Raw genomic sequence first — 46,193 nt, forward strand, 5'->3', positions numbered from 1 at the left:
CGCCTCCGCCGCCCGGCGACCGCGACCGCGATCCCGATCCCGGCCGCCACCACATTGAGCACCCCGCCGATCACCGGCGCCAGCTCCGCCACCGTCTGCATCCCGCACGCTCCCGTTCCTCGCGGACGAACGAGATCACCCTGACCCGGCGCCTCCGGCCCAGGCCGTGCGCCTCTGTGACCAGTTGCGCGAGGCATTCACGTCACACCTCTGACCTGGTCGTTCTCCAGGAAGAGGACACACGGGCGCACACCCCGGCGTCACACGATGGCGTGGCCGTGGTCGGCGGCGAGCGAGGTGAGATCGGGCTCCCCGAAGTGCTCGCGCATCGCCTGGAACACCGCGACCTTGTGTTCTCCGAACCGCCGCGCACGGACGATGTACGAGTCGGCGGTGACGAAGGTCGGCGGATCGGTCTTGCTGTGAAACCTGTCCGCGTACGCCACAACCCGTTCCTCAGCGGATTCGGCCATGTAGTCGGCAACGGGGATCGGGAGCCGCTGCCGCTCGACGTCGTCCCGCGTCAGCCCGGTGTGGCGGGAGCAGAACCGGCAGATCACCTCGGGAAAGCCCTCGTCGCGCAACAGCTCATGCCCCAGCGGGCCATGCTTGATGTAATTCTTGTGATCGAGCACCCCGGCCGTGTCGTAGAGCCGGTAAACCCCGATGTCATGCAGCAGGCACCCTGCCCGGACGAGGTCCTTGTTCACATCGAACCCGCCGCCCATGATCCGCTCGGCGATCCCGCACACGATCACGCAGTGCGTCCAGACCAGCTCGAACGCCTCCGCACTCGGCGCACACCGCTCATGCAACGCCCGGATCTCATCGTCCGCCGGAATCCTCATCCAGCAACGCTAAGCGCGCGGCAGCCTCCGAAGAGCCTCCGCGACGGTCTCATCGACGTCCGGCACGTTCATCCCCAGCCACCGCATCCGCTCGGCGGCCTCCCGCACACTCATGCCGGTCTTCCGCGACGCCCGCAGCAGATGAAGCAGCGGTACTGGCCGCCCGTCCAGGAGCCAGTCACCGCCGTCACGCAGAAGGGGAATGTCGAAATCCGCCCGTTCCGGGACACCATCCGGCGGCACGCGTACCCCCAAGGCGGCGACCCTCTCGGCGACCTGTCGCGGTCCGATACCGAGCTCGACCGAGCATCTGATCAGACGTCCACGGGACACCGTGACCTCGTGGTGGAGCCAGGAGTCGTCCGCAAGACACGCTTCCAGGAGTTCTAGGTCTTTATCACCGGCCCGGTCCGGCAGACCCTGTGTCGGCACGTCGAACCCGTACTCTCTCAGCCGTGCCGCTGCCTCGCTCGGTTCAATGTCGGCACGGGCACTGGCAATGATCAGCTCGGGAAGGGAGATGGAAGCATGAGCGGGTCGCCAGCGCGGCTCCTGACGCCGTTCAGTGATGAGCAACGCCAGGTCGTCGTCGCCGACGTCGTCCGGAAGCGACTCAGGCACCCGAACGCCGTAACCGGTGAGCCTGGCGGCCACCTCCGGAAGCGGGACATCGAGGCGGCGGGCCGCGAAGACCAGATGTCCTGGCGCCAGTGGAGCCGCTGGATCGAATCGGTTGCGCTCCTCCTCGCCGAGCACCCATTGGAACAGTTGCCGATCAGCCGCGGACGGTCGTGCGGGCAGCGCGAGGGCGTCGGCCTGGAACCCGTACTCCGCCAGCAGCGCGCAGACATCGGGGACGCGCATGTCCAGGTCCCACGCGCATTCGACCAGATGACTCGCCGCAATCGGGGATGTGTGGCGGACCGGGGAATTGGTGGCGCCCCACGTCACCAGCCGAAGTTCCCCCGCCGAGGGATGCCCCGACGCCCGGTCGGCAGCCGCAATGGTGAAACCATAGCCTTCGAGGCGCCGCCGCAGGTCCGCCAAGTCGGCATGATGCTGAACCGCGATGGTCATGAGGTGTCCGATGGGCACGGGTTCGGCCGGGTCCCACCACGGGTCTTGCTCGGACGTGTCAGCACTGAGCAGCGCGAGATCGATGTCGGAGACGGCGTCCACGGGGAACAAGTCCGGCTCGATCCCCCCAAGGCCCAGCTCCACCGCACGCCGCGCGACATCCCGTGGCGGAGCCCCGGTTAGGCGGGCCGTCAGAAGCACATGACCAGGACGGCACCATGTCTCCCACCGCCACGTCCACCGCATAAGGTCAGGGGAAACGGGCTCATTCCGCGAGCGGCGCTGGGGGTCGAACCCGAGCAGCAGGACGTCGGAGGGTCTGGCTCGCCGGACCGGGCCAAGCTCACCGATGCCGAGGGCCTCGAGTCGCTCGCGCATCTCATGGGCGGCCAAGCGCCACAGCAGCACATGATCCGGGACCCGGACGCCGCAATCGTGGAACCAAAGGACCTGTTGGCTCCCGCTCTCCTCATCGTCTAAGACGAGGTGTGAGTCCTGGAGAAAGCAACCGGCGGCCCGGGTATCGAGCGTGCCGCCCTTGGTCTCGATGCGGCAGCCATGCTCTGCGGCCTTTTCAGTGATGATATCCGCGATGAGGGGGCTCGTTTGGGTGACATCGCTGATCCAATTCACGTTCAGCAGTTCCCGGCCCGCGGGCATCAGGTCGCCCGCGGCCGCTTCCAGTAACTCCTTCACATCGGCCGACACGTCGGAGAGCACGGTCCGGCGATCCACGGAGATCTGCTCCGGAGCGTGCCGACCGGCTAGGTTGACGAGCACGCCGTGGAGCGCCTTGCCGAATCTCACAGGGTCGCCGGGCCGGATATTGAGGCCGTCGACGAGCAGGCCACCGCCTTTCGCGCACCAGACCACATGACACCCTTCGGGGCCCTTCCAAGGAACCATCGCGCCATGCGCGTGCAGACCACCGGCGGCTAACGACGAGGACTCCCGGCGCCTCGGAACGTCGGGCTCCCAGACCTCGCGCTGGGTGTCGTGCTCGGCCGTCGTGCGGAACTCGGTGATGCAGAGCAGGTGGCGCAGTTCCTCGACGCAGGACGGTGCGTTCTCGCCCTCGCGTAGATAGAGCTTTACCGACGTCCCCGGAGACCGGTCGGCTGCGAGGTGCTCAATCTGGAACAGGTGGCCGGAGCCGAAGATGGAGACCTTTAGCGCCGGGTGCGGACGGTGGCCGCGGTCCATCGGCCGGGTGACGACCTCGATCTCGTCGGCGATCATGAAGTAGCTGAGGACGCCGATGCCGAAGCGGCTGTTGGCTTGGAAGGGAATCGGCGGGTCGGCGTTCTTCCAGTCGGCGGACTCGACGAGGAACTCGGTGGTGTCGGTGAAACGGATACCGGCCTGCGAGAAGACCTCGGTGAGGACGGCCTCGGTCATGCCCACGCCGTTGTCGCGGCATTCCAGGTAAAGGCGGCCATTCTGATCCACACCCTGGACGAACTGGATACGGCCTTCCCACTCCTCCGGCCAGCCGTCGCGACCGCGGTAAGCGTGGCGGGCCCGCCGGTAGCGGCAGGCGTCGAGCGCGTTCTGGTACAGCTCCCGAATGGCCAGGCCGCGGTTCTGGTAGAGCTGCTCGCCCATCAGCAGGTCTTGGACGCGGCGCTCGTCCAGCCGGAACCGGCTGACCCGCTGGAAGAGGAGGCGGCCGTCCTCGTCGGTGTCCGGCCGGACATCGTCGGCGGACGCGCGGGACGGAAGCCGGTCGAGCACCTGCAGTGTCGGGTGATCGCCAGATCCCTGCCGGATCGTGTGGAGCAGCGTGTCGACCTGGTTCGTATACTGACGCAGTCCTTCCAGTTCAGCCGGGTGATGGCAGTCGGCGCGCAACACAAGGCACTCGGACTGGAGCACCCACCGCGCCCGGACGGTGACGTTCCTGCGCAGTTCGGTCACGTCGACGGGATGTGGAATGCCCAGATGCCGGACGACGATGTCGGGCAGCCGGACGAGATCGATCGTCAACCCGTATGCGACGGAAAGGATCTGCGCGACCAGCAGTTCCCTTACACGCTGCTCATGCGGCTCGCCCGCGAAAAGAACCGTCTCGAATTGCGGTGCGTTCTTCCGATCCAGGTCACCGAGTTCTGACAGATCGAGACGCAGCGCGGCCAGGAAACGCTGGACGGTCTTGGCGTCCAGGACCTCGTCTCGCATGCGATGATCGGCGATCCGCAGTTCGTTCAAGAGATCGCGCACGGTTCCCAGCGCGTACGCCTGAGGGAAGCGGGCCGTCCACCGGTGGAACAGCCACCAGCCGATCTCGGAGGCGGCGGAGTCGCGGTCGGGGAGGCTGCGTGCGGTCGCCCGATCCGCCAGTTCGCGCTGCCCGCTGAGAAAGGTCTGGTATTCGCGGCGTGAGCCCTCTCCGTCCTCGGCACGGAAGTCGAGCGGCTCGATTCCACGAAGCTCGACGAGCGTCCGGAGGACATGGGTGTGGTGGAGCATCGGGACGAGCACGAGCAGCGCCGCCTCCACTGGGGAGAGGTCGCGCATGGCCTCGGCGAACTGGGTTCGCAGCAGCCAATCCGTCCACTTACCGAAGCGATGCGCCAGACCGGCATCGAGCCACGGATCGTCCTGCAGGGCGACCTCCGCATCGCCGCAGAGCAGCCCGAGGCGCTCGGCGATGGTTATCGCCGCGTCCTTGAAGGCCGTGGCGTCGTATTGCTCGTCGACCAGGTTCCAAGCCGTGTGCCCAGAGACGTGAGGCACCCAGGGATGCGAGACCGGTGTGGCCTCTTTCGCGGGAGGCGCCTGTGCATAGAGCCGGCGCGCGTAGCGAACATCGTCCTCTCCCCCGCCGAGGGCCCGGACGAGCGACGCTATCTGCCGACCGTCGACGGGGCGCTTTCGTCCGCGAAGGATGTCGTTGACGCGGGACTGGGAAGCCAGGTTCATCGCGGCGGCGATGTCGCGAAGACTCTTTTGACCGTTGTCGTGGTGAATGGTGTCCAGATGTTCCAGGAACTGCCGGTATGGCCCGTCCTCCGGCCACGCCTTCCGATCGATCCGGTGCCCGCTCGCCACGTCCGCCTCCCGTCGCCGCCCGGAAACGTATCTACACCGGCCGTAGTTGACGGACCACCCGAACCGCTCAAATGAGCGGCTCATCAGGGTCTCCAGAAAGGCAGAGTCCGGACGGTCATCCTGCACAGCCACCTACTGGAACATCTCCCTTAAAGCGCCTGCACGGGTGCTCGACGTCGGCGGCGGAGCGGGACGTCAAGGGGGCGGGAAACGGTAGCGGGGGCCATCCGGGCGGCCGGGCCGGTTATCCACTGGTCCGGCCCGACCTGCCCACGGAGGCGTGCTGAGGCGTCAGGTGCCGTCGGCGTAGACGCAGTGGTCGGATCCGCGGCCGATGACCGTGCCGTCCGTGTGCTTCACGATGACGTGGACGGTCTGGCTGTAGTAGTAGGGATCGGTCGTGAAGGTGTGGGAGTAGCCGAGGTCCGACCAGCTTCCGTTCGCGTCGGTCGGCTCGCGGTGCGAGATCTCCGGGGTCGGGCCTAGGTTCATGGACGTCCAGCGGAACTCGCCCGGTGCCCGCTGAGACGTCGTGACCCGGTTGTACTCGATGACCACCTGCCCGTTCGGGCGGTACCGGGTGCCGCTCACCGTCGCTGAGACGGTGTGCGCGGACCGGTCACACGTGATCGTGTACGTGGTGTAGACGTCCCGGTAGCAGGTCGCGTCCTTCTGCGCCACCTGGGCGCCCGCGCTGTTCCGCACGATGACCCGCACGGTCTCGGTGTAGAAGAGGTAATCCGACGCATTCCAGTCGCGGGTGTACCCGTCGATGTTCAGTGCGCCGTTGCTCGCGCCGGTCCCCGTGCCGGTGACGGCGGGGAACTGGGGGACCCGGCCGAGGCTGCCGTCCGTCCTGACGAAGGAACCGGTGAGCAGCCTGAACTCGGCCTGATAGGCGAAGCCCGGCACCCACTTGCCCGTCAGCCTGGTGCTGATCTTTCCGGTGGACGCGTCGCACGTGATCTCGGCACGGCCCGGCCCGAGATCGTCCGGGGCGGCGGAGGCCGTGCCGGTGAGGGCGAGCGAGCCGACGAGCAGGAGTGCGGATAAAAGTGGCGGGACACGACGCAGCGTCATGACGGTGATCCTCTCTCTCGCCACCATCTTGACGATCATGGTCAGCCGAAGGGAGAGCTGAGGCCGCTTGCGGTCAGGGCGATGATGAGGGCCCTGGCTCCACGCCGGTCAGGGTGTCGTCTCGGTGCGGTCAGCGGACCAGAGGGTGTGGAAGGTGCCTTCGCGGTCTGTGCGGCGGTAGGTGTGGGCGCCGAAGTAGTCGCGTTGGCCTTGGGTCAGGGCGGCGGGCAGGCGGGGTGTGCGGAGCGAGTCGTAGTAGGCGAGGGCGGTGGAGAAGCCGGGGGCCGGGATGCCGAGGCGGGCGGCCGTGGCGACGACCTCGCGCCAGGCGTCCTGAGCGTCGCCGAGCGCCTCGGTGAAGTGGGGGTCGGTAAGGAGGGTCGGGGTCTGCGGGTCGGTTTCGTAGGCGGCGCGGATGCGGTCCAGGAAGCGGGCGCGGATGATGCAGCCGCCGCGCCAGATGGTGGCCATCGCGCCCAGGTCGATGTTCCAGCCGTACTCGGCGCTGCCCACCTGGATCTCGTGGAAGCCCTGCGCGTAGGCGACGATCTTGGACGCGTACAGGGCCTTCTCGACGGCACCGGCGAAATCCGGACCGGCGGCGGGTGCGCGGGACGGGCCCGGGAGGTGCTGGGAGGCCTCGCGGAGAGCCGCGTGGCCTGAGACGCTGCGGGCGAAGACCGCTTCGGCGATGCCGCCGACCGGGACGCCCAGGTCGAGGGCGGTCTGCACCGTCCAGCGGCCGGTGCCCTTCTGCTCGGCCTGGTCGAGGACGACGTCGACGAACGGGCGTCCGGTGGCGGCGTCGGTGTGCGCGAGGACCTCGGCGGTGATCTCGATCAGGTAGGACTCCAGGCGGCCGGTGTTCCAGGTGCGGAAGACCTCGGCGATCTCGGCGGGGGCGAGGCCGGCGGCGTGCCGGAGCAGGTCGTAGGACTCGGCGATCAATTGCATGTCGGCGTACTCGATGCCGTTGTGCACCATTTTCACGAAGTGTCCGGCGCCGTCGGGGCCGACATGGGTGCAGCAGGGCGTTCCGTCCACCTTGGCGGAGATGTCCTCAAGGAGGGGGCCGAGGGCCTCGTAGGACGCGGCGGAGCCGCCCGGCATGATGCTCGGGCCGTGCAGGGCGCCCTCCTCGCCGCCGGAGATGCCGGCGCCGACGAAGTGGACGCCGCGTTCCCGGAGGGCCGACTCGCGGCGGCGGGTGTCGGCGAAGTTGGCGTTGCCGCCGTCGACGATCATGTCGCCGGGTTCGAGGAGCGGCGCGAACTCGTCGATGACGGCGTCGGTCGGGCCGCCGGCCTTCACCATGATCACCAGGCGGCGGGGGCGTTCGAGGGACGCGACGAAGCTCTCCGGCGTGTCGGCGGGAAGGAACGTGCCCTCGTGGCCGAACTCGTCCACGAGGGCCTTCGTCCGTGCGGAAGTGCGGTTGTGGACGGCGACGGGATGCCCGTGCCTGGCCAGGTTGCGGGCCAGGTTGCGGCCCATCACCGCGAGCCCCGTGACTCCGATACGCGCCGTTTCCATTGGATCGCTCCTCCTCGTGTGCCACCCTGATCAAGGGGTTGTACGCGGGTCCATGATCCCCCCGTTCGAGCGCCGGCGATCGCATGCCCGCGCGGGACGCGGGAACGGGACGCGCGTTGAGGACCTCTTCGATGGTGACATTTTCCAGGGGGTGCGAATGCTGGGACTGCCGGACGATGCGGCGGCGTGTCTCTTCGATCTCGACGGGGTGCTGACCAGGACCGCGGCCGTCCACGCCGCGGCCTGGAAGGAGATGTTCGACGGCTACCTGCGCGAGCGGGCACGGCGCGACGGCGGGCCCTTCACCGAGTTCAACCCGGTCAAGGACTACGGCCGGTACGTCGACGGCAAGAAGCGCGAGGACGGGACGCGCTCGTTCCTGCGATCGCGCGGCATCGAGCTGCCCGAGGGCGACCCGGACGACCCGCCCGAGAGCGAGACGGTCCGGGGGCTCGGCAACCGCAAGAACGCGCTCGTCCTCCAGCTCATCGAGGAGAAGGGCGTCGAGACGTTCGACGGCTCCATCCAGTACGTGCGCGCGGCGCGCGAGGCCGGGCTGAAGACGGCGGTGGTGTCGTCCAGCGCCAACACCGTCCAGGTGCTGCGGACGGTCGGCATCACCGGCCTGTTCGACGCGCGGGTGGACGGCGTGACGGCCGCCGAGCGGCACCTGCCGGGGAAGCCGGCGCCCGACATGTTCCTGGCGGGGGCCGAGGACGTGGGCGTGGCGGCGAAGCAGGCGGTGGTGTTCGAGGACGCGCTCGCGGGCGTCGAGGCGGGGCGGGCCGGCGGGTTCGCCTACGTGGTCGGCGTCAACCGGGTGGACGGCGCGCACGCGAAGGCCCTCGCCGAGCACGGAGCCGACATCGTGGTCTCCGACCTGTCCGAACTGATGGAGGGTAAGTGACAGAGCGGGATGGGCTGAGCGCGGTCGACCGGCCCGTGTTCACGGTGGAGCCCTGGTGCGTGCGGGAGCCGGAGCTGCGGCTCGACCGGCTGGCCCAGACCGAGTCGGTGTTCGCGCTGTCCAACGGGCATGTCGGGATGCGCGGAAACCTCGACGAGGGTGAGCCGCACGGGCTTCCTGGCACGTATCTGAACTCGTTCTACGAGCAGCGTCCGCTGCCGCACGCCGAGACGGCCTACGGGTACCCGGAGTCGGGCCAGACGGTCATCAACGTCACCAACGGCAAGGTGATCCGGCTGCTGGTGGACGACGAGCCGCTCGACGTCCGGTACGGCCGCGTCCTGCACCACGAGCGGAACCTGGACATGCGGGCGGGCACGCTGACCCGGCACGTGGAGTGGACGTCCCCGGCCGACAAGACGATCAAGGTGACGTCGGTCCGGATCGTGTCGCTGACGCAGCGGGCCGTCGCGGCGGTCTGCTACGAGGTCGAGCCGGTGGACGAGGCGGTCCGGGTGGTCGCGCAGTCTGAGCTGGTCGCCAACGAGGCGCTGCCCGGCGGCGGGAAGGACCCGCGCTCGTCCGCGATCCTGGAGAGCCCGCTGGTCAGCGAGGAGCACGTCGCCAACGGCACGAAGGTGCTGCTCCTGCACCGGACGCGGCAGAGCGGGCTGCGGATGGCGGCGGGCATGTCGCACGAGATCGAGGGCCCGGAGTCGATGGCGATCGACACCGAGAGCTCCAAGGACGTCGGCCGGCTGACGGTCGCGACGCGCCTGGAGCCGGGGCAGCGGCTGCGCATCGTCAAGTATCTCGCCTACGGGTGGTCGAGCCGGCGGTCCCGGCCGGCGCTGCACGACCAGGTGGTCGGGGCGCTGGCGGGCGCGCGGCAGACCGGCTGGGACGGGCTGCTCGACGAGCAGCGCGCGTACCTGGACGAGTTCTGGGAGGGCGCGGACGTCGAGGTCGAGGGCGACGCGGAGATCCAGCAGGCGGTCAGGTTCGGGCTGTTCCACGTCCTGCAGGCGGGCGCCCGGGCGGAGCGCCGCATGATCCCGGCGAAGGGCCTGACCGGGCCGGGGTACGACGGCCACACGTTCTGGGACACCGAGACGTTCGTCATGCCGGTGCTGACCTACACGTCGCCGGGCGCGGCGGCCGACGCGCTGGCGTGGCGGCACATGACGCTGCCGCTGGCCGTGGAGCGCGCCACGCAGCTCGGCCTGGACGGCGCGACGTTCCCGTGGCGGACGATCCGCGGCCACGAATGCTCGGGCTACTGGCCCGCGGGCACGGCCGCGTTCCACATCAACGCCGACATCTCGGACGCCGTCGTCCGGTACGTGGACGCGACGGAGGACGTCCAGTTCGAGCGGGAGATCGGCCTGGACATCCTGGTGCAGACCGCCCGGCTGTGGCGGAGCCTCGGCCACCACGACGTCGGCGGCGTGTTCCGCATCGACGGCGTCACGGGCCCCGACGAGTACAGCGCCGTCGTGGACAACAACATCTACACCAACCTCATGGCGCGCCGGAACCTGCAGGAGGCCGCGGAGATGGCGATGCGCCATCCGGACGTGGCCGACCGGCTGGGCGTGGACGCCGAAGAGGCCGCGTCGTGGCGGGACGCGGCGGCGGCGATGCTGATCCCGTACGACGACCGGCTGGGCGTCCACCCGCAGAGCGAGGGGTTCACCAACCACGCCCGCTGGGACTTCGCCGCGACCAAGCCCGACCACTATCCGCTGCTGCTGAACTTCCCGTACTTCGACCTGTACCGGAAGCAGGTCGTGAAGCAGGCCGACCTCGTCCTGGCGCTGCACCTGTGCGGGGAGGCGTTCACGGAGGAGCAGAAGGTCCGCGACTTCGCCTACTACGAGGGGCTGACCGTCCGCGACTCCTCGCTCTCGGCGCAGACGCAGGCGGTCGTGGCGGCGGAGGTCGGGCAGCTGGAGCTCGCGCACGACTACCTCGGCGAGACCGCGCTGATGGACCTGCACGACCTGAACCGCAACACCCGCGACGGGCTGCACATCGCGTCGATGGCGGGGGCGTGGAGCGGGCTCGTCGCCGGGTTCGGCGGGATGCGCGCGGGCGGCGGGAGGCTGCGGTTCGCGCCGCGGCTGCCGGGCGGGATCAGCCGGCTGGCGTTCCGGATGCGGTACCGCGGCAGCCTGATCAAGGTCAACGTGACGGGTGAGGCCGCGTCCTACGAGTTGCTGGACGGCCCCGGCATCAAGCTGTGGCACCACGGCGAGCCGTTCACGCTCGGGGACGAGCCGGTCGAGCTGCCGATCGAGCAGATCCAGCCGCGTCCGGCGCCGGCGCAGCCGTCCGGCCGGGAGCCGATGCCGCGCCGCATCGACCCGCACGGCCGCGACCTGCGCCGCCGCTGACCGTTCAGTCGGAGGGGCACGGGTCGGCGTGGCAGGGGTTCGGCGCCTCGTGCGCGGGCCTCTCGTCCGTCGGCGGCGGTCCAGGCGACGTGCCGTGCCGGACGAGGAGCCGGCGCGGCCCGGGCCCCTCGTCGCCGAGCCGGTCGTAGGGGTTGGCGAGGGCGCACTTGTTGATCGAGAGGCAGCCGCAGCCGATGCAGTCGGTGAGGTCGTCGCGGAGCCGTTCGAGCTGGCGGATGCGGTCGTCGAGGACGCTCCGCCAGTTCTCCGACAGCCGCGCCCAGTCGTCCACCGTGGGGGTGCGCTCCTCCGGGAGGGTGCCGAGCGCGTCGCGGATGTCGCTGAGCGGGATGCCGACGCGCTGCGAGACCTTGATGAACGACACGCGGCGGAGCGTGTCGCGGGTGAAGCGCCGCTGGTTGCCCGCCGTGCGGCGGCTGCTGATCAGGCCCTTGGACTCGTAGAAGTGCAGCGCCGAGACGGCCACGCCGCTCCGCTCGGCGAGCTGCCCGACGGTCAGTTCGTGCAACCGGTGCTCAAGCCGCGTCATGAGCGCATCCTATGCGACCTCAACCGCAGTCGAGGTTCCGGGGGCGCGGGGGGCGGCCGCAGCGCAGAGCGCCCGCCCGCCGAGGTCGTCGGCGGGCGGGCGCGCGGCGGCGAGCCGGTCCTGCGGGTCAGTGCTCCAGGCGGCGGACGAGGTCGTGGTACTCGTCCCACAGCGCCTTCGGCATGTGGTCACCGAACTTGTCGAAGTGCTCGGGGACGAGGGCGGCCTCCTGCTTCCACACCTCGGTGTCGACGGACAGCAGCGTGTCGAGGTCGGCGTGGTCCAGGGCGAGGCCCTCGGTGTCGAGCGCCTCCCGGGTCGGCAGGTGCCCGATCGGCGTCTTGACGGCGTCGGCCCGGCCGTTCAGCCGCTCCACGATCCACTTCAGGACGCGGCTGTTCTCGCCGAAGCCCGGCCAGATGAACTTGCCGTCGGCGTTCTTGCGGAACCAGTTGACGTAGTAGATCCGCGGCAGCTTCTCGGCGTCGGTGGCCTTGCCGATCTCCAGCCAGTGGCCGAAGTAGTCGCCCATGTTGTAGCCGCAGAACGGCAGCATGGCGAACGGGTCGCGGCGCAGCTCGCCGACCGTGCCCTCGGCGGCGGCGGTCTTCTCGGACGCGACGTTCGCGCCGAGGAACACGCCCTGCTGCCAGTCGAACGACTCGGTGACGAGCGGCACGGCGGACGCGCGCCGCCCGCCGAACAGGATCGCGGAGATCGGGACGCCCTTCGGGTCCTCCCACTCGTCGGCGATGATCGGGCACTGCCCGGCCGGGGTGGTGAAGCGGGCGTTCGGGTGGGCCGCCGGGGTCTGCGACGCCGGGGTCCAGTCGTCGCCGCGCCAGTCGGTCAGATGCGCGGGCGGCTCGTCGGTGAGGCCCTCCCACCACACGTCGCCGTCGTCGGTGAGCGCGACGTTGGTGAAGATGCTGTTGCCCCACAGCGTCCTCACGGCGTTGGCGTTGGTGCTCTCGCCGGTGCCGGGCGCGACGCCGAAGAACCCGGCCTCGGGGTTGATCGCGTAGAGGCGGCCGTCGTCGCCGAACCGCATCCAGGCGATGTCGTCGCCGATCGTCTCGACCTTCCAGCCGGGGATGGTCGGCTCCAGCATGGCGAGGTTCGTCTTGCCGCAGGCGGACGGGAACGCGGCGGCGACGTAGCGGGTCTCACCCTCCGGCGGCGTGAGCTTCAGGATGAGCATGTGCTCGGCCAGCCAGCCCTCGTCGCGCGCCATCGTGGACGCGATCCGCAGCGCGTAGCACTTCTTGCCGAGCAGCGCGTTGCCGCCGTACCCGGACCCGTACGACCAGATCTCCCGCGTCTCGGGGAAGTGCGTGATGTATTTGGTGGAGTTGCACGGCCATTTGACGTCCGCTTGACCCGGCTCCAGCGGGGCGCCGACGGAGTGGACGGCCTTGACGAACGAGCCGCGCTCCTCGATGAGCCGCAGCGCGGGGGTCCCCATCCGCGTCATGATCCGCATGGACACCGCGACGTAGGCGGAGTCGGTGATCTCGACGCCGAGCTGCGAGATCTTGCCGCCGAGGGGGCCCATGCAGAACGGCACCACGTACATGGTGCGGCCCTTCATGCAGCCGTCGAAGAGGCCGCCGAGGGTCTCGCGCATCTCGTCCGGGGCGATCCAGTGGTTGGTGGGCCCGGCGTCCTCCTCCTTCTCGGAGCAGATGAACGTGCGGTCCTCGACGCGGGCGACGTCGGTCGGGTCGGACGCCGCGTAGAAGCTGTTGGGCCGTTTGGCCGGGTCGAGCCGCGTGAGCGTGCCCTGGTCGACGAGGACGCCGGTCAGGCGCTCCCATTCCTCGTCCGAGCCGTCGCACCACTCGACGCGGTCGGGCTTCGTCAGCTCGGCGATCCCGCGTACCCACTCAGTCAGTTCGGTGTGGCCGGTAGGGGCCTGGTCGGCCCCGGGGACCTGGATGGACACGGGCAACTCCTTCAGCTGTTCGCAGGATGTTTGCATGATGAACAAGACCCGCCGTTTTTGCCATTTGGTCTGGACCAATCACGTCCGCATTTGGGCGTTCATGCCCGATTTTGTGATAGATATCACCGGTCTGCGGACAGGCCGGGCGGCGTGCCGGGAGCCGTCGGCAGGGAGCCCCTCAAGCTGGGTAAACGTGGGTTTCGGTGGCCTTCACTGCCGCCCAGATCATGCTGCCCTCGGACAATTGAAGCTCCGCCACGGCGGCCGGAGTCACCTCCGCGACCGCGTCGAAAGGCGGCCCCGACAACCGCACCCGGACGCGGTCCCCCTGCCGTTCGATCGCGGCGACGCGGGCCCGCCACAGGTTGCGGGGGCTGCCGTCGGGACGCGTCCGGTACAGCGCCACCGAGGATGGCGAGAAGGCCAGGAAGACTTCACCTTCGAGGGAGTCGACCGTGTCGAGCGTCCCGGCGCCGTCCCCGACGGTGACCGTCCCGGCCTCGGCGCGGCCCCGGTACAGGTTCAGCCCGACCAGCCGCGCGACGTAGTCGGTGCGCGGACGGCGGGCGACCTCGGCGGGCGTCCCCTCCTGGACGAGCCGCCCGCCCTCGATCACGACGAGGCGGTCGGCGAGGACCATCGCGTCCAGCGGGTCATGGGTGACGAGCACGGCCGCGCCCGCGAACCCGGCCAGGTGGCGGCGGAGCGCGGCGCGGACCTCCATCCGCGTGTGGACGTCGAGGGCGGCGAGCGGCTCGTCCAGCAGGAGCAGCCGGGGATCGACGGCCAGCGCGCGGGCGAGGGCGACCCGCTGCGCCTGCCCGCCCGACAGCGCCCGGGGCCGCGCGGACGCGAACTCCGCCAGGCCGACGCGGTCCAGCCACTCGGCGGCCCGGCGCCGGGCGGCGCGGCGCCCCGCGCCCCGGCAGCGCGGCCCGAACGCGACGTTCTCCAGCGCGCTGAGGTGCGGGAACAGCAGGTAGTCCTGGAAGACCATGCCGATGCCGCGCCGGTCGGGCGGCAGCGGGCGCAGGTCGGCGCCGTCCACCCGGATGTGCCCGCCCGCCATCGCGACCAGCCCGGCCAGGGCGCGCAGCGCGGTGCTCTTGCCCGCCCCGTTCGGGCCGAGCAGCGCCACCACCTCGCCGGGCGCGGCGGTGAGCGCGAGATCGAGGTCGAACGCGGCGCGCCGCACCACCAGCCGCGCCTCCAGCCCCGTCATGGGTTCACCCAGCGATCTCGCAGGGCCGCCAGCACGATCACCGACACCGCGAGCAGGACGAGGCTGAGCACGATCGCGGCCTGCGGGTCGGTCTCCAGCGCCAGGTAGACGGCCAGCGGCATCGTCTGCGTCCGGCCCGGGAAGTTCCCCGCGAACGTGATCGTCGCGCCGAACTCGCCGAGCGCCCGCGCCCAGCACAGCACGGCCCCGGCCGCGACGCCGGGCGCGACCAGCGGCAGCGTGACCCGGCGGAAGATCGTCCAGCGGCCGGCGCCGAGGGTGGCGGCGGCCTCCTCGTAGCGCAGGTCGGCGGCGCGCAGCGCGCCCTCGACGCTGATCACCAGGAACGGCATCGCCACGAACGTCTGGGCCAGGACGACCCCGGCCGTGGTGAACGGGAACGTGATCCCGAACGTGTCGTCCAGCCACCCGCCGATCAGCCCGCGCCGCCCGAGGACGAGCAGCAGCGCGACGCCGCCGACCACCGGCGGCAGCACCAGCGGCACGGTCACCAGGGCCCGGACGAGCCGGACGCCGCGGAACGGGACCCGCGCCAGCGTCCAGGCCAGCGGGACGCCGAGCAGCACGCACAGGACGGTCGCGAACGTCGCGGTGACCAGCGACAGGCGCAGCGCGTCCAGCACCTGGTCCTGCATGAGGCGGGTGCCGAGCGTCGACCACGGCGCGCGGACGAGCAGCCCGGCGAGCGGCAGCACCAGGAAGGCGAGCCCGGCCAGCGCGGGCGCCAGCAGGATCCACGGGGGGCGCCCGACCAGCCTGTCGGCGTCCTTCACGACGCCTCGAAACCGGCCCGGCTCAGTACCGTCCTGCCCTGCGGCCCCAGCACGAGCCGGATGAACTCCTTCGCGAGCGCGGCCTGCGGGGCCCCGGCCACCTCAACGATCGGGTAGTCGTTGACGGCCTGCGCCGCCTGCGGGAACTCGATGCCCGTGACCTTGCCGCCCGCCGCCTTGACGTCGGTGCGGTAGACGAGCCCGGCGTCAGCCTCACCGAGGCCGACCTTGGTGAGGACGGCCTTGACGTCCTTCTCCCGCGACACCGGCTCGACCTCGGCCCTCGCCGCGCCGAGCGCCCTCGCGGCGGCGGCCCCGCACGGCACCTGAACCGCGCACAGCACGACCTTGAGCCCCGGTTTGGACAGGTCGCCCACCGTGGAGATCTTGCCGGGGTTGTCCTTGGGGACGGCGATGACCAGGCGGTTCCGGGTGAACACCTGCGGCGTCCCGGCGGCGTCGCCCGCGTCCGTCACCGTCTTCATCGTGGCGGGGCTCGCGGACGCGAACACGTCCGCCGGGGCGCCCTGCGTGATCTGCTGCGCGAGCGTCGAGCTGGCGCCGAAGTTGAACCTGACCTTCACACCGGGACGCGACCCCTCGAACGTCCGGCCGAGCGAGGTGAAGGCGTCGGTGAGCGAGGCGGCGGCGAACACGGTCAGCGTTCCGTCGCCGGCGCTGCCGCCGCCCGTCCCGGAAGCGCCGTCGCCGACCTCGCCGCAGCCCGCGGCGCCTGCGCCCCCGCCCGCGACGAGCAGGGCGGCGGCCGTGATCGCGATCCACGTGCGCACGGAGCCTCCTCAGTCCGGCAGCTCGACGATGACGTTGGTGGACTTCACGACCGCCTCGGCGACCACGCCCACACGCAGCCCGAGGTCGTCGGCGGCCTCGCGGCTCATCAGCGACACCACCCGGAACGGCCCCGCCTGGATCTCCACCTGCGCCATGACCCCGTCGCGGACGACGTCGGTCACGATGCCCCGCATCCGGTTGCGCGCCGAGGAGAACCGCTCCCCCTGGCCGGACGGCGCTCCCCCGCCGCGCGCCTGGTCGCGCACGAACGAGGCGAGCTCGGCCCCGGGGACCAGCCGGTGCCCGTGCTCGTCCCTGGACGCCGGGAGCCGCCCGCCGTCCACCCAGCGCCGGACCGTGTCCGCGCTGACCCCGAGCAGCGCCGCCGCCTCACTGATCCTGAACGTCGTCACACGGCCAAGCCTAGCGACCCGCAGATACAAGGAGAAGAGCGAGCTTCTCAAGGAGAATGCAAGTTGTTAGAGGCGATCACCATCGCAGGTGCGGGTCAGCGCACGTCCAGCAGGACCTCCGTGATCATGCCGAGGCAGGACCAGTCCACGAGGCGCTCCCGCCTGATCCGGCCGAACGCGGCGATCTCGATGTAGGTGCGCTCGCCGTCCGCCGCGAGGCCGTGCGGCCCGGACGACCGGAGGCGCGCCAGCTCGTCGCCGGTGATCTCGGCGGAGAACAGGTGCGCCAGGTGCCCGGACATCGTGGCGTTCACCTGCCGTGTCCCGTGCGCTCGCAGCCGCGCCGCCGCCAGGACGAGGCCCGTCTCCTCCTCGACCTCGGCCAGCGCGACGCCGGCCGGGCCGCCCGTCCCGGAGCCGCCCGGCAGCTCGTGGACGAACCCGTTCACGCACGGGCTCCGGAACTCCCGGACGAGCACGACCTCCGTCTCGTCCAGCGTCTCCCCCGGCCGGTGCAGGACGACGGCGGAGACGTCGGGCCGTCCGAAGACGATCTCGTTGTCCTTCACCCGGTCCTCGGCCGCGACGTGCATCCGGACGTGCAGCCCCCAGTGGTTGCCGAACCGGAACACCACCCGCGCCCCCAGCAGGGCGTTGCCCGCCGCGCGCTGGCCCGCGTACCAGCTCCGCAGCGACTCCTCGCGCCACAGCAGCAGCGGGATCTCCCGCTCCCCGCCCGTCCTGGACGCTCCCGCGCCGATCCGTTCGAGCGCCGCCGCCACCGTCCCCGCGATGTCGCTCGCCGTCGGCACGCCCCACTTGGCGGCGTAATGCAGCAGGTAGCGGTTCTTCGGCGCCCGCGGCGGGGCGCCGAAGACGGCGCGTCCGCTGTCGTGCCACATCCCCCACTCCACGTTCGTGGTGAACGCGGGCATGGTGGCCAGGTCGCGCGGCACGTAGAAGACCACCTCGTCGGACAGGTGCAGGCAGCGCTCCTCCCACTCGACCTGGCCGACATAGTCGTCATGGACGCCATGCCGGTGCTCCGGGACGAACACCACGAGCAGCCCAGGCCCGCGCCAACGCTCGCGCAAGGCGGCCACGGCTTCGGGACGCCAGGACGCGACGTCGGGCGACCGGGGAGTGGGCCCGGCGAGGAAGACCGCGGCCTCCCAGCGGGCGGGCGGTTCCTCACGCGCGTAGACGACTTCGAGGTCCGCTACCATGCGGTTCGCTCCTTTCGCCCCCCGCCGTGTGGACTGGTTTGGTGGGGGTAATGGTGACCTAAACCAGAATCACACGCCCGGTCAGGAGGAATGATCATGACTGGGACCATGCGCGCTCCACGCTCCCGGGGCGGCCTGAGCGGCGCCCTGCTGGTGCTGCTCGGCCTCTGGGGCGGCCTGCTCCCCTTCGTCGGCCCGTACTTCGGGTTCGGCTTCGCCCCCGACGACACCTGGGTGTACGACACCGACCGGCTCCAGCTCGTCATCGCGCCCGCGGTGGCCGTCGTGCTCGGCGGGCTGATCGTGCTCGCCGCCGCCAACCGCGCGTTCGGCGTGTTCGGCGCCTGGCTCGCCGCGCTCGGCGGCGCCTGGTTCGTCGTCGGGACGTCCGTCGCCACGCTCTGGGACGTCCAGGGCATCGGCGCCCCGCTCGGCTCCGGCGAGACACAGCGGCTCGCCGAGCAGCTGTCCGGGTTCACCGGGCTCGGCGTCGCCGCCGTGTTCCTGGCCGCGCTCGCGCTCGGCCGCTTCGCCGTGATCGGCCGCCGCGAGTCGGCGCCACCGGACGGCGACGGCCAGGCGGGCGCGACCACCACGCAGCCCCTGGTGTACGGACGGTACGCGCGGGAGAACCCGCCCGCGCCCGCACCCGCGCCGCCGGGCGACCGGCACATCGCGGGCGGAACACGCTACGACCGGTAGCGCGATCCGCCTCGCGGCCGACGGCCGGACGGGACCGACCGCTGCTGGGACCGCTACCGCCGGTGGCGGTCCCGGCGGCGCATGTCCCGGACGGCCTTGGTCGTCTCGTAGCTGCCCCGCTCCTCGTCCAGCCGCACGTCGTCGCGGTCGGTGAACATGGCGACGAAGGCGACCAGCAGGCCGACTCCGCCGATCCACGGCTCCCGCCAGGCGAAGCTGAGCGCCACGCAGACGACAGCACAGGAGATGAGCAGCAAGAGCTTCACGTTCCACCCCTCGGCCGCGCCCAGATGTCCGGGAGACCCGGACCGGTTCGGTCATGCACGTGTCACCCGACTCGACGAGTAATGGAAGACTTACTCGCCGGTCGTAGGAAGCATCCTGACATGCCGCGGCCCGCCGGGGAAAGATCCCCGGCGGGCCGCCGGCCGGATAATTCCGCTACTTCTTGCCCTTGCCGCGCTTCTCGCGGATCTTCATGGCGATGTCCAGCGGCGTCCCGGCGAAGCCGAACTCCTCGCGCAGCCGCCGCTCGATGTACCGCCGGTACCCCTCCTCCAGGAACCCGGACGTGAACAGCACGAACCGGGGCGGCCGCACGCTCGCCTGCGTCGCGAACAGCACGCGCGGCTGCTTGCCGCCGCGCACCGGATGCGGGTGCGAGCTGACAAGGTCGGCGAAGAACTGGTTGAGCTTGGACGTCGGGACGCGCGTGTTCCAGCCGTCCAGGGCCGTCTCGATGCCCGGGACCAGCTTCTCCATGTGCCGCCCCGTCTTGGCGGACACGTTCACGCGCGGCGCCCAGCGGACGTGGTGCAGCTGCCGGTCGATCTCGCGCTCCAGGTAGTGGCGGCGCTCCTCGTCCAGCAGGTCCCACTTGTTGTACGCGAGGACCAGCGCGCGGCCCGAGGCGACGACCATCGAGATGATCCGCAGGTCCTGCTCGGCGAGCGGCTGGTCGGCGTCCACGAGGACGACCGCGACCTCGGCGCGCTCCAGCGCGGACTGGGTGCGCAGCGTCGCGTAGAAGTCGGCGCCCTGGTTCTCGCGGTGCCGCCGCCTGATCCCGGCGGTGTCGATGAACCGCCACGTCCGGCCGCCGAGTTCGATCAGCTCGTCGACCGGGTCGCGGGTCGTGCCCGCAACCGCGTCCACGACCGCCCGGTTCTCCCCCGCCAGCTGGTTCAGCAGGCTCGACTTGCCGACGTTGGGACGGCCCAGCAGCGCGATCCGGCGCGGCCCGCCGACCTCCTCGAACGACTCCGGTGGGGCCTCCTCCGGCAGCGCGGCCAGCACCGCGTCGAGCAGGTCGCCGCTGCCGCGGCCGTGCAGCGCGCTGACCGGGTGCGGCTCGCCGATGCCGAGCGACCACAGCAGCGCCGCGTCCGCCTCGACGGCCGCGTTGTCGGCCTTGTTGGCGACCAGCACCACCGGCTTGCCGGACCGGCGCAGGATCTCCACGACGGCCTCGTCCACGTCGGTCGCGCCGACGGTCGCGTCCACCACGAACATCACGACGTCGGCCAGGCCGACCGCCAGCCGGGCCTGCTCGGCGATCGCCGCGGCGAGCCCGGCCGAGTCGGGCAGCCAGCCGCCGGTGTCGACGACGGTGAACCGGCGGCCGCTCCACGACGCGTCGTAGGCGACGCGGTCGCGGGTCACGCCCGGGACGTCCTCCACGACCGCCTCGCGGCGGCCGAGGATCCGGTTGACCAGGGTCGACTTGCCGACGTTCGGCCGCCCGACCACCGCGACGACGGGCGCGGGCCCCTCGTCCGCGGCGACGTCCTCGACGACGTCCACGGTCTCGATCTCGTTATCGCTCACTGTGAATTCCCCGCGGGTGGCCGTCCGGCCGCCCGTTCACTCATGCTCTTTGGCGAGGCGGACGACCGCCTCGATGACCTCGGCGAGGCTCAGCTCCGTCGAGTCGATCTCGTGCGCGTCGCCCGCCCTGGTCAGCGGCGACGCCTTCCGGGTCGAGTCGAGCCGGTCGCGGCGCGCCTGCTCCGCCCGGGTGACCGTGACCGACGCGCCCGGGTCGGCCGCGAGGTCCTTCGCGCGGCGCGCCGCCCGCGCCTCCTCGCTGGCCGTCAGGTACACCTTGACCGGCGCGTCCGGCGCGACGACCGTGCCGATGTCGCGGCCCTCCACCACGATCCCGCCGGAGCCGATGATCTCGCGCTGCAGCGCGACCATCCGGGCGCGGACCGCCGGGACGGAGCTGACGGCGCTGACCGCGTTCGTCACCGCGCGGGTGCGGATCGGGCCGGACACGTCCGTCCCGTCCACCGTGATCGCGGGCGCGTCCGGGTCGGTGCCGGACGCGATCACCGGCTCCGCCGCGCGGGCCTCGACCGCGGCGGCGTCCTCGACCGGCACGCCCTTGTCCAGCATCCACCACGTCACGGCGCGGTACATGGCGCCCGTGTCCAGGTAGCGGAGCCCGAGCGCGCGGGCGACGCCCTTGGACGCGCTGGACTTGCCCGACCCGGAGGGTCCGTCCATGGCGATGACGAGCGGCACGATCGATCCCTCTCTAGTCCCTCGGGCGCGCGGTGTCCCCCCGGCGCGAGCCCCAGCGAACCAGGCTACCGGCCTCGCGGCACCGTCACGTCCCGGCGCGGCCCGTCAGACCCTGCCGGGGGCGGTCGGTCAAGCGCCTGCGCCGCCTGCCGGGGACGGGACGGACCAGCCGCGGGCGCGCAGCTCGTCCGCCAGCCGCTCGGCCGCCGCCGGCTCCACCGCCAGCTCCAGCACGCCCAGCGGGCGGCCAGGCGAGTGCTCGATCGTCACGTCCTCGATGTTGACCTGCGCGATCCCCGCCGCCTGGAAGATCATCGCGAGCTCGCCCGGACGGTCCGGGATGACCACCTGGACGTTCGCGTACGCGGGCTGGTCGCCGCCGTGCTTGCCGGGGATGCGGGACCGGCCCGCGTTCCCGCGCAGCAGCAGGTCGGCCACGTGCGCGGCGGCCTCCTCGCTGCCGTCGCGCAGCAGCGACGCGGCCACCGCCAGGTCGGTCGCGACGGCCTCCAGCACGTCCGCGACGGGCTGGGAGTTCGCCGACAGGATGCCGATCCACAGCCGGGGGTCGCTCGCCGCGATCCGGGTGACGTCCCGGACGCCCTGCCCGGACAGGCCGAGCGCCACGTCGTCCGCGCCGGTGAGCCGGGCGGCGACCGCGGCCGACACCACGTGCGGGCCGTGCGACACGAGCGCGACGGCCCGGTCGTGCTCGGCGGCGTCCACCTCGACGGGCATCGCGCCGCACGCCTTCGCCAGGCCCCGGACGGCCTCCACCGCCTCCGGCCTCGACTGCGGAGCCGCGCACAGCGCCCACGGACGGCCGAGGAACAGGTCGGCGCGCGCCGCGCCCGGCCCGGACCGCTCGCTGCCCGCCAGCGGATGCCCCGCCACGAACGTCGCCAGGTCGCAGCCCAGGTCGGCCGCCTGTGCCAGCGGCAGCGCCTTCACGCTCGCCACATCGGTGTACGCGGCGGCGAGGCGGCGCTTCTGCGCGTCCAGCAGCGTGACGGCCACGGCCGCGGGCGGCACGGCGAGCACCGCCAGGTCGGCGGGCTCGTCGAGCGGCCCCTCGGGGAGCGGCTCGCCGGCGTCCAGCTCGACCGCCAGCCGCAGCGCGGCCTCGTCCCGGTCGGTCAGCAGCACCTCGGCGCCGCGCTCCTTCATGGCCAGGGCGATCGACGTCCCGATCAGCCCCGTCCCGACGACGACGATCCGCCGCGGCACCACGTCCTCAGTCACGCCGGTCACCCTACTGCGCGCCGCGCGCGCCTCGCGCCGCGAGAACGCCACTGCGCAATATCCAAGACGCCGCCCGAGCGACTACTGCGCCCTGCACATGCCTCGCTCCGCTCGGGCGCTACTGCGCGATGTCCAGGCGGAGCGCGGTCGCGCCGCGCAGGTAGACGTGCTGGACGTCCGCGCGCGGGCGGTCCGTCTCGATGTGCGCCATCAGCCGGATCACCCGGGGCAGTGCGCCCGGCACGCCGATCTCCGTCGCGCACAGCAGCGGCACCTCGTGGAAGCCGAGCTTGCGGGCGGCGAGCGCCGGGAACTCCGCCGTGATGTCCGGCGTCACCGTGAAGATGACGCTGATCACGTCGTCGGTGCTCAGCTCGTTGCGGGACATCACCGCGGTGACGAGCTCCGTCGTCGCCTCCAGGATCTGCCCCCGCTCGTCGGCGTCGATCTGCGTCGCCCCGCGGACCGCCCGTACCGCCACAGCCTGATCCTCTCCTCGCGTCCGTCCTGGTGACGGCCCTACAGCCCGACCGCCTTGTACAGCTCGCCGATCTCGTGCACGCTCAGCGCCCGCATGCCGCCCGGCTTCAGCTGCCCCAGCTTGATCGGCCCGAACTCTACGCGCGCCAGCTGCTGGACGGGGAACCCGACCTCCTTCAGCAGCCGCCGGACGATGTGCTTGCGCCCCTCGTGCAAGGTGATCTCGACCAGGACGCGCTTGCCCACCTGGTCGAAGATCCGGAACTTGTCGGCCTTGGCGGGCCCGTCGTCCAGCGTCACGCCCGCCCGCAGCCGCTTGCCGAGGTCGCGCGGGATCGGGCCGTGGATCTCGGCCAGGTACGTCTTCGCGACCCCGTAGGACGGATGCGTCAGGCGGTGCGACAGCTCCCCGTCGTTGGTGAGCAGGATCAGGCCCTCGGTGTCGGTGTCGAGCCGTCCGACGTGGAACAGCCGCTCGGGCACCTCCACGTAGTCGGCGAGGGACTTGCGGCCCCGCTCGTCCGACATCGTGGACACCACGCCCCGCGGCTTGTTGATCGCGTAGTAGCGCATCTCGGCGCGGGTCTCGACGCGCTTGCCGTCCACATGGATGACGGCGCGCTGCGGGTCGACGCGCTCGCCGAACCGGAAGACCCGCTTCCCGTCGACGGTGACGCGGCCCTCGCCGATCAGTTCCTCGCAGTGGCGGCGGCTGCCGATCCCGGCCTCGGCCAGGACCTTCTGCAGCCGCACGCCCTCGTTCTCGGTCACGTGTCCTCAACTATGTCGTCAGGCAGGTCGTCGGGCAGGTAAGGGGCGAGCTCGGGGAGCTCGTCGAGGTCGCGGAGCCCGAGCCGCTCCAGGAAGTACCCGGTGGTGCGGTACAGGTGCGCCTGCGACTCCGGGTCCTGCCCGGCGTTCTCGATCAGGCCGCGCAGCGTCAGCGTCCGCATGACCCCGTCGCTGTTGACGCCCCGGATCGCCGACACACGGGCCCGGCTCACCGGCTGCCGGTACGCGACGACGGCGAGCGTCTCCAGCGCGGCCTGCGTGAGGCGCGCCTGCTGCCCGTCGGTGACGAACCGCTCCACGACGGGAGCGCACACGTCCCGGGTGTAGAACCGCCAGCCGCCGGCGACCTCCCTGAGATCGAACCCGCGGCCCTGCTCGGTGTATTCCGCGGCCAGCTCCCGCAGCGTCTCCGCGACCTCGGCGCGGGGGCGCTCCAGCAGCTGCGCGAGGGTCATCTCGGTGACGGGCTCGTCCACCACCAGCAGGATCGCCTCGATGGACGCGCGCAGCCCGGGCAGTTCCGCGAGCTCCGGCGGTTCCTGCGGTTCCTGCGGCTCCGGCGGGGTCTCGCCGGGGTCCTCAGTCATCGTTTCCCTCGTCCTTCTGGTCCTTCGCGTCCTTCTGGGGGGCGCCCTCGTAGTCGTCGCCGACCTCGACGTCGCCCTCGTCGGCGCCGGTCCACGCGACGCGCAGCTCGCCGAGCGGTTCGTCCTGCTCGAACGCGACGTTCTGGTCGCGGTACAGCTCCAGCAGCGCCAGGAACCGCGCGACGACCTCGTAGGTGCCCTCGGCGTCGGACGCGAGGACGCGGAACGTCGTCCGGCGCAGCCGGCGGAGCCGTTCGACGACGATCGCGGCCTGCTCCTTGACGCTGGCCTTCGGCTGGTAGATGTGCTCGACGGAGACCGACGGCGGCTCCTTCGGCGTGAGCGCCTTGGCGGCGAGCCGGGCGAACTCGTCCGGCCCGAGGCCGAGCAGGACCTCCGGCAGGACGTTCGCGAACTTCGGCTCCATCGGCACGATGCGCGGGAACCGCCGGGACGCCTCGGCGATCCGCGCCGCGATCACCTGCGCGACCTCCTTGTAGGCGCGGTACTGCAGGAGCCGCGCGAACAGCAGGTCGCGGGCCTCCAGCAGGGCCAGGTCGTCCTCGTCGTCGACCTCGCCGGACGGCAGCAGCCGGGCGGCCTTGAGGTCGAGGAGGGTCGCGGCGACCAGCAGGAAGTGGCTGGCCTGGTCGAGGTCCCAGTCCTTGCCGTGCGCGTGGATGTGCGCGATGAAGTCGTCGGTGACCTTGTGCAGCGACACCTCGGTGATGTCGAGCTTGTGCTTGGAGATCAGGCCGAGCAGCAGGTCGAACGGGCCGTCGAAGTTGTCCAGGTGGACGTGGAAGCCGTGCTCCTCCTCGGCCCCCTGCCCCGGTTCGGGCGACGTCTCGTCCACGTCGCTCACCGTAGCGGAGGACGTCTCCTGCACTGTGCTCACCGGCCATATCGTCCCATGCGCGGCGTGTGCTCGCACCACGTCCGGTCACGAGCGGTGACGGCGCGCCGCGGCCCGCGCGGCTACTTCCCGATCAGCCGCCGGACGATGCCTTCCACGTACGTCTGGGTGAACGTTTCCGGGGGTCCGTCGATCTGGACCTTGCCGCCGTTGATGGGCGCCGTCACCTGCGCGGGCGACGACACCAGCGTGCCGCCGACGAGCATGCCCATGTTCCCGGCCGGAAGCTGGCTCTGGAACGCCTGGGCGGCCTTGCCGGTCAGGGTCGCGAAGCCGGTGGCATCCCCGGACGCCAGCGTCAGCGCGACGCTCCAGCCGGAGCGGCCCTGCGCGGGGTCGGGCGGCATGGCCTTGACCTCTTCGAGCCGGCGCACCGTCAGCGCGTCCGGGCCGAACGCATAGCAGCCGGATTTGTCGGGCGGTGCGAGGGCGCCGCCGGTGCAGGGCGGCTCCGACTCCTGCGCGACCAGCTTGAACGTCAGCGGCTCGCGCAGATCGACCGGCCCTGAGGAGAGGGGCTTGGACGACTCGTCGTCGTCGTCCGCCAAGATCAGGATGGCGGCGGCCGTCACGACGAGGACGACCACGACCACCACCGCGACCGCCGCGATCACCACGACGGCGTTCGGCCTCGGGCCCCGCCCCGGCGGCGGAGGCTGCGGCGGCGGGGACGGCTGCGACGGTGGGACGGCCGCGGGCGGCGGCCCGCCGGGGGGCTGGCTCACGTCGTGTCCGTTCGTCAGGAGCGGCCTGGGGGACGGCCGTGCCCAGGTCGGGGGCGGCGGCGCGGGCTCACTCCAGCTCCGCCCACCGGGCGAGCACCTCCCGCGCCAGGCCCCGGTAGGCGTTCGCGCCCATCGAGTTCGGGTCGAAGAACGTGATCGGCTCGCCGGCGACGGTCGCGTCCGGGAACCGCACGGTCCGGTTGATGACGGTGTGGAAGACCTTCTCGCCGAACGCCTCGACGATGCGGCCGAGGACCTCCCGCGTGTGCAGGGTCCGCGAGTCGTACATGGTGCCGAGGACGCCGTCGATCACCAGGCCCGGGTTGATCCGGCCCTGCACCTTCTCGATCGTCTCCATCAGCAGCGCCACGCCGCGCATCGCGAAGTACTCGCACTCCAACGGGATCAGCACGCCCTCGCTGGCGGCCAGCGCGTTGATGGTGAGCAGGCCGAGCGACGGCTGGCAGTCGATGAGGATGTAGTCGTAGTGCTCGACAGCCGACTTCAGCGCGCCCTGCAGGATGTACTCGCGGCCGACCTCGTGGACGAGCTGGACCTCGGCGCCGGACAGGTCGATGTTGCTCGGCAGGAGCTCCATCCCGTCGACGCCGGTCTCGATGACGATGTCCTCCCAGTCGGTGTCGCGCTCGAGCAGCATGTTGTGGACCGTGTATTCGAGCTGGCGCGGGTCACCCTTGCCCAGGCCGACCGAGAGCGCGCCCTGCGGGTCGAAGTCGACGAGCAGGACGCGGCGGCCGAACTCGGCGAGCGCGGCCCCCAGGTTGATCGTCGTGGTGGTCTTGCCGACGCCGCCCTTCTGGTTGCAGACGGCGACGATGCGTGCGGGCCCGTGCTCGGCCAGGGGTTCCGGTTCGGGGAACACCGGCACGGGTCTTTGCGTGGGCCCGAGGGCCCGGCTCGGATCGGTCTCGATGGTGGCGGAGGAAAGGACTCCTTCCGCACCGTTAGTGCTGGTCACCAGATCCCTCCCCGGCGGCCCGGAAATGCCATCCAGAACGGGGACTCTAGGCCCGTACCTCCCCGGTCTCAAGCCGACGCGCGACGATCGTCGCGATTTGTCAGCTCCGGGAGGGCGGGTTGTCAGGTCCGGGACGCGTGGGCGTCAGGTCCGGGCGCGGGGGTGGGAGGTGGCGTAGACCTCGCGCAGCAGCTGGACGGTCACCAGCGTGTAGACCTGCGTCGTGGTGACGGATGCGTGCCCCAGCAGCTCCTGGACGACGCGGACGTCGGCTCCCCCGTCCAGCAGATGGGTGGCGAACGAGTGCCGCAGCGTGTGCGGCGAAACCTCGGACAGCTGCGCGCGGTCGGCGGCGGCGCGCAGCACCATCCACGCGCCCTGCCGCGACAGCCGACCGCCGCGCGCGTTCAGGAACAGCGCCGGGCCGCCGCGACCGGCCGCCGCCAGCTCCGGACGGGCCCGCACCAGGTAGGCGTCGACGGCCTCGCGGGCGTAGTCGCCGATGGGCACGATCCGGGCCTTGCCGCCCTTGCCCGCGACGCGGACGAACCCGTCCGCCAGGTCGAGGTCGTCGACGTCCAGGCCGACGGCCTCGGAGATCCGCGCGCCCGACCCGTACAGCAGCTCCAGCAGCGCCCGGTCGCGCAGCCCGCGGGCGGCGCCGGGGTCGCCGGGTGCGGAGGGCGCGGAGGCGGCGGCGAGGAGGCGTTCGACCTCGTCCAGGGAGATGGCCTTGGGCAGGCGGCGCGGCGGCGTCGGCGGCTTGACGTCGCCGGCGGGGTCGCGGGCGGCGAGGCCCTCGCGCAGCGCGAAGCGGTGCAGCCCGCGGACGGCGACGAGCGCGCGCGCCGCCGAGCCCGCCGACAGCGGCGGATGGTCGTCGTCGCCCTCCCGCAGCGTCACCAGGTACGCGCGGACGTCGTCCTCGGTGATGTCGCCGATGTCCGCGCGGCCCCGCCCGTCCTGGATCTGCGCGTACCGGCGCAGGTCGCGGCGGTACGAGCTGAGCGTGTTGGCGGCCAGGCCCCGCTCGACGGCCAGGTGCCCCAGATAGGTGCGCACGGCGGAGCCGAGCGCGGAGGCCCCGCCGAGCGCGGGACCGGCGTCGGGAGCGGGGGGCCGCGTGGCGCTCCGGGGGGTCGGCGACGGGGACAGTGCGGCACCTCTTCCGGCCGTGGGCTCCGGGGACCCGCCCATCATGCCCCCTCCGGCCGTCGAAGGGGACCTCAGTCCTCCGGCGCGTCGGCCGGGCGCAGTCCGGCGAACCCGGACGCGCGGGCCGCGTGCGCCGCGAGGACGCCCATGCACGCGATCGCGTTGTGCACCTCGCCGGCCAGCACCTTGCGGACGGCCTCGTCCAGCGGCACCCACACCAGCGGCATGTCGGCCTCCTCATGGACGCGCTCGAAGTCGATCTCGCCGGCGGGCACCTCGGTGAGGCCGCGGGCCAGGAAGATCCGGACGCGCTCGTCCGTCATGCCGGGCGAGGTGAACACGTCGAGCAGGGTGTCCCACCGGTCGGCGCGGTACCCGGCCTCCTCCAGCAGCTCACGCTCGGCGAGCTTCCGCAGCGGCTCGCCGTCGACGTCCCGCAGCCCGGCGGGCGCCTCCCACAGCTGCCGCGACACCGGATGCCGGTACTGCCGCAGCAGCATCACCCGGTCATCGTCGTCGAGTGCGAGGACGCCCACCGACCCGACGTGCGCGATCACGTCCCGGGTGACGACCTCGGTGCCGTCCCCGCGCGGCATCTCGACCCTGTCCTGCCGGACGCCGAACACGCGTCCCCGGAAGACCGTGTTCTCCTCCACGACCGTCCAGCGTTCGGGCCGGTCGCGGACGTCGTCCGGCGTCACGGCGCGGTCACCCGGCCGGCGGCGCCGTGGCCGCCCGAGCGGGCCTCGGCGTAGTCGAGCGCGGCCGACACGAGGCCGGTGAACAGCGGGTGCGGGCGCGTCGGACGGGACCGGAACTCCGGGTGCGCCTGCGTCCCGACGAAGAACGGGTGCTGCTCGCGCGGCAGCTCGGCGTACTCGACGAGCCTCCCGTCGGGCGACAGGCCGGAGAACCGCAGCCCGGCCTTCTCCAGCCGGTCGCGGTAGGCGTTGTTGACCTCGTACCGGTGCCGGTGCCGCTCGGACACCTTCGCCTCCCCGTACAGCTCGCGGACGACGGACCCGTCCGCGAGCTCGGCCGGGTACAGGCCGAGCCGCATCGTCCCGCCCATGTCCCGCTCCCCCGCGACGACGTCGACCTGCTCGGCCATCGTCGCGACGACGGGGTCGGCGGTGGTCGCGTCGAACTCGGCGCTGCCCGCGTCGGCGAGCCCGCCGAGCGTCCGCGCCGCCTCGATGACCATGCACTGCAGCCCGAGGCAGATGCCGAGCAGCGGGAGCCGGTTCTCGCGGGAGTGCCGCACCGCGCCGATCTTCCCCTCGATGCCGCGGACGCCGAACCCGCCGGGGATGAGCACGCCGTCGACGCCGTCCAGCTCCCGCTTGGCGCCCTCCGGGGTCTCGCAGTCGTCGCTCTTCACCCAGCGGATGCGGACCTTGGCGTCGTTGCCGAACCCGCCGTGCCGCAGCGCCTCGGTGACCGACAGGTACGCGTCGGGCAGGTCGATGTACTTGCCGACCAGCGCGATCGTGACCTCCCGCGCGGGCTTGTGGACGCGGCGCAGCAGCTCGTCCCACGCGCCCCAGTCGACGTCCCGGAACGGCAGGTCGAGGCGGCGCACCACGTAGGCGTCCAGGCCCTCGGAGTGCAGCACCTTCGGGATGTCGTAGATGCTCGCGGCGTCGACCGCCGAGACCACGGCCTCCCGGTCCACGTCGCACATCAGGCTGATCTTGTGCTTGAGCCCGTCGGTGATCGGCCGGTCGGACCGGCACACGATCGCGTCGGGCTGGATGCCGATGGAGCGCAGGGCGGCCACCGAGTGCTGCGTCGGCTTGGTCTTCAGCTCCCCGGACGGCCCGATGTAGGGCAGCAGCGACACGTGCAGGAAGAAGCAGTTCTCCCGCCCGATCTCGTGCCGGATCTGCCGGACCGACTCCAGGAACGGCAGGGACTCGATGTCGCCGACCGTCCCGCCGACCTCGGTGATGACGACGTCCACCTGGGCGTCGTCGGCCGTTCCGCTGCGGCCGGACGGCCCGCCGGCGCCCCGGGCGACGGCCATCGCCCGGATCCGGTCCTTGATCTCGTTGGTGATGTGCGGGATCACCTGCACGGTGTCGCCGAGGTACTCCCCGCGCCGCTCCCTGGCGATGACGCTGGAGTACACCTGCCCGGTCGTGACGTTCGCCGACCCGTGCAGCTCGGTGTCGAGGAACCGCTCGTAGTGCCCGATGTCGAGGTCGGTCTCGGCGCCGTCGTCGGTGACGAAGACCTCGCCGTGCTGGAACGGGTTCATCGTGCCGGGGTCGACGTTCAGGTACGGGTCGAGCTTCTGCATGGTGACCCGGAGGCCGCGGAGGGTGAGAAGCCGTCCCAGGCTGGACGCCGTCAGCCCCTTGCCGAGGCTGGAGGCGACGCCGCCGGTGACGAACAGATGCTTGGTAGGCCGTGATCTACCAGTGGCTGCCGATGGCAAAGAGGTGCTCCCGTGGTCGTTGCGAGGCGGACGAAGCTGCCTGTCCACGGGCCACCAGTTTATTGCATTGCCCTCCTCCTTCGGCCTTGGCGGCCTCCATCGTCGGGTAATGCGTGCGATCGCTGCATCGCTTCGTCTCGCCTGGCGGCTCGCTGCGCGATCAGGTTCTCGCTTCGCTTGAACCTGCCTTCGGACGCGATCGCGACGGTTTTGGCCGTCGCGTGGTTACGGCGGTGGCCGCGGTCGTCGCGACCGAAGGCCTGTGTGGGCGGGCTTAGGGGCCGAAGGAGGAGGGCAGGGCGTTCGAGCCCGCCGGCATTATGGTGCGGAGTTGGCGGGTGAGCTCGTCGATCAGGGAGCGGGCCTGGTCGGCGGCGTTGCGGGCGGCGTCGCGCTCCTGGGACAGCTCGGCGATCTGGGCGCGCTGCTCGGTGACGGCCTGGGCGAGCTGGTCGACCCACTGGTCGCGCTCGGCGAGCTTCTCGGCGACGGCGTCGCGCTCGGCGGCGAGCTGGCGCATCGCCGCGACGGTCTTGTCCCGTTCCCTGCCCGCCTGGTCGGCCCGCCCGCGGGCCAGGGTCAGCTCGGACTCGGCGCGGGCCTGGGCCTGGACTGCGGCCTCGCGGGCCCGTTCGGCGGCGTCCCGGGCCTTGGCGTTGCCGTCACGCTCCCGTTCGGCCTTCTTGGCGGCCTCCAGGGACTGCGCGGCGGTGTCGAGGGCCTGCTGGCGCTCGCCCTCGGCGGCCTCGGCCCGTCCCATCGCCTCCTGGGCGCGGCGGTCGGCGTCCTGCGCCCGGCGGTCGGCGTCCTGGGCGCGGCGCTCGTTCTCCTGGGCGCGGCGCTCGGCGACCTCCGCGCGGCGGCGGGACTCGTCGGCCTCCTTGCCGGCACCGACGACGGCGTGCTGCAGGTTCTGCGCGGTCATCTCGGCGTCGGTGAGCTTCGCGCGCAGCGCGGACAGCTCGGCGTGCGCGGCCTCCAGCCCGCGGGACAGCTCCGCGGCCTGCTCGGCGACGCGGTCGCGCTCGGCCTCGGCGGAGCGGCGCCCGGTGACGGCGTCCTCGACGGCGCGGAGCGCGTCGTCGCGGGCCTCGCTCATCGCGTCGCGCTGCTGGATGGCCTGCCGGACGGTCGCCTCGGCCTCGGCGACCCGGCGCTCGGCCTGCTCGACCTGGGCCTGCACCTGCTCCAGCTGCGCGCGCGCCTGGTCGGCCTGGGCGCGGGCCTGGTCGGCCTGGGCGCGTCCCTGCTGGGCCTGGTTCCAGGCGGCGGCCGCGTCCCGCTGGGCGTTCTCCTTCTCGCCCTGCAGCGCGGCGATCTGCGCGACGGCCTCGTTCTGGGCCTCGACGGCGCGGCGCTCGGCCTGCTCGGCCTGGCCGCGAGCGCGCTGCACCTCGCCCCAGGCGGCCGCGGCGTCCCGCTGCGCGGACTCCTTCTCGGCCGAGACGGCGGAGATCTGCTGGGCCGTCTCGTTCTGGGCCTCGACGGCGCGGCGCTCGGCCTGCTCGGCCTGGCCGCGGGCACGCTGGACCTCACCCCAGGCGGCGGCCGCGTCCCGCTGCGCGGACTCCTTCTCGGCCGTGAGGGCCGCGACCTGCTGGGCGATCTCGCTCTGCGCCTCGTTGACCTTGCGCTCGCCGGCGGCGAGCGCGTCGCCGATGAGGTCGGCCATCTGGCGGAGCCGCTCGACGATGTCCCACGGCTGCGCCTCGGGCTGCTCGACGTCGGGACGCGCGCCCTCGCGCGGTCCGCCGGGGCGGCCGGGCTGCTGGGGCTTGGACATCTGGATCGGCTGCTGGGCGGCCGGCACCGGGGCCTCGGGCGCGCGGCCCGGGTCGCGTCCCATCGCGGGCCAGGGGGACGCCGCGTCCGGGACGCCGCGGGCGCCGCCCGATCCGTTCAGCTCGCTCACTGCTCTCCCCGCCTCGCGGCTCGGAGCCACATGGACGGCATGGCTCTGCTCATCGTGGTGCCCGCGTTCTTCGCCCGACGGCTCGTCATCTCGCTCACGTGTCTCCTCGCCCGGCGGCGCTCGGCCGCGTTCGCGGGGGTGGGTGTGCACATCTCGTTCGCTCCGCTACCGGCCCTGAGCCTTCATCGCTTCGCTCACTGAAGGCACTCTAGCCCCGACCAGCGGAACGTTTGCCCAGTTTGGGGTTTACTTTCTCGGTCGCCGCGCGGCGTTCCCGCACGCAGGAGGCCTGGTCGGGGGCCGGACGGCCCGTCCGGCGGTGCCAAGGGTCACATCCGGCGGGCGGGTGGGACAATCGCGCTCCATGGAGCTTCGCACCCTGTATCCGCCCATCGAGCCGTACGAGACCGGGCTGCTCGACGTCGGCGACGGCAATCAGATCTACTGGGAGGTCTGCGGCAATCCGGACGGCAAGCCCGCGGTGATGCTGCACGGCGGCCCCGGCGGCGGCTGCAACGCCGCGCACCGGCGGCAGTTCGACCCGGAGGCGTACCGGATCGTCCTGTTCGACCAGCGCAACTGCGGACGTAGCCTGCCGAACGCGAAGGATCCGGAGGTGTCGCTGGAGGCGAACACCACCTGGAACCTGGTCGCCGACATGGAGCGGCTCCGCGAGCGTCTCGGCATCGAGCGCTGGCTGGTGTTCGGCGGGAGCTGGGGCAGCGCGCTGTCGCTGGCGTACGCGCAGACGCATCCGGAGCGGGTGACCGAGCTGGTGCTGCGCGGCATCTTCACGCTGCGGCCGTTCGAGCTGTACTGGTTCTACCAGGAGGGCGCGTCGCTGATCTTCCCCGACCTGTGGGAGAAGTACGTCGAGCCGATCCCGGAGGACGAGCGGGAGGACCTCATCTCGGCGTTCGGGGAGCGGCTGCGGTCGCCGGACCGGGACGTGCGGATCGCCGCGGCCAAGGCGTGGGCGACCTGGGAGGGCTCGACGATCACGCTGCGGCCGGACCCGGAGCTGGCGGGCGGGTTCGCCGAGCCGGACTACGCGGTGGCGTTCGCGCGCATCGAGAACCACTACTTCGTCAACGAGGGCTTCTTCGAGGACGAGCAGCTGATCCGGGACGTGGACAGGATCCGCCACATCCCGGCCGTGATCGTCCAGGGCCGCTACGACGTGTGCACGCCGGTCGCGACGGCGTGGGACCTGCACCGCGCCTGGCCCGAGGCGGACTTCCACATCGTGGACGACGCGGGGCACGCCTACAGCGAGCCGGGCATCCTGCACCGGCTGATCGAGGCGACCGACCGATTCGCCGGCAAACCCTGACCGGATCGGCCGGGCGGGCTCCCGCGCGGCGAGAACCTTAAAGCGAACATGCCGGAACACCCGTTGCGGTAGGTCCGTAACCGCGGGCCGGGGTACGCGGCCGCTCCCCGGCCCGGCCGCCTTAACAGCGGACCGAAATGCCGTAATTCTTACCTTTGAGCTACCCACGTCTTACCGTCGGGCAGGTAAACATGCCCCTTGATGGTCAGCGGTCCCGACCTCACAGGGCCCGCGTCTACGTCTTGACCCACACCCGTCCCAGCACGCCCGCGACCGGACGACCTCGCCCGATGCGACGTGACGCCCGCCGCACCGGACGCGTTGACATGAAATCTGAGTGACTTACCTCACACAACCGATACACAAAACGCCTCGCCGCTTCACGACGGAACATTAAGGTGGCGTTCAGGAAGCGTCCCGGCTGCGCCGCCGCCGAAGTCGGCAGTAGCGCCTGCGTATCACGGGGAAAAGCGGACAATCGCTCGCGCGGGCCCCCGCAGAATTGCACCGAATTCGGCAAAGCGATTAACCCTACCCAGTGCGGTACTCCGCTAAACATCTCGCTGATAACATTCCTCTGCGATCACGGCCCGAGATTCGCTAAGTTGCCTGGACATGGCAGCGCAACCCCTGGAAACACCGACCCGGCGCCCCGGCGCAAGCGAGACGAACGCGGACGTGCAACTCCAGGAGCCCAGCCTCTCCGACGGTCCGGAGCTTTGGCGGCTCGCCCGCGAAACACGGGTCCTGGACGTCAACTCGCCTTACAGCTACACGCTTTGGTGCCGCGATTTCGCGGACACTTCCGTGGTGGCCCGCGACGCAGGCGTCCCCTGCGGATTCGTCACCGGATACGTCCGCCCGGCCCGGCCCGACACGTTCTTCGTGTGGCAGGTCGCCGTGGGCCGCGACCACCGCGGCCAGGGCCTCGCCCACCGCATGCTGGACCGCCTCGCCGACCGCCTGGCCCCGCGCGGCCACCGGTACATGGAGGCGACGGTCACGCCGGACAACACCGCTTCCACCGCGATGTTCGAAGCGTTCGCGCGAGGTCGCGGGTGCGAGGTCGCCCGCAGCCCGCTGTTCGGCGCGGAGCACTTCCCCGAGGGGGGACACGAGCCCGAGGTGCTCTTCAGGATCGGCCCGATCGCCGACGCGAACTGACCTGTTCGACTCCCCCGTCCGCTCCCCCACCGACCTGCCTGGAGGCAGAAAATGGACGTCTTCGCCCGCTTGGAATCGGAAGTCCGCGGATACTGCCGAGGCTGGCCCACGGTGTTCACCACCGCGCGCGGCAGCCACATGACCGATGAGAACGGCAAAACCTACCTCGATTTCTTCGCCGGGGCGGGAACGCTCAACTACGGGCACAACAACCCGCAGCTGAAACGCCGGCTCCTCGACTATCTCGCCGAGGACGCCGTCGTGCACAGTCTCGACATGTACACGGCGGCCAAGCGCGACTTCCTGGAACGATTCAACGAGTACGTGCTCCGGCCCCGGGGCCTCGACTACAAGGTGCAGTTCCCCGGCCCGGCGGGCAACAACTCGGTCGAGGCCGCGCTGAAACTCGCGCGCAAGTACACCGGCCGCGAGACCGTCGTCAGCTTCACCAATGCCTTTCACGGGATGACGCTCGGCGCACTCGCCGTCACGGGCAATTCGATGAAGCGCACCGGCGCCGGCGTGCCGCTCGGCCACGGCGTCGCGATGCCGTACGACAACTACCTCGACGGCCGGACGCCCGACTTCCTGCTCTTCGAGACGATGCTCGACGACAGCGGCAGCGGCCTGGACAAGCCCGCCGCCGTGATCGTGGAGACCGTGCAGGGCGAGGGCGGCATCAACGTCGCGACCGCCGAGTGGCTGCGCGGCCTGCAGGACCTGTGCCGCCGGCACGACATCCTCCTCATCGTGGACGACGTGCAGATGGGCTGCGGCCGCACCGGGCCGTTCTTCAGCTTCGAGGAGGCGGGGATCGTCCCGGACATCGTCTGCCTGTCCAAATCCCTCAGCGGCTACGGCCTGCCGCTCGCCATCACGCTGATGAAGCGGGAGCTGGACGTGTGGGACCCGGGCGAGCACAACGGCACCTTCCGCGGCTTCAACCCCGCGTTCGTCACCGCCGTCGCCGCGCTGGAGGACTACTGGACCGGCGACGGCCTGGAGAAGGAGACGGTCGCCAAGGGCCAGCAGGTCCAGGCGGCGCTGGAGTCGATCGCGCTCGCGCACGCCGGCGCCGTCGACTCCGTCCGCGGCCGCGGCCTCGCGTGGGGCCTGGTGATGAACGACGCCGAGATGGCGCCGAAGGTGTGCGCCGAGGCGTTCGGGCGCGGGCTGCTGATGGAGACCTCGGGCCCCGAGGGCGAGGTGGTGAAGCTGCTGCCGCCGCTCACCACGACCGAGGCCGAGCTGGACCGGGGCCTGGAGATCATCGCGGACTCGCTGGAGGCCGTCCGCCAGAAGGTCGCCGTCTGACCCTGCGGCCGAGGCCGACCACCCTTTCAGCCAGTCCAGCCGTTCACGCCGTCCACGCCGCCCGAGGCGCCCCGGGCCCCGCGCGGGCCCGGCCCCGGGCACACCTGAAAAGAGGAGTTTCATGATCGTTCGTTCCCTTGACGAGATCGTCGGCACCGAGCGCGACGTGCAGGCGCCGACGTGGTGCAGCCGCCGGTTCGTGCTCGCCAAGGAGGGCGTCGGCTTCTCGCTGCACGAGACGATCCTGTACGCGGGCACCGAGACCAAGATGTGGTACGCGAACCACATCGAGGCCGTCTACTGCATCGAGGGCCAGGGGGAGCTGACCAACGACGAGACCGGCGAGAAGCACAAGATCGAGCCGGGCGTGATGTACCTGCTCGACGGCCACGAGCATCACACTCTGCGCGCTCACACGGACGTGCGGACCGTCTGCGTGTTCAACCCGCCCTGCACCGGGCGGGAGGTCCATGACGAGAACGGGGTGTATCCGCTGCTGACCGAGGAGGACGCATGAGCATCATCGAGTCCCATCCGACGATCGACGACGCCTACCCCACCCGCAAGTGCGCCGAGGCGGCCCTGCTGTACCGGCAGGACCAGGTCGTCTACGGCGAACCCGGGGACGGTCCGATCGACGCCGCCACGCTCGACTCCTACGAGGCGAACGGCTTCCTCGACGTCGACCAGTTGCTCGCGCCCGAGGAGGTCGAGGACTACCGCGCCGAGCTGCGCAGGCTTTCGGCCGACCCGCAGGTCCTCGCCGACGAGCGGACGGTCACCGAGCGCGGCTCGGACGAGGTCCGCTCCATCTTCGAGGTGCACAAGATCAGCGAGGTGTTCGCCGGGCTCGTCCGCGACCCCCGCGTGGTGGGCCGGGCCAGGCAGATTCTCGGCTCGGAGGTTTACGTCCACCAGAGCCGGGTCAACTACAAGCCAGGATTCACTGGCAAGGACTTCTATTGGCACTCGGATTTCGAGACCTGGCACGCGGAGGACGGCATGCCCCGGATGCGCGCGGTGAGCATATCCATCGCGCTCACCGAGAATTTCGTGCACAATGGCGGGCTAATGATCATGCCTGGCTCGCACAAGACCTTCGTGGCCTGTGTCGGGGAGACCCCGGACGACCACTACAAGGAGTCCCTGCGCGGGCAGGAGATCGGGACGCCCGATGCGGCGAGCCTGTCGATCCTGGCCGACAAGCACGGGATCGAGCTGTTCACAGGGCCCGCGGGCTCTGCCACCATGTTCGACTGCAACTGCATGCACGGCTCCAATGGGAACATCACCCCGTTCCCCCGCTCCAACGTGTTCATCGTGTTCAACAGCGTCGAGAACACGTGCGTCGAGCCGTTCTCCGCCCCCGCACCGCGTCCGGAGTTCATCGGCGCCCGCGACTTCACACCCGTGGGCGGCTGAAGGACACAACAATTCGATAACCCGACACACACGTCAGGCCCGCGCCCGCGGGGGGACCGTCCGGTCCCCCCGCGGGCGCGGGGTTCACACATCCAGGAGTTCGATGATGACTTCCTCGAGACGCGACTTCCTGCGCACCGCCGTGCTGCTGTCCGCCGCGGTTCCGCTGGCCGCGGCGGGCTGCTCCACGACGGATCCGGAAGAGGAGAAGGCGGGCGGGGGCACGCTGCAGAAGGCCAAGGACGCCGGGACGATCACCGTCGGCTTCGCCAACGAGGCGCCCTACGGCTACACCGACAAATCGGGGAAGCTGACCGGCGAGGCGCCCGAGCTCGCCCGCGTCATCTTCAAGCAGCTCGGGATCGACGAGGTCAAGGGCGTCCAGGTCGACTTCGGCGGCCTGATCGGCGGCCTGAACGCCAAGCGGTTCGACGCGATCGCCGCCGGCATGTTCATCACGCCCGAGCGCTGCGCCTCGGCGGCGTTCGCGAACCCCGAGTACGTCGCCAAGAGCGCCTTCATGGTGCCGGAGGGCAACCCGAAGGGCCTCAAGGGCGCCAAGGACCCGGCCGCCAAGAACGTCCGGGTCGGCGTCATGACCGGTGCCGTCGAGGCCGGTTACGCCGAGAAGACCGGGGTCAAGAAGAGCAACATCAAGACCTACGCCGACCAGCCGAGCGCCTTCGAGGGGCTCAAGGCCGGGCGCATCGACTGCATCTGGCTGACCCGCATCTCGCTGGCCGACCTGCAGTCCAAGCACCAGGGCGAGGGCTTCGAGGTGACCGACCCGTTCGTCCCGGTCATCGACGGCAAGGAGCAGTTCGGCGCGGGCGCGTTCGCGTTCCGCAAGGCCGACTCGGACCTGCTGAACGCCTGGAACGGCGAGCTCGACAAGCTCAAGCAGCAGAACAAGCTGCTGCCGGTGCTGCAGCCGTTCGGGTTCACCCAGGCGGAGATGCCGGCCGCCGACGACACGGCCGCCAAGTTCTGCCAGGGCTGACCGGTGGCTGACGTCCTCGACAGCTACAACCAGTGGCTGGACGGCGCGTGGCTCACCATCCAGCTCACCCTCTTCGGCGGCGCGGTGGCGCTGGTGCTCGCCCTGATCTTCGGGCTGGCGGGCACCTCGCGGCATGCGTGGGTGCGCGTCCTGAACCGGGTGTACGTGGAGTTCTTCCGCGGCAACGCGACGCTGGTGCTGCTGTACTGGTTCTTCTACGCGCTGCCCCTGGTCGGACTGCGGTTCACCACCATGTTCGCGGCGGTCCTGGCGCTCGGGCTGAACGTCGGCGCCTACGGCGCGGAGGTGGTCCGCGGCTCGATCAACGCCGTCCCGAAGGCCCAGTTCGAGGCGACGGTGGCGCTGAACTTCTCGCCGTACCAGCGGATGCGGCGGGTGCTGCTGCCGCAGGGCTTCGCGCTGATGCTGCCCCCGTTCGGCAACCTGATCATCGAGCTGATGAAGGGGACGGCCATCGTGTCCCTGGTCGGGCTGGTCGACCTGACCCGCGTCTCGAAGAACATCCAGGGCAGCACCGGCGAGACCGTCGCGGCGTTCACGGTGGTGCTCGTCCTGTACTTCGTGATCGCGCAGGTGCTGCAGCTGTTCGTCCGCTACGCCGAACGCCGCGTGGACCGCATGCTGGGCCGCAAGCTGCCCAGTGAGCCGTCCCTCGGCACGATCGCGGCGGGCGCACCCGGAGCGGGGGTGGGCAGCTGATGGACTGGGACTGGCAGTACTCCGGGGACATCCTCCCCGACCTGCTCGACGGGCTGCGCTACACCGTCATCGCGACGCTGGCGGGCTATGTGATCGCCCTGCTCCTCGGGCTGGTGTGGACGCTGCTGCGCCGCACCCCGAGCCGGGTCTTCAACCAGGCGATCAGGTGGATCACCGAGTTCATCCGGTCGACGCCGCTGATCCCGCAGCTGTACTTCGTCTTCTTCGTCCTGCCCGCGTGGGGCATCACGATCGGGTCGCTCACGGCCGGGATCATCACGCTCGGGATCCACTACTCGACGTACACCGCCGAGGTGTACCGGGCCGGGATCGCCGACGTCCCGAAGGGGCAGTGGGAGGCGTGCACGGCGCTGAACCTGCCGCGGTCGCGGGTATGGCTGGACGTGATCCTGCCGCAGGCGATCCGCCGGGTGATCCCGACGCTCGGCAACTACCTGATCGCGATGTTCAAGGACTCGCCGATGCTGCTGGCGATCAACGTCGCGGAACTGCTCTTCTCCGCCTACCAGGTGGGCTCGAAGTCCCTGCAGTTCCTGGAGCCGATCACCATGGTCGGCCTGTTGTTCGTCGTGGTCAGCGTCATATCCTCGATACTCGTCCGCCGCTTGGAGAGGCGTTATGCCACCAACTGACACGACACCCGAAGCTCCGACGCCCAAGGACTCCGGCGACGACGCCGTCCCTAAGGGCGAGGGCGTGTCCACGGAGAAGGGCGACGCGGCCAAGGGCGAGGGCGCCGCGCCGCTGCCGCGCGGCGAGGCGCCTGGCATCCGCTTCGAGAAGGTGATCAAGCGGTTCGGCCGCAACGTGGTGCTGCGCGAGCTCGACTTCACCGTGGCGCCGGGCGAGCGGGTGACGCTCATCGGGCCGAGCGGGTCGGGCAAGACCACCATCCTGCGGCTGCTGATGACGCTGGAGAAGCTCGACGAGGGCCTCATCTGGATCGGCGACGAGACGCTGTGGCACATGGAGCGCGGCGGCAAGCGCGTCCCGGCCAACCAGAAGCACCTGCACGAGATGCGCAAGCAGGTCGGCATGGTGTTCCAGCAGTTCAACCTGTTCCCGAACATGAACGTGCTGCGCAACCTCACCGAGGGGCCGGTGCGGGTGCTCGGGGTGTCCAAGGACGAAGCGGTCGAACGTGCGCGGGACCTGCTGGACCTGGTCGGGCTCGGCGACAAGATCAACTCGCATCCGTCGCAGCTGTCGGGCGGCCAGCAGCAGCGGGTGGCGATCGCGCGGGCGCTCGCGATGCAGCCGCGGGTGCTGCTGCTGGACGAGGTCACCTCGGCCCTGGACCCGGAGCTCGTCGTCGGCGTCCAGGACCTGCTGCGCGACATCGCCCGGCAGAGCGACCTGACCCTGCTGTGCGTCACCCACGAGATGACCTTCGCCAAGGACATCTCCGACCGGGTCCTCATGTTCGACGGGGGCCAGATCGTCGAGGAGGGCCCGCCGGACCAGATCTTCGGCGAGCCGTCCGAGCAGCGCACCCGGGACTTCCTGCAGGCCGTTCTGGCGTCCTGACGGGCCGTTCCGGACCCGCCGCCCGCGTCCCCGTCGCCCCGGGGGCGCGGGCGGCCCGCTTTCGCCATTCGGCCCGCTCTTCGCCGGACGGCACGCTTTCCGCCGGACGGCCCCGAGCTCGTCCGGGCCGAATGGCGTTCGGTACGGTGGGGGACGATGAACGCTGCGATCGTGGGACTCGGCATGACCGAGCTCGGCAAGGTGTACGGGCGGAGCCCCCGGCGGCTCGCCGCCGACGCGGTGCGGCTCGCCCTCGCCGACGCGGGCCTCGCGCCCGGCGACCTGGACGGCCTGCTCGTCAGCCACGGCATGAGCGGCTCCCCCGGCATCGAGCTGGCCGAGACCCTCGGGCTCCGCGATCTGCGCCTGCTCTCCCAGGTCAACTCCTTCGGCGCGACCGCGGGGGCGATGGTGTCGTACGCGGCGATGTCGGTGCTGAGCGGCTCGGCGAGCACCGTCGCCTGCGTCTTCGCCGACGCGCCGCTGAAGCCGAAGCAGTCGGCCGGTTCGGCGTACGACCGCGAGGCCCGCGAATGGTACGGGTTCGGCGGGATGACGGCCGCGCTGGGCCTGCGCAGCGTGAACTCGTACTACGCCCTGGCGGCCCAGCGGCACATGGCGCGCTACGGCACCACCAGCGAGCAGCTCGGCGCGATCGCCGTCTCGACCCGCGACTGGGCGACCCGCAACCCGCTCGCCCAGATGCGCGACCCGATCACCCTCGACGACCACCAGAACTCGCGGTGGGTGTCCGAGCCCCTGCACCTCCTCGATTGCTGCCTCGTGTCGAACGGAGCCATCGCCGTCATCGTGACCAGCGCGGACAGGGCCCGCGATCTGGCGCGTCCGCCCGTCCACCTGTGGGGGTGGGGGCAGGGGCATCCCGGGCACCGCAGGGAGCGCGGCAGCGACTTCGGCCTGACGACGGGCGCCGCCGCGTCCGGCGCGGCGGCGATGAAGATGGCCGGGATCACGGTCTCGGACGTCGATGTCTGCGAGCTGTACGACTGCTACACCTACACGGTCCTCGTATCGCTGGAGGACTACGGGTTCTGCGCCAAGGGCGAGGGCGGCGCGTTCGCCGCGTCCGGCGCGCTCGGGCCCGGCGGGTCGCTGCCGGTCAACACGGGCGGCGGCCAGCTCTCCGCCTACTACATGTGGGGCATGACGCCGCTGTCAGAGGCCGTGATCCAGGCGCGCGGGGACGGCGGCGAGCGGCAGGCCCCGTCCACGGACGTGATCCTGGTCAGCGGCAACGGCGGCATCCTCGACCACCACTCCACGCTGATCGTCAGCCCGCACGCGAAGGGGACCTAGCCGTGCGCATCGGCGTTCTCCGGCGCGACGGCCGGACCGACCCGTTCTTCGACGGCGCCGCCGCCGGGCGCCTGGTCGTCAGGCGCTGCGCGTCCTGCGACCGCTGGCTGGCGCCGGACGCGTCCGCCTGCCCCGGCTGCGGCGACGAGGACCCCGGCTGGGCCGAGGCGAGCGGCGACGCGACGCTCGTGACCTGGACGATCGTCCACCGCCCCGGTGAGCCGCCCGCCTGCCTCGCGCTGGTCGAGCTGGCGGAGGGCCCATGGCTGCACGCCCGCCTGGACGGCGCCGACCGCGACGACCTCCGCGAGGGACTCCCTCTCCGGGCCATCTTCGTCCACCCGGACGAGGGCGAGTCCTACGTCCTGTTCCGCCCGGCCGCCCCCGCCGCCCCCTAGACCGAATAGCGTTCGGTCGTTTAGCGTCGGGGCATGAACACCGAGGTCTGCGCGCGGTTCGGCATCGAGTTCCCGCTGTTCGCCTTCAGCCACTGCCGGGACGTCGTCGCGGCCGTCACCAACGCGGGCGGCTTCGGCGTCCTCGGCGCCGTCGCGTACACCCCCGACCGGCTCGAAGAGGAGCTGCGCTGGATCGACGACCACGTGCGCGGCCGCCCCTACGGCGTGGACGTCCTCGTCCCTGGCAGGATCGACAAGTCGGCCGAGGGCGGCGGGGGCCTCGACGCCATGCTCGCCGCCATCCCCGACGAGCACTGGACGTTCCTCGCGGGCCTGTTCGCCAAGTACGACGTTCCGCTGCCGGACTTCGAGCAGGCCAAACGCTCCAACGCACGCGGCGGCACGCAGGTCACGCACCAGGGCGCGACCGAGCTGATCGACGTGTCCCTCGCCCACCCGATCGGCCTCATCGCCAGCGCCCTCGGCACCCCGCCCCCGCTCATGGTGGAGAAGGCCAGGGCCGCCGGGATCCCGGTCGCCGCGCTCGTCGGGACGTCCGAGCACGCCCGCCGCCAGGTCGCCGCCGGCGCCGACCTGATCGTCGCGCAGGGCGGCGAGGCTGGCGGTCACACCGGCGAGATCTCCACGATGGTCCTGGTCCCGGAGGTGGTCGACACCGTCGCGCCGGTCCCCGTCCTCGCCGCGGGCGGCATCGCGACCGGACGCCAGATGGCCGCCGCGCTGGCCCTCGGCGCGTCCGGCGTGTGGTGCGGCTCCGTCTGGCTCACCACCGAGGAGGCCGAGACGTCCCCGGCCGTCAAGGAGAAGATGCTCGCGGCCACGTCCCGCGACACGGTCCGCTCCCGCTCGCGCACCGGCAAGCCCGCCCGCCAGCTCCGCTCCGCCTGGACGGACGAGTGGGAGGCCCCGTCCAGCCCCGGCCCGCTCGGCATGCCGCTCCAGATGATCGTCGCCGAGGGCGCCATGCGACAGATCGCCAAGGTCGCCGAGTCAGGCAACCCGGGCGCCCGCGCCCTCGCCAACTACTTCGTCGGCCAGTGCGTCGGCCTGATGAACACCGTCAAGCCCGCCCGCCAGGTCGTCTACGACATGGTGGACGACTTCGCCACCGCCGTGGACCGCCTCAACGCCATCACCGCCGCGGACTGATCGCGCCGAAGCTCAAGCCTTGGCCGGTATGCGCTCCGGGGGCATGCCGGGCCCGATCACGGCCAGGATCTCGGTCGGGTCGTCCACGCGGCCGCAGTGGGCGCACACCGTCTGCTGGGTGACTCCGGCGCCGCACACCGAGTGGGTGTAGAGGATCGGCGGCTCCCCGTCCGTCGCCCACCGGTCGCCCCACTCGGTGAGCGCCATCAGCGCGGGCGCGAGCGCGCGTCCCTTGTCGGTCAGCAGGTACTCGTACAGTTCGGGCTGCTCGGAGTACCTGTGCCGCCGCATGATCCCGGCCTCGACGAAGCCGTCGAGCCTGGCCTTGAGGATGTTGGACGCGACGCCGAGGCGGCGCTGGAAGTCGCTGTAGCGGGTCGCTCCCCCGAACAGCGCGTCGCGGACGATCAGCAGGCTCCAGCGTTCGCCGATCACCTCCAGGGCGCGGGCGATCGAGCACACCTGTGAGTCGTAGGTCTTCCCCAGCATGCGTCCCATTCTACCGAGGGTGCTTGCGTCATGAAAGCACCCAGGCTACGGTGACTTGCATGACGCAAGTAGCTCAGGACCAGAACTTCACCACCACCTTCGCCGTGGACCGCACTCCCCAGGAGGCGTTCGAGGCCATCACCGACGTCCGCGGCTGGTGGTCGCAGGAGGTGGAGGGCGTCACCGACCAGGTCGGCGGCGAGTTCGACTACCACTTCAAGGACGTCCATCGCTGCAGGATGCGCGTGACGGAGCTCGTGCCCGGCCGGAAGGTCGCGTGGCTCGTCCTGGACAACTACTTCGACTTCATCGAAGACCAGGCCGAATGGAAGGACACCGAGGTCGTCTTCGAGATCTCCGAGAAGGACGGCGGCGCCGAGGTCCGCTTCACCCACGTGGGCCTGGTTCCGCAGTACGAGTGCTACGACGTGTGCATCAACGCGTGGGGCGGCTATATCGGCGGCAGCCTGCGGGACCTGATCAACACCGGGGAGGGCCGGCCCAACCCCAAGGAGGACGGCCCCGCCCCCGCTCACCAGGACGCCGCCACCGCGCTGCGCGCCCGAGCATGACGACAAGGAGAACCAGATGATCACCCCGAAAGCCGGCAGCATCCTTCTCGGCACCACCCGGCCCGCGGAACTGCGCGACTGGTACCGCAAGGCGCTCGCACCGGAGCACGAGGGCGAAGGCCCGATCGATCTCGGCGGCTTCATGCTGGTCATCGATCAACGCGACGACGTCGACACGAAGAACAACGAGCCGGGCCGGATGATCCTCAACTTCCACGTCGACGACTTCGACGCCGTCGCGGCGCAGTTGCGGGCGGCGGGCGTGGACTGGGTCGTTCCCGTCGCGGACCGCCCGTCCGGACGCTTCGGAACGTTCGCGGACCCGGATGGGAACTACCTCCAGATCATCCAGTTCAAGCAGGACGCATAGGCCCTGGCGTCGGAGAACGAACCCATGCCCGGCCCGGCGTCAGCCGTGCGCCGGCCGGGCATGCGGGTTCCCCGCCACCCGGCGGACGAGTGGTCGCTTGCTCAGTCCAGGGTGATGCGGGCGGCGACCGGGAGGTGGTCGCTGCCGGTGGCGGGCAGGGCGCGGATGTGGCGGATGGTCGCCGAACGGGCCATGACCTGGTCGATCCGGGCCAGCGGGAAGGACGCGGGGAAGCTGAAGGCCAGGCCCCGCTCCGCCTCGTCCAACCGCGAGGTGAGCGGGGAGCCCGATGGAACACCAGCGTCCCGGCGGTCACGGCCGAGAACCCGGCGAGCACGCGGCCCCGCGTCCAGGGCGGACGGCGTCCGGTCCGGTCCCGTCGGCGTGGTTTAATAAATGTATGTTCATTTACTAATGGAGGAGGCGGGATGGCGGGACGGCCGCGAGGGGTCGACGACGCGGTGATCCTGCGGGCGGCGGTCGAGGTGATCGGACGGGTGGGTCCGGCGAAGCTGACCCTCGCCGCGGTGGCCGACGAGGTGGGGCTGGTGCCGGGGACGCTCGTCCAGCGGTTCGGGTCCAAGCGCGGGCTGCTTCTGGCGCTGGCGACCCGGTCCGTCCAGGACGCGGGCGTGCTGCGGGAGCGGGCGCGCGAGGGGCGGGATTCGGCCCTGGCCGCGGTGTTCGCGCTGGCCCGGGAGTCGACGTCGGACGTCGCCACGCCCCAGACCTACGCCAACCACCTGGCCTTCTTCTGCATGGACCTCACCGATCCGGAGTTCTACGAGCACGCCCTGGCCATGCATCAGGCCCAGCGCCGGGCGATCGAGCTGCTGCTCGAAGAGGCCGTGTCCGACGGTGAGCTGCGGGAAGGGACGGACACCGCGACGCTGGCCGGATCAGTGCAGACGGCCGTCGCCGGAGCCGGGCTGACCTGGGCGCTCGACCGTCAGGGCGTGCTCCCGGAGCGGGTCGAACACGAGATCACCACCGTGCTGGCACCACACGTTCGGAGGAAGACATGACCGTCGAGAAGCGTCCGCTGAGCGACGCCGTGGCCCTGGTCGCGGGCGGGACCCGAGGGGG

Annotated in this window: 46 protein-coding genes; 19 read left to right on the forward strand and 27 right to left on the reverse strand. The window is 71.3% G+C overall.

Features of this window, described 5'->3' with window-relative positions; all coding sequences use genetic code 11:
* Nucleotides 1-260 precede the first annotated feature (260 nt).
* The 4 genes from E1287_RS20670 to gndA form a co-directional block, all read right to left on the reverse strand.
* Complete coding sequence (locus E1287_RS20670) at nucleotides 261-848, reverse strand: HD domain-containing protein (RefSeq protein ID WP_131966686.1); 588 nt, start codon at nucleotides 846-848, stop codon at nucleotides 261-263.
* A 9-nt stretch (nucleotides 849-857) separates the two neighbouring features.
* Nucleotides 858-5,108 (reverse strand): hypothetical protein, encoded by a 4,251-nt coding sequence (locus tag E1287_RS20675; RefSeq protein ID WP_131966687.1) that lies wholly within the window; start codon nucleotides 5,106-5,108, stop codon nucleotides 858-860.
* Nucleotides 5,109-5,267: 159 nt separating this feature from the next.
* Nucleotides 5,268-6,056, reverse strand: coding sequence for a hypothetical protein (locus tag E1287_RS20680; protein ID WP_131966688.1), 789 nt, complete (start codon nucleotides 6,054-6,056; stop codon nucleotides 5,268-5,270).
* A gap of 108 nt (nucleotides 6,057-6,164) precedes the next feature.
* Complete coding sequence (gene gndA / locus E1287_RS20685; protein ID WP_131966689.1) at nucleotides 6,165-7,589, reverse strand: NADP-dependent phosphogluconate dehydrogenase; 1,425 nt, start codon at nucleotides 7,587-7,589, stop codon at nucleotides 6,165-6,167.
* Nucleotides 7,590-7,746: 157 nt separating this feature from the next.
* On the opposite strand from gndA, the gene E1287_RS20690 reads away from it, so the two are divergent.
* Nucleotides 7,747-8,496 carry a beta-phosphoglucomutase family hydrolase gene (locus E1287_RS20690; RefSeq protein WP_131966722.1) on the forward strand — a complete coding sequence of 250 codons (750 nt, stop codon included), beginning with the start codon at nucleotides 7,747-7,749 and terminating at the stop codon, nucleotides 8,494-8,496.
* Nucleotides 8,493-10,892 (forward strand): glycosyl hydrolase family 65 protein, encoded by a 2,400-nt coding sequence (locus E1287_RS20695; protein WP_243719253.1) that lies wholly within the window; start codon nucleotides 8,493-8,495, stop codon nucleotides 10,890-10,892. The genes E1287_RS20690 and E1287_RS20695 overlap by 4 nt, the downstream gene beginning before the upstream one ends.
* 4 nt (nucleotides 10,893-10,896) lie before the next feature.
* Here E1287_RS20695 and soxR read toward each other — a convergent pair whose 3' ends face one another.
* The 7 genes from soxR to E1287_RS20735 all read right to left on the reverse strand — a co-directional run bounded on the left by soxR (nucleotide 10,897) and on the right by E1287_RS20735 (nucleotide 17,834).
* Entirely contained in the window at nucleotides 10,897-11,442 is a 546-nt protein-coding gene (soxR, locus tag E1287_RS20700) for a redox-sensitive transcriptional activator SoxR (protein WP_131966690.1), read from the reverse strand.
* A gap of 127 nt (nucleotides 11,443-11,569) precedes the next feature.
* The gene (locus E1287_RS20710) at nucleotides 11,570-13,387 is read right to left on the reverse strand and encodes a phosphoenolpyruvate carboxykinase (GTP) (RefSeq protein ID WP_243719255.1); all 1,818 of its coding nucleotides are present in this window, start codon (nucleotides 13,385-13,387) and stop codon (nucleotides 11,570-11,572) included.
* 178 nt (nucleotides 13,388-13,565) lie between these two features.
* Nucleotides 13,566-14,609, reverse strand: a complete 1,044-nt coding sequence (locus tag E1287_RS20715) for an ABC transporter ATP-binding protein (RefSeq protein ID WP_131966692.1) — start codon at nucleotides 14,607-14,609, stop codon at nucleotides 13,566-13,568.
* Nucleotides 14,606-15,403: an ABC transporter permease gene (locus E1287_RS20720; protein ID WP_131966693.1), complete on the reverse strand. Its 798-nt coding sequence runs from the start codon at nucleotides 15,401-15,403 to the stop codon at nucleotides 14,606-14,608. The genes E1287_RS20715 and E1287_RS20720 overlap by 4 nt, the downstream gene beginning before the upstream one ends.
* Nucleotides 15,400-16,194 (reverse strand): molybdate ABC transporter substrate-binding protein, encoded by a 795-nt coding sequence (gene modA, locus E1287_RS20725; RefSeq protein ID WP_131966694.1) that lies wholly within the window; start codon nucleotides 16,192-16,194, stop codon nucleotides 15,400-15,402. Before modA ends, E1287_RS20720 begins: the two co-directional genes overlap by 4 nt.
* Before the next feature lie 9 nt (nucleotides 16,195-16,203).
* On the reverse strand, nucleotides 16,204-16,608 hold the full coding sequence (locus tag E1287_RS20730; RefSeq protein WP_131966695.1) for a TOBE domain-containing protein: 405 nt from the start codon (nucleotides 16,606-16,608) through the stop codon (nucleotides 16,204-16,206).
* 95 nt (nucleotides 16,609-16,703) lie between these two features.
* On the reverse strand, nucleotides 16,704-17,834 hold the full coding sequence (locus E1287_RS20735; protein ID WP_131966696.1) for a nucleoside 2-deoxyribosyltransferase domain-containing protein: 1,131 nt from the start codon (nucleotides 17,832-17,834) through the stop codon (nucleotides 16,704-16,706).
* Nucleotides 17,835-17,930: 96 nt separating this feature from the next.
* Between E1287_RS20735 and E1287_RS20740 the strand changes: the two genes are divergently transcribed.
* Nucleotides 17,931-18,536, forward strand: coding sequence for a hypothetical protein (locus E1287_RS20740; protein WP_131966697.1), 606 nt, complete (start codon nucleotides 17,931-17,933; stop codon nucleotides 18,534-18,536).
* 53 nt (nucleotides 18,537-18,589) lie between these two features.
* On the opposite strand, the gene E1287_RS20745 is transcribed toward E1287_RS20740, so the two are convergent.
* From E1287_RS20745 to E1287_RS20810, 14 genes are all read right to left on the reverse strand, one after another.
* Nucleotides 18,590-18,802 carry a hypothetical protein gene (locus E1287_RS20745; protein ID WP_131966698.1) on the reverse strand — a complete coding sequence of 71 codons (213 nt, stop codon included), beginning with the start codon at nucleotides 18,800-18,802 and terminating at the stop codon, nucleotides 18,590-18,592.
* Between the two features lie 175 nt (nucleotides 18,803-18,977).
* Entirely contained in the window at nucleotides 18,978-20,348 is a 1,371-nt protein-coding gene (gene der / locus E1287_RS20750; protein WP_207934346.1) for a ribosome biogenesis GTPase Der, read from the reverse strand.
* Between the two features lie 51 nt (nucleotides 20,349-20,399).
* Nucleotides 20,400-21,062, reverse strand: a complete 663-nt coding sequence (cmk, locus tag E1287_RS20755; protein ID WP_243719257.1) for a (d)CMP kinase — start codon at nucleotides 21,060-21,062, stop codon at nucleotides 20,400-20,402.
* A 129-nt stretch (nucleotides 21,063-21,191) separates the two neighbouring features.
* A complete protein-coding gene (locus E1287_RS20760; protein ID WP_243719258.1) occupies nucleotides 21,192-22,304 on the reverse strand; it encodes a prephenate dehydrogenase in 1,113 nt (370 codons plus the stop codon).
* A 118-nt stretch (nucleotides 22,305-22,422) separates the two neighbouring features.
* Entirely contained in the window at nucleotides 22,423-22,785 is a 363-nt protein-coding gene (gene aroH, locus E1287_RS20765; RefSeq protein WP_131966700.1) for a chorismate mutase, read from the reverse strand.
* 38 nt (nucleotides 22,786-22,823) lie between these two features.
* The gene (locus E1287_RS20770; protein ID WP_131966701.1) at nucleotides 22,824-23,555 is read right to left on the reverse strand and encodes a pseudouridine synthase; all 732 of its coding nucleotides are present in this window, start codon (nucleotides 23,553-23,555) and stop codon (nucleotides 22,824-22,826) included.
* Nucleotides 23,552-24,163, reverse strand: coding sequence for an SMC-Scp complex subunit ScpB (gene scpB / locus E1287_RS20775; RefSeq protein ID WP_131966702.1), 612 nt, complete (start codon nucleotides 24,161-24,163; stop codon nucleotides 23,552-23,554). The genes E1287_RS20770 and scpB overlap by 4 nt, the downstream gene beginning before the upstream one ends.
* Nucleotides 24,156-25,019: a segregation/condensation protein A gene (locus E1287_RS20780; protein ID WP_131966726.1), complete on the reverse strand. Its 864-nt coding sequence runs from the start codon at nucleotides 25,017-25,019 to the stop codon at nucleotides 24,156-24,158. The genes scpB and E1287_RS20780 overlap by 8 nt, the downstream gene beginning before the upstream one ends.
* A 122-nt stretch (nucleotides 25,020-25,141) precedes the next feature.
* Complete coding sequence (locus tag E1287_RS20785) at nucleotides 25,142-25,804, reverse strand: hypothetical protein (RefSeq protein WP_131966703.1); 663 nt, start codon at nucleotides 25,802-25,804, stop codon at nucleotides 25,142-25,144.
* Between the two features lie 67 nt (nucleotides 25,805-25,871).
* A complete protein-coding gene (locus tag E1287_RS20790; protein ID WP_279505948.1) occupies nucleotides 25,872-26,738 on the reverse strand; it encodes a ParA family protein in 867 nt (288 codons plus the stop codon).
* A gap of 189 nt (nucleotides 26,739-26,927) precedes the next feature.
* A complete protein-coding gene (xerD, locus tag E1287_RS20795) occupies nucleotides 26,928-27,845 on the reverse strand; it encodes a site-specific tyrosine recombinase XerD (RefSeq protein WP_243719261.1) in 918 nt (305 codons plus the stop codon).
* 164 nt (nucleotides 27,846-28,009) lie between these two features.
* On the reverse strand, nucleotides 28,010-28,639 hold the full coding sequence (locus E1287_RS20800) for an NUDIX hydrolase (protein WP_243719263.1): 630 nt from the start codon (nucleotides 28,637-28,639) through the stop codon (nucleotides 28,010-28,012).
* On the reverse strand, nucleotides 28,636-30,378 hold the full coding sequence (locus E1287_RS20805) for a CTP synthase (protein WP_131966704.1): 1,743 nt from the start codon (nucleotides 30,376-30,378) through the stop codon (nucleotides 28,636-28,638). The genes E1287_RS20800 and E1287_RS20805 overlap by 4 nt, the downstream gene beginning before the upstream one ends.
* Nucleotides 30,379-30,652: 274 nt before the next feature.
* On the reverse strand, nucleotides 30,653-32,290 hold the full coding sequence (locus E1287_RS20810; protein WP_131966705.1) for a hypothetical protein: 1,638 nt from the start codon (nucleotides 32,288-32,290) through the stop codon (nucleotides 30,653-30,655).
* Nucleotides 32,291-32,320: 30 nt separating this feature from the next.
* Between E1287_RS20810 and E1287_RS43860 the strand changes: the two genes are divergently transcribed.
* The 13 genes from E1287_RS43860 (at nucleotide 32,321) to E1287_RS20870 (ending at nucleotide 43,676) form a co-directional block, all read left to right on the forward strand.
* Entirely contained in the window at nucleotides 32,321-32,491 is a 171-nt protein-coding gene (locus E1287_RS43860) for a hypothetical protein (RefSeq protein ID WP_165969110.1), read from the forward strand.
* A gap of 163 nt (nucleotides 32,492-32,654) precedes the next feature.
* Complete coding sequence (pip, locus tag E1287_RS20815) at nucleotides 32,655-33,623, forward strand: prolyl aminopeptidase (protein WP_131966706.1); 969 nt, start codon at nucleotides 32,655-32,657, stop codon at nucleotides 33,621-33,623.
* Nucleotides 33,624-34,238: 615 nt separating this feature from the next.
* Nucleotides 34,239-34,787: a diaminobutyrate acetyltransferase gene (gene ectA, locus E1287_RS20820; RefSeq protein ID WP_131966707.1), complete on the forward strand. Its 549-nt coding sequence runs from the start codon at nucleotides 34,239-34,241 to the stop codon at nucleotides 34,785-34,787.
* 51 nt (nucleotides 34,788-34,838) lie between these two features.
* Entirely contained in the window at nucleotides 34,839-36,101 is a 1,263-nt protein-coding gene (gene ectB, locus E1287_RS20825; RefSeq protein WP_131966708.1) for a diaminobutyrate--2-oxoglutarate transaminase, read from the forward strand.
* 121 nt (nucleotides 36,102-36,222) lie between these two features.
* Entirely contained in the window at nucleotides 36,223-36,618 is a 396-nt protein-coding gene (locus tag E1287_RS20830) for an ectoine synthase (RefSeq protein WP_131966709.1), read from the forward strand.
* A complete protein-coding gene (thpD, locus tag E1287_RS20835; protein WP_131966710.1) occupies nucleotides 36,615-37,523 on the forward strand; it encodes an ectoine hydroxylase in 909 nt (302 codons plus the stop codon). The genes E1287_RS20830 and thpD overlap by 4 nt, the downstream gene beginning before the upstream one ends.
* A 106-nt stretch (nucleotides 37,524-37,629) precedes the next feature.
* Entirely contained in the window at nucleotides 37,630-38,523 is an 894-nt protein-coding gene (gene ehuB / locus E1287_RS20840; protein WP_131966711.1) for an ectoine/hydroxyectoine ABC transporter substrate-binding protein EhuB, read from the forward strand.
* Between the two features lie 3 nt (nucleotides 38,524-38,526).
* Nucleotides 38,527-39,243 (forward strand): ectoine/hydroxyectoine ABC transporter permease subunit EhuC, encoded by a 717-nt coding sequence (gene ehuC, locus E1287_RS20845; RefSeq protein WP_131966712.1) that lies wholly within the window; start codon nucleotides 38,527-38,529, stop codon nucleotides 39,241-39,243.
* Nucleotides 39,243-39,896, forward strand: coding sequence for an ectoine/hydroxyectoine ABC transporter permease subunit EhuD (gene ehuD / locus E1287_RS20850; protein ID WP_207934342.1), 654 nt, complete (start codon nucleotides 39,243-39,245; stop codon nucleotides 39,894-39,896). Before ehuC ends, ehuD begins: the two co-directional genes overlap by 1 nt.
* Nucleotides 39,883-40,791 (forward strand): ectoine/hydroxyectoine ABC transporter ATP-binding protein EhuA, encoded by a 909-nt coding sequence (gene ehuA, locus E1287_RS20855; protein WP_131966714.1) that lies wholly within the window; start codon nucleotides 39,883-39,885, stop codon nucleotides 40,789-40,791. Before ehuD ends, ehuA begins: the two co-directional genes overlap by 14 nt.
* Nucleotides 40,792-40,947: 156 nt before the next feature.
* Nucleotides 40,948-42,108: a thiolase family protein gene (locus E1287_RS20860; protein ID WP_131966715.1), complete on the forward strand. Its 1,161-nt coding sequence runs from the start codon at nucleotides 40,948-40,950 to the stop codon at nucleotides 42,106-42,108.
* Between the two features lie 2 nt (nucleotides 42,109-42,110).
* Nucleotides 42,111-42,506, forward strand: coding sequence for an OB-fold domain-containing protein (locus tag E1287_RS20865; RefSeq protein ID WP_131966716.1), 396 nt, complete (start codon nucleotides 42,111-42,113; stop codon nucleotides 42,504-42,506).
* A gap of 33 nt (nucleotides 42,507-42,539) precedes the next feature.
* The gene (locus E1287_RS20870; RefSeq protein ID WP_131966717.1) at nucleotides 42,540-43,676 is read left to right on the forward strand and encodes a nitronate monooxygenase; all 1,137 of its coding nucleotides are present in this window, start codon (nucleotides 42,540-42,542) and stop codon (nucleotides 43,674-43,676) included.
* A gap of 12 nt (nucleotides 43,677-43,688) precedes the next feature.
* Here E1287_RS20870 and E1287_RS20875 read toward each other — a convergent pair whose 3' ends face one another.
* Nucleotides 43,689-44,165: a helix-turn-helix domain-containing protein gene (locus E1287_RS20875; protein ID WP_207934343.1), complete on the reverse strand. Its 477-nt coding sequence runs from the start codon at nucleotides 44,163-44,165 to the stop codon at nucleotides 43,689-43,691.
* A gap of 59 nt (nucleotides 44,166-44,224) precedes the next feature.
* Between E1287_RS20875 and E1287_RS20880 the strand changes: the two genes are divergently transcribed.
* Together E1287_RS20880 and E1287_RS20885 are read left to right on the forward strand one after the other, a co-directional pair.
* Entirely contained in the window at nucleotides 44,225-44,737 is a 513-nt protein-coding gene (locus E1287_RS20880; RefSeq protein ID WP_131966719.1) for an SRPBCC domain-containing protein, read from the forward strand.
* A gap of 16 nt (nucleotides 44,738-44,753) precedes the next feature.
* Entirely contained in the window at nucleotides 44,754-45,107 is a 354-nt protein-coding gene (locus E1287_RS20885; protein WP_131966720.1) for a VOC family protein, read from the forward strand.
* A gap of 101 nt (nucleotides 45,108-45,208) precedes the next feature.
* On the opposite strand, the gene E1287_RS20890 is transcribed toward E1287_RS20885, so the two are convergent.
* On the reverse strand, nucleotides 45,209-45,373 hold the full coding sequence (locus E1287_RS20890; protein WP_207934344.1) for a hypothetical protein: 165 nt from the start codon (nucleotides 45,371-45,373) through the stop codon (nucleotides 45,209-45,211).
* A 162-nt stretch (nucleotides 45,374-45,535) separates the two neighbouring features.
* Between E1287_RS20890 and E1287_RS20895 the strand changes: the two genes are divergently transcribed.
* Nucleotides 45,536-46,132, forward strand: coding sequence for a TetR/AcrR family transcriptional regulator (locus tag E1287_RS20895; protein ID WP_131966721.1), 597 nt, complete (start codon nucleotides 45,536-45,538; stop codon nucleotides 46,130-46,132).
* Nucleotides 46,133-46,193: the final 61 nt, after the last annotated feature.

It is taken from the genome of Actinomadura sp. KC06 (assembly GCF_004348735.1).
GTDB lineage: Bacteria > Actinomycetota > Actinomycetes > Streptosporangiales > Streptosporangiaceae > Spirillospora.

Coding starts and splice junctions, on each gene's coding strand:
- E1287_RS20670 (WP_131966686.1), bottom strand. CDS start 848: ATGAGGATTCCGGCGGACGATGAGATCCGGGCGTTGCATGAGCGGTGT.
- E1287_RS20680 (WP_131966688.1), bottom strand. CDS start 6,056: ATGACGCTGCGTCGTGTCCCGCCACTTTTATCCGCACTCCTGCTCGTC.
- gndA (WP_131966689.1), bottom strand. CDS start 7,589: ATGGAAACGGCGCGTATCGGAGTCACGGGGCTCGCGGTGATGGGCCGC.
- E1287_RS20690 (WP_131966722.1), top strand. CDS start 7,747: ATGCTGGGACTGCCGGACGATGCGGCGGCGTGTCTCTTCGATCTCGAC.
- soxR (WP_131966690.1), bottom strand. CDS start 11,442: ATGACGCGGCTTGAGCACCGGTTGCACGAACTGACCGTCGGGCAGCTC.
- E1287_RS20715 (WP_131966692.1), bottom strand. CDS start 14,609: ATGACGGGGCTGGAGGCGCGGCTGGTGGTGCGGCGCGCCGCGTTCGAC.
- E1287_RS20735 (WP_131966696.1), bottom strand. CDS start 17,834: ATGGTAGCGGACCTCGAAGTCGTCTACGCGCGTGAGGAACCGCCCGCC.
- E1287_RS20740 (WP_131966697.1), top strand. CDS start 17,931: ATGACTGGGACCATGCGCGCTCCACGCTCCCGGGGCGGCCTGAGCGGC.
- scpB (WP_131966702.1), bottom strand. CDS start 24,163: ATGACTGAGGACCCCGGCGAGACCCCGCCGGAGCCGCAGGAACCGCAG.
- E1287_RS43860 (WP_165969110.1), top strand. CDS start 32,321: ATGGACGGCATGGCTCTGCTCATCGTGGTGCCCGCGTTCTTCGCCCGA.
- pip (WP_131966706.1), top strand. CDS start 32,655: ATGGAGCTTCGCACCCTGTATCCGCCCATCGAGCCGTACGAGACCGGG.
- ectA (WP_131966707.1), top strand. CDS start 34,239: ATGGCAGCGCAACCCCTGGAAACACCGACCCGGCGCCCCGGCGCAAGC.
- ectB (WP_131966708.1), top strand. CDS start 34,839: ATGGACGTCTTCGCCCGCTTGGAATCGGAAGTCCGCGGATACTGCCGA.
- E1287_RS20830 (WP_131966709.1), top strand. CDS start 36,223: ATGATCGTTCGTTCCCTTGACGAGATCGTCGGCACCGAGCGCGACGTG.
- thpD (WP_131966710.1), top strand. CDS start 36,615: ATGAGCATCATCGAGTCCCATCCGACGATCGACGACGCCTACCCCACC.
- ehuB (WP_131966711.1), top strand. CDS start 37,630: ATGACTTCCTCGAGACGCGACTTCCTGCGCACCGCCGTGCTGCTGTCC.
- ehuD (WP_207934342.1), top strand. CDS start 39,243: ATGGACTGGGACTGGCAGTACTCCGGGGACATCCTCCCCGACCTGCTC.
- ehuA (WP_131966714.1), top strand. CDS start 39,883: ATGCCACCAACTGACACGACACCCGAAGCTCCGACGCCCAAGGACTCC.
- E1287_RS20860 (WP_131966715.1), top strand. CDS start 40,948: ATGAACGCTGCGATCGTGGGACTCGGCATGACCGAGCTCGGCAAGGTG.
- E1287_RS20870 (WP_131966717.1), top strand. CDS start 42,540: ATGAACACCGAGGTCTGCGCGCGGTTCGGCATCGAGTTCCCGCTGTTC.
- E1287_RS20875 (WP_207934343.1), bottom strand. CDS start 44,165: ATGCTGGGGAAGACCTACGACTCACAGGTGTGCTCGATCGCCCGCGCC.
- E1287_RS20880 (WP_131966719.1), top strand. CDS start 44,225: ATGACGCAAGTAGCTCAGGACCAGAACTTCACCACCACCTTCGCCGTG.
- E1287_RS20885 (WP_131966720.1), top strand. CDS start 44,754: ATGATCACCCCGAAAGCCGGCAGCATCCTTCTCGGCACCACCCGGCCC.
- E1287_RS20895 (WP_131966721.1), top strand. CDS start 45,536: ATGGCGGGACGGCCGCGAGGGGTCGACGACGCGGTGATCCTGCGGGCG.